Origin of the sequence: Lentilactobacillus parabuchneri DSM 5707 = NBRC 107865 (genome assembly GCF_001435315.1) — a bacterium.
In the GTDB taxonomy this organism is placed as follows: Bacteria; Bacillota; Bacilli; order Lactobacillales; family Lactobacillaceae; genus Lentilactobacillus; species Lentilactobacillus parabuchneri.
Genome location: NZ_AZGK01000001.1, coordinates 114891 through 172561, shown reverse-complemented (window position 1 = coordinate 172561; position 57671 = coordinate 114891). Strand labels below are relative to the sequence as shown.

General features: G+C 43.5%; 59 protein-coding genes and 1 other annotated feature (1 of these 60 only partly in view). Of the genes, 3 read left to right on the top strand and 56 right to left on the bottom strand.

Going from position 1 to position 57671, the window contains the following annotated elements:
• Positions 1 to 207: 207 nt before the first annotated feature.
• From FC51_RS00940 to ccpA, 12 genes are all read right to left on the bottom strand, one after another.
• A complete protein-coding gene (locus FC51_RS00940) occupies positions 208 to 1581 on the bottom strand; it encodes an amino acid permease (protein ID WP_057909251.1) in 1374 nt (457 codons plus the stop codon).
• A gap of 104 nt (positions 1582 to 1685) precedes the next feature.
• Entirely contained in the window at positions 1686 to 2885 is a 1200-nt protein-coding gene (locus tag FC51_RS00935; RefSeq protein ID WP_057909252.1) for an acetate/propionate family kinase, read from the bottom strand.
• Positions 2886 to 2930: 45 nt separating this feature from the next.
• On the bottom strand, positions 2931 to 3941 hold the full coding sequence (locus FC51_RS00930; protein ID WP_057909253.1) for a class I SAM-dependent methyltransferase: 1011 nt from the start codon (positions 3939 to 3941) through the stop codon (positions 2931 to 2933).
• Positions 3942 to 4031: 90 nt separating this feature from the next.
• Complete coding sequence (locus FC51_RS00925) at positions 4032 to 4304, bottom strand: hypothetical protein (RefSeq protein WP_225355022.1); 273 nt, start codon at positions 4302 to 4304, stop codon at positions 4032 to 4034.
• Entirely contained in the window at positions 4243 to 4686 is a 444-nt protein-coding gene (locus FC51_RS00920; protein ID WP_057909254.1) for a ComGF family competence protein, read from the bottom strand. The genes FC51_RS00925 and FC51_RS00920 overlap by 62 nt, the downstream gene beginning before the upstream one ends.
• A complete protein-coding gene (locus FC51_RS12045; protein ID WP_081037509.1) occupies positions 4661 to 4846 on the bottom strand; it encodes a hypothetical protein in 186 nt (61 codons plus the stop codon). The genes FC51_RS00920 and FC51_RS12045 overlap by 26 nt, the downstream gene beginning before the upstream one ends.
• On the bottom strand, positions 4830 to 5279 hold the full coding sequence (locus tag FC51_RS00915) for a prepilin-type N-terminal cleavage/methylation domain-containing protein (protein WP_057909255.1): 450 nt from the start codon (positions 5277 to 5279) through the stop codon (positions 4830 to 4832). Before FC51_RS00915 ends, FC51_RS12045 begins: the two co-directional genes overlap by 17 nt.
• On the bottom strand, positions 5263 to 5577 hold the full coding sequence (comGC, locus tag FC51_RS00910; protein ID WP_057909256.1) for a competence type IV pilus major pilin ComGC: 315 nt from the start codon (positions 5575 to 5577) through the stop codon (positions 5263 to 5265). The genes FC51_RS00915 and comGC overlap by 17 nt, the downstream gene beginning before the upstream one ends.
• A gap of 1 nt (position 5578) precedes the next feature.
• Entirely contained in the window at positions 5579 to 6577 is a 999-nt protein-coding gene (locus tag FC51_RS00905) for a type II secretion system F family protein (protein WP_225355023.1), read from the bottom strand.
• A complete protein-coding gene (gene comGA / locus FC51_RS00900; protein WP_057909258.1) occupies positions 6570 to 7541 on the bottom strand; it encodes a competence type IV pilus ATPase ComGA in 972 nt (323 codons plus the stop codon). Before comGA ends, FC51_RS00905 begins: the two co-directional genes overlap by 8 nt.
• A 108-nt stretch (positions 7542 to 7649) precedes the next feature.
• On the bottom strand, positions 7650 to 8384 hold the full coding sequence (locus FC51_RS00895) for a YebC/PmpR family DNA-binding transcriptional regulator (protein ID WP_057909259.1): 735 nt from the start codon (positions 8382 to 8384) through the stop codon (positions 7650 to 7652).
• Between the two features lie 163 nt (positions 8385 to 8547).
• The gene (gene ccpA / locus FC51_RS00890; protein ID WP_057909260.1) at positions 8548 to 9549 is read right to left on the bottom strand and encodes a catabolite control protein A; all 1002 of its coding nucleotides are present in this window, start codon (positions 9547 to 9549) and stop codon (positions 8548 to 8550) included.
• A gap of 217 nt (positions 9550 to 9766) precedes the next feature.
• Between ccpA and FC51_RS00885 the strand changes: the two genes are divergently transcribed.
• A complete protein-coding gene (locus FC51_RS00885; protein WP_057909261.1) occupies positions 9767 to 10867 on the top strand; it encodes a M24 family metallopeptidase in 1101 nt (366 codons plus the stop codon).
• A gap of 34 nt (positions 10868 to 10901) precedes the next feature.
• On the opposite strand, the gene FC51_RS00880 is transcribed toward FC51_RS00885, so the two are convergent.
• Positions 10902 to 11366, bottom strand: coding sequence for a YtxH domain-containing protein (locus tag FC51_RS00880; RefSeq protein WP_057909262.1), 465 nt, complete (start codon positions 11364 to 11366; stop codon positions 10902 to 10904).
• 21 nt (positions 11367 to 11387) lie between these two features.
• Entirely contained in the window at positions 11388 to 11804 is a 417-nt protein-coding gene (locus FC51_RS00875) for a DUF948 domain-containing protein (protein ID WP_057909263.1), read from the bottom strand.
• 142 nt (positions 11805 to 11946) lie between these two features.
• On the opposite strand from FC51_RS00875, the gene FC51_RS00870 reads away from it, so the two are divergent.
• Complete coding sequence (locus tag FC51_RS00870; RefSeq protein WP_057909264.1) at positions 11947 to 12825, top strand: mechanosensitive ion channel family protein; 879 nt, start codon at positions 11947 to 11949, stop codon at positions 12823 to 12825.
• Between the two features lie 106 nt (positions 12826 to 12931).
• Here FC51_RS00870 and cbpB read toward each other — a convergent pair whose 3' ends face one another.
• From cbpB to murI, 4 genes are read right to left on the bottom strand one after another with little or no spacing between them, the layout of a single operon-like run.
• Complete coding sequence (cbpB, locus tag FC51_RS00865; protein ID WP_057909265.1) at positions 12932 to 13450, bottom strand: cyclic-di-AMP-binding protein CbpB; 519 nt, start codon at positions 13448 to 13450, stop codon at positions 12932 to 12934.
• Between the two features lie 19 nt (positions 13451 to 13469).
• The gene (locus FC51_RS00860; RefSeq protein ID WP_057909266.1) at positions 13470 to 13985 is read right to left on the bottom strand and encodes a metallophosphoesterase; all 516 of its coding nucleotides are present in this window, start codon (positions 13983 to 13985) and stop codon (positions 13470 to 13472) included.
• Positions 13982 to 14581, bottom strand: coding sequence for an XTP/dITP diphosphatase (locus tag FC51_RS00855; protein WP_057909267.1), 600 nt, complete (start codon positions 14579 to 14581; stop codon positions 13982 to 13984). Before FC51_RS00855 ends, FC51_RS00860 begins: the two co-directional genes overlap by 4 nt.
• A 15-nt stretch (positions 14582 to 14596) precedes the next feature.
• Positions 14597 to 15370, bottom strand: coding sequence for a glutamate racemase (gene murI, locus FC51_RS00850; RefSeq protein WP_057909381.1), 774 nt, complete (start codon positions 15368 to 15370; stop codon positions 14597 to 14599).
• A gap of 158 nt (positions 15371 to 15528) precedes the next feature.
• Here murI and FC51_RS00845 point away from each other — a divergent pair, with 158 nt between their 5' ends.
• Positions 15529 to 16053 (top strand): YslB family protein, encoded by a 525-nt coding sequence (locus FC51_RS00845; RefSeq protein ID WP_057909268.1) that lies wholly within the window; start codon positions 15529 to 15531, stop codon positions 16051 to 16053.
• A gap of 124 nt (positions 16054 to 16177) precedes the next feature.
• Here the strand turns inward: FC51_RS00845 and trxA are convergent, their stop codons facing one another.
• The 38 genes from trxA to thiI form a co-directional block, all read right to left on the bottom strand.
• Positions 16178 to 16489, bottom strand: coding sequence for a thioredoxin (gene trxA, locus FC51_RS00840; RefSeq protein WP_057909269.1), 312 nt, complete (start codon positions 16487 to 16489; stop codon positions 16178 to 16180).
• 78 nt (positions 16490 to 16567) lie between these two features.
• Complete coding sequence (locus FC51_RS00835) at positions 16568 to 18934, bottom strand: endonuclease MutS2 (protein WP_057911126.1); 2367 nt, start codon at positions 18932 to 18934, stop codon at positions 16568 to 16570.
• Positions 18931 to 19449 carry a CvpA family protein gene (locus tag FC51_RS00830; protein ID WP_057909271.1) on the bottom strand — a complete coding sequence of 173 codons (519 nt, stop codon included), beginning with the start codon at positions 19447 to 19449 and terminating at the stop codon, positions 18931 to 18933. Before FC51_RS00830 ends, FC51_RS00835 begins: the two co-directional genes overlap by 4 nt.
• A gap of 1 nt (position 19450) precedes the next feature.
• Positions 19451 to 19696: a cell division protein ZapA gene (locus FC51_RS00825; protein WP_057909272.1), complete on the bottom strand. Its 246-nt coding sequence runs from the start codon at positions 19694 to 19696 to the stop codon at positions 19451 to 19453.
• Between the two features lie 241 nt (positions 19697 to 19937).
• Positions 19938 to 20264: a DUF1292 domain-containing protein gene (locus FC51_RS00820; RefSeq protein WP_057909273.1), complete on the bottom strand. Its 327-nt coding sequence runs from the start codon at positions 20262 to 20264 to the stop codon at positions 19938 to 19940.
• Positions 20265 to 20278: 14 nt separating this feature from the next.
• Positions 20279 to 20713 carry a Holliday junction resolvase RuvX gene (gene ruvX / locus FC51_RS00815; RefSeq protein WP_057909274.1) on the bottom strand — a complete coding sequence of 145 codons (435 nt, stop codon included), beginning with the start codon at positions 20711 to 20713 and terminating at the stop codon, positions 20279 to 20281.
• The gene (locus FC51_RS00810) at positions 20710 to 20991 is read right to left on the bottom strand and encodes an IreB family regulatory phosphoprotein (RefSeq protein ID WP_057909275.1); all 282 of its coding nucleotides are present in this window, start codon (positions 20989 to 20991) and stop codon (positions 20710 to 20712) included. Before FC51_RS00810 ends, ruvX begins: the two co-directional genes overlap by 4 nt.
• A gap of 108 nt (positions 20992 to 21099) precedes the next feature.
• Positions 21100 to 23742 carry an alanine--tRNA ligase gene (gene alaS / locus FC51_RS00805; protein ID WP_057909276.1) on the bottom strand — a complete coding sequence of 881 codons (2643 nt, stop codon included), beginning with the start codon at positions 23740 to 23742 and terminating at the stop codon, positions 21100 to 21102.
• Positions 23743 to 24012: 270 nt separating this feature from the next.
• Complete coding sequence (locus tag FC51_RS00800) at positions 24013 to 25374, bottom strand: DEAD/DEAH box helicase (RefSeq protein WP_057911125.1); 1362 nt, start codon at positions 25372 to 25374, stop codon at positions 24013 to 24015.
• 8 nt (positions 25375 to 25382) lie between these two features.
• On the bottom strand, positions 25383 to 26330 hold the full coding sequence (locus FC51_RS00795; RefSeq protein WP_057909278.1) for a DHH family phosphoesterase: 948 nt from the start codon (positions 26328 to 26330) through the stop codon (positions 25383 to 25385).
• Positions 26331 to 26403: 73 nt separating this feature from the next.
• On the bottom strand, positions 26404 to 27492 hold the full coding sequence (gene dinB, locus FC51_RS00790) for a DNA polymerase IV (protein ID WP_057909279.1): 1089 nt from the start codon (positions 27490 to 27492) through the stop codon (positions 26404 to 26406).
• Between the two features lie 95 nt (positions 27493 to 27587).
• Positions 27588 to 28001, bottom strand: a complete 414-nt coding sequence (gene yajC / locus FC51_RS00785; protein WP_057909280.1) for a preprotein translocase subunit YajC — start codon at positions 27999 to 28001, stop codon at positions 27588 to 27590.
• A 61-nt stretch (positions 28002 to 28062) separates the two neighbouring features.
• Positions 28063 to 29205, bottom strand: a complete 1143-nt coding sequence (gene tgt / locus FC51_RS00780; RefSeq protein WP_057909281.1) for a tRNA guanosine(34) transglycosylase Tgt — start codon at positions 29203 to 29205, stop codon at positions 28063 to 28065.
• Between the two features lie 11 nt (positions 29206 to 29216).
• Positions 29217 to 30275 (bottom strand): tRNA preQ1(34) S-adenosylmethionine ribosyltransferase-isomerase QueA, encoded by a 1059-nt coding sequence (gene queA / locus FC51_RS00775; RefSeq protein WP_057909282.1) that lies wholly within the window; start codon positions 30273 to 30275, stop codon positions 29217 to 29219.
• Positions 30262 to 31290 (bottom strand): Holliday junction branch migration DNA helicase RuvB, encoded by a 1029-nt coding sequence (gene ruvB / locus FC51_RS00770; protein ID WP_057909283.1) that lies wholly within the window; start codon positions 31288 to 31290, stop codon positions 30262 to 30264. Before ruvB ends, queA begins: the two co-directional genes overlap by 14 nt.
• Positions 31291 to 31308: 18 nt before the next feature.
• Positions 31309 to 31905, bottom strand: coding sequence for a Holliday junction branch migration protein RuvA (gene ruvA, locus FC51_RS00765; protein WP_057909284.1), 597 nt, complete (start codon positions 31903 to 31905; stop codon positions 31309 to 31311).
• A 73-nt stretch (positions 31906 to 31978) separates the two neighbouring features.
• On the bottom strand, positions 31979 to 33931 hold the full coding sequence (gene mutL, locus FC51_RS00760; RefSeq protein WP_057909285.1) for a DNA mismatch repair endonuclease MutL: 1953 nt from the start codon (positions 33929 to 33931) through the stop codon (positions 31979 to 31981).
• Position 33932: 1 nt separating this feature from the next.
• Positions 33933 to 36521, bottom strand: a complete 2589-nt coding sequence (mutS, locus tag FC51_RS00755; RefSeq protein ID WP_057909286.1) for a DNA mismatch repair protein MutS — start codon at positions 36519 to 36521, stop codon at positions 33933 to 33935.
• Positions 36522 to 36586: 65 nt separating this feature from the next.
• Complete coding sequence (locus FC51_RS00750; protein WP_057909287.1) at positions 36587 to 37381, bottom strand: TIGR00282 family metallophosphoesterase; 795 nt, start codon at positions 37379 to 37381, stop codon at positions 36587 to 36589.
• A gap of 86 nt (positions 37382 to 37467) precedes the next feature.
• Entirely contained in the window at positions 37468 to 39048 is a 1581-nt protein-coding gene (gene rny / locus FC51_RS00745; protein ID WP_057909288.1) for a ribonuclease Y, read from the bottom strand.
• A 282-nt stretch (positions 39049 to 39330) separates the two neighbouring features.
• Complete coding sequence (gene recA / locus FC51_RS00740) at positions 39331 to 40476, bottom strand: recombinase RecA (protein ID WP_057909289.1); 1146 nt, start codon at positions 40474 to 40476, stop codon at positions 39331 to 39333.
• 94 nt (positions 40477 to 40570) lie between these two features.
• Positions 40571 to 41041: a CinA family protein gene (locus tag FC51_RS00735; RefSeq protein ID WP_057909290.1), complete on the bottom strand. Its 471-nt coding sequence runs from the start codon at positions 41039 to 41041 to the stop codon at positions 40571 to 40573.
• A gap of 201 nt (positions 41042 to 41242) precedes the next feature.
• Positions 41243 to 41824, bottom strand: a complete 582-nt coding sequence (pgsA, locus tag FC51_RS00730; protein ID WP_057909291.1) for a CDP-diacylglycerol--glycerol-3-phosphate 3-phosphatidyltransferase — start codon at positions 41822 to 41824, stop codon at positions 41243 to 41245.
• A gap of 17 nt (positions 41825 to 41841) precedes the next feature.
• Positions 41842 to 42897, bottom strand: a complete 1056-nt coding sequence (locus tag FC51_RS00725) for a helix-turn-helix domain-containing protein (RefSeq protein WP_057909292.1) — start codon at positions 42895 to 42897, stop codon at positions 41842 to 41844.
• 108 nt (positions 42898 to 43005) lie between these two features.
• On the bottom strand, positions 43006 to 44283 hold the full coding sequence (gene yfmH / locus FC51_RS00720; RefSeq protein ID WP_057911124.1) for an EF-P 5-aminopentanol modification-associated protein YfmH: 1278 nt from the start codon (positions 44281 to 44283) through the stop codon (positions 43006 to 43008).
• Positions 44270 to 45550, bottom strand: coding sequence for an EF-P 5-aminopentanol modification-associated protein YfmF (gene yfmF / locus FC51_RS00715; protein ID WP_057909294.1), 1281 nt, complete (start codon positions 45548 to 45550; stop codon positions 44270 to 44272). Before yfmF ends, yfmH begins: the two co-directional genes overlap by 14 nt.
• Positions 45551 to 45852: 302 nt before the next feature.
• Positions 45853 to 46719, bottom strand: a complete 867-nt coding sequence (locus tag FC51_RS00710; protein ID WP_057909295.1) for an amino acid ABC transporter substrate-binding protein — start codon at positions 46717 to 46719, stop codon at positions 45853 to 45855.
• A gap of 10 nt (positions 46720 to 46729) precedes the next feature.
• On the bottom strand, positions 46730 to 47365 hold the full coding sequence (locus FC51_RS00705; RefSeq protein WP_057911123.1) for an amino acid ABC transporter ATP-binding protein: 636 nt from the start codon (positions 47363 to 47365) through the stop codon (positions 46730 to 46732).
• Positions 47366 to 47377: 12 nt separating this feature from the next.
• Complete coding sequence (locus FC51_RS00700; protein ID WP_057909297.1) at positions 47378 to 48022, bottom strand: amino acid ABC transporter permease; 645 nt, start codon at positions 48020 to 48022, stop codon at positions 47378 to 47380.
• A 445-nt stretch (positions 48023 to 48467) separates the two neighbouring features.
• Positions 48468 to 49274: a septum site-determining protein MinD gene (minD, locus tag FC51_RS00695; protein ID WP_057909298.1), complete on the bottom strand. Its 807-nt coding sequence runs from the start codon at positions 49272 to 49274 to the stop codon at positions 48468 to 48470.
• Positions 49267 to 49950, bottom strand: a complete 684-nt coding sequence (locus FC51_RS00690) for a septum site-determining protein MinC (protein WP_057909299.1) — start codon at positions 49948 to 49950, stop codon at positions 49267 to 49269. Before FC51_RS00690 ends, minD begins: the two co-directional genes overlap by 8 nt.
• 15 nt (positions 49951 to 49965) lie before the next feature.
• On the bottom strand, positions 49966 to 50490 hold the full coding sequence (mreD, locus tag FC51_RS00685; RefSeq protein ID WP_057909300.1) for a rod shape-determining protein MreD: 525 nt from the start codon (positions 50488 to 50490) through the stop codon (positions 49966 to 49968).
• A 16-nt stretch (positions 50491 to 50506) separates the two neighbouring features.
• The gene (mreC, locus tag FC51_RS00680) at positions 50507 to 51355 is read right to left on the bottom strand and encodes a rod shape-determining protein MreC (RefSeq protein WP_171031847.1); all 849 of its coding nucleotides are present in this window, start codon (positions 51353 to 51355) and stop codon (positions 50507 to 50509) included.
• 45 nt (positions 51356 to 51400) lie between these two features.
• On the bottom strand, positions 51401 to 52417 hold the full coding sequence (locus FC51_RS00675) for a rod shape-determining protein (protein WP_075141356.1): 1017 nt from the start codon (positions 52415 to 52417) through the stop codon (positions 51401 to 51403).
• Between the two features lie 132 nt (positions 52418 to 52549).
• Positions 52550 to 53881 carry a bifunctional folylpolyglutamate synthase/dihydrofolate synthase gene (locus FC51_RS00670; RefSeq protein ID WP_057909303.1) on the bottom strand — a complete coding sequence of 444 codons (1332 nt, stop codon included), beginning with the start codon at positions 53879 to 53881 and terminating at the stop codon, positions 52550 to 52552.
• 115 nt (positions 53882 to 53996) lie between these two features.
• The gene (locus FC51_RS00665) at positions 53997 to 56657 is read right to left on the bottom strand and encodes a valine--tRNA ligase (protein WP_057909304.1); all 2661 of its coding nucleotides are present in this window, start codon (positions 56655 to 56657) and stop codon (positions 53997 to 53999) included.
• 65 nt (positions 56658 to 56722) lie between these two features.
• Positions 56723 to 56933 (bottom strand) — a binding site (T-box leader).
• Between the two features lie 27 nt (positions 56934 to 56960).
• Positions 56961 to 57470 carry a thiol peroxidase gene (gene tpx, locus FC51_RS00660; protein ID WP_057909305.1) on the bottom strand — a complete coding sequence of 170 codons (510 nt, stop codon included), beginning with the start codon at positions 57468 to 57470 and terminating at the stop codon, positions 56961 to 56963.
• 80 nt (positions 57471 to 57550) lie between these two features.
• On the bottom strand, positions 57551 to 57671 hold the end of the coding sequence (thiI, locus tag FC51_RS00655; RefSeq protein ID WP_057909306.1) for a tRNA uracil 4-sulfurtransferase ThiI. It continues 1097 nt past the right edge of the window; 121 of the gene's 1218 nt are visible here — the last part of the coding sequence; its start codon lies beyond the right edge, outside the window — the gene reads right to left on this strand; its stop codon occupies positions 57551 to 57553.

Genomic DNA, 57671 nt, shown 5'->3' with positions numbered 1-57671 from the left:
CGTCGATAAGTTATACAGTTAATGATACCACCCTAGTGAAATTTAGTAATGCAAAACTCTTCAAGAAGACGTCTTACAACCAAACAAAAAGGTTGGAATATAAGCGTTTCACCTATTTTCCAGCCTCCTTAAGTGTATTTGTATAATCGGATCGTAACCCCAAAGCCAGTCGCAAATTTGCGTTAGACCAATCTATCTAGATGGGAATCAATCCTCTTTAACCTTATCAGACAAACTTTTTGCCACAAACAACGCAATCAGCCAAACGATTGAGCCCACCAGTGCAATCAGCGTTTCCGTCTTCATTGTTAGAATCACGGCCACAAAGGCCATGAAAATGAGCACAAAATAGTCTGAGATTGGGTACAGCGGCATTTTAAACGTTAACTTTCTTTCGTTACCGGATCTTTTAATCGCCTTTCGGTATTTAATGTGGGCCAGGACAATCATCCCCCAAACAAAGAGGAAACAGGTCGTCGCAACACTTGATATAAATGAAAAGACGTTCCCAGGCATCAAAATACTTAACAGAACAATCACGGCGATCACGCCAGTTGAAAACAAAATCGCGTTAAATGGAATCTGCCGTTTGGACAAGGTGCCAACCTTTCGGCTTAATTTGGACTTGCCGTCATAGGTTAACGAAAACAGCATCCGCCCCGTTGTAAATAACGAACTGTTACAAGCTGAAATTGCAGCTGTTAGAACCACAAAATTGATAATCATGGCTGCGGACTGAATCCCAACGCCGGCAAACACTTGCACGAATGGACTGGAAGTCGGTGACACGTGCTGCCATGGGAAGATACTCATCAAAGCCAGCAACGACCCAATATAAAACAGAAGCACTCTGGTTGGCACTTCGTTGATACTCTTTGGAATCGTCACCAGTGGATCTTGCGTCTCTGAAGCCGTCATCCCAATCATTTCAATTCCAGCAAAACTGAATAAGACCATTTGAAATGATAATAAGAACCCTTTGGCGCCGTTGGCAAAGAACCCGCCCTTCACAACATTGCTCAAAGAAGCGTGGCCGTATGGGGTTTTGAAATGAATCGCAACTAAGACAATCCCGATGATAATTAGTGCGACAATTGCCGCAATTTTGATAATTGCCAACCAAAATTCGGTTTCACCAAAGGCAGAAACCGCCACAATGTTAATCACAAACAGAATTACCAATAAGACGAGGCCTGTCAGCCAAATTGGAATGTTTGGGAACCAAAATTGAACATACAGCCCCGATGCAGTGACTTCTGCCATCGCAATCGCGATCCAACACATCCAGTAAGTCCAACCGATTACAAAGCCCATTTTTTCACCCAGATATTTTTTGATGAAATAAACGAATGAATTTTGATTCACATCTGAAACCAGTAATTCGCCCAAGGCACGCATCAAAAGAAAACAGGCAAGTCCAGCAATCACATAAGCTAAAATAATTGACGGTCCGGCCAGGTGAATGGATTGTCCGGCACCCAGAAATAGCCCGGTCCCAATCGTGCCCCCCAAGGCGATCAGCTGCACGTGACGATTTTTCAAGCCACGAGATAATTGGTTGTCGTCTTTTTGTTTCTCCACAAGTGTGCCATCCTTTCTCAATATCGTTAGTTTACTTTTTTCTAAAATAATAGCCGTGATTTGCTATCACGGCTAGTGTTTAGTAATAGATTTTTAACGTAATTTTACTTTTGAGTTTTCCGGAGTCGTTCAATATCTCGAACAATCATTAATTCTTCGTCTGTTGGGATTAACAAGGTTTTAACAGTTGAACCCGCTGCTGACAAGTCACGTTCTTCACCGCGAATGTCATTCTTTTCTGGGTCCACTTTAATGCCAAAGTAACCTAATTTATCGGCAACTTCTTGACGAATCATAATGTCATTTTCGCCAATTCCGGCTGTGTAAACCAAGGCATCGATGCCACCCATTTCGGCAACATAACTCCCGATGTAGCGAATAATTCGGTTTTTGAAAATTTCACGAGCTAACATTGCTCGATGGTTGGTTCCCATAACGCCTTCGATTTCGCGCATATCGGCAGAAACACCGGAAATTCCCACCAAGCCAGACTTGTGGTTCAAGATATCAACCATGTCGTCCATGTTCTTGATGCCAGCTTTATCCATGACATATTGAAGTGCAGAAGGATCAACATCTCCTGATCGGGTTGCCATGGTAATCCCGGCAACTGGAGAGAAGCCCATAGAAGTATCAAATGACTTACCATCTTTAATCGCGTCAATTGAAGCACCTGCGCCCAAATGTAAAACGATCAGCTTCAAATCCTTCAAAGGCTTGCCGAGAATTTCGGCAGCGCGGGCTGATACGTAACGGTAGCTGGTTCCGTGAGCACCATACTTACGAACTTGGAACTTTTGGTAATATTCGTATGGCAAACTGTACATATAGTTAACTTCAGGAAGCGTTGTATGAAATGAGGTATCAAAAACAGCAACGCTGATCACATCGGGAAGAATCTTCTTGAAGGCTTTGATGCCTAACAATGCGGCTGGTTCATGAAGTGGCGCAAAATCAGTTAAAGATTCAATCTTCTTGATCACGTCATCGTCAACAACCACTGAATCAGGGAAGAGTTCCCCACCAGCAACGATCCGATGCCCAACGCCAGTGATTTCTTTGTAGTCCTTAATGATATCCAGACTTAATAATTTATCCAAGACAAGTTGAATGGCTTGTTCATGGTTATCAATGTCTTGTGTATCTTTAAATTTCTTGCCGTCATCATACTTGATTGAGATTGCTGATGAACCAAGGCCGATTCGATCAATCGCCCCACTTGAAATCACCTGTTCTTCAGGCATTTGGAATAACTTGAATTTTAAAGTGGAACTACCAGCGTTGATTGCAATTGATTTTCCCATAATAAGTAATGCTCCTCTGTTGTTTTTTAATATTGAATAAACATTTTAAAATAAATCCTTTTGTTCCCAATCATCGATTTCGGTTAGGAACTTGGCAAAAGCTTGTTGATCCTTGAATGATGGAAATTCACCCAGCATTACCGGATCCACTTGTTTAGCGCCGTTGCCTGAATTTTGAAGAATCAAGATGGCTTTTTGAGCGGCGCTGTTTTGGAACAGCTCCTTTGGTAAATTCAACAGTCCTTGAAGAAATACCCTGCCCTGCATCCATTTCAGAAGCTGCTTGGCCTCTGAAGTCTGGAAGATTTGGCTTGGCACTAGGAAAAAGCCAAAACCACCTTTTTTAACATGGTCCATCCCAAATTCAATCAATAAATGGTGAACGTAGGAATGGCCGGTTTCAGAATGGGTTGAAAAGCCTTTTGCATTGGCGTCAATTGGATAGTATCCAATCGGCAGGTCGCTGACAACGGCATCAACCACAGGTGCCAGAACGTTCTGCACCGCGTCTTCGTGGAATAATTCTGCGTGAATTTTTTGTAATTCCACTGAATCCGCTGCTAATTCAAACATTGCGTCATCATTTTCAATTCCGGAAATCGTGATATCAATTCCCAAGCTTGATTGAAGTTGATGATCAATTGCCGTCAGTAAATTGGCCGTCCCCATCGCAGGATCTAAAATACTCAGTTGCTTTTTGTCATGGAAAACACCCGCCATGATATAACCAATCACATTGGCAATTGTGTCAGGGGTAATCTGATAATTGGCCTGAATTTGATCAACCCGAATGGCTTTCAGAACTGCCATTTGGATCGCCTTGCGGATCGTTTCACGGTCATAGTCGTCCTGATCAAAAGCTGCATAAATATTAATCAGCTTTTTTTCGTCGGCTGAAGACAGGCCTTGGTCATTGTCGTCCCCATTTTGGATGGCACCAAGAGTTTCAATTAATGAATCCAAATAGGATTGGTCCCTGGATTTTTGTATCAATTCACTTGATTGGTTCAAGATACCAAAAAGTCGTTCGATTTGTCCTTCAGTCAGAACCCTCAACTCCCCTTCACAATACTTGAATACTATTAAATACTACCAGATTCGCTATAAACAATTCAAGTAAGAATGCAAATTCACAAGAAAAAACGGTCATGAATCGTGACCGTTTGTACGTTTATCATGAACATCTTTTTTTAGATGTTGCTTCTTTAACTGATGCCGCATTTTCCGATCGGATTCAGTAATTCGATAGATGCTCCCCATTTCCTGCTTGTACGCAGCCAGTTGAAACATTAAACAGGATACGAGGATCCCCACAAAGATGACGGCAACGACAGTTAATGATCCCTGCTCATATTTTTCAATCTTTAAACGGTAATTTTGAATACGCAGAACATTTTTGACCATTGCTAAATGTGACATCTGTTCTCAAACACCCCCTAAATTTCGACCAGCGAACTTTTTGAACATCATTCAATGCGGGAATGTGGCCCTTAAAACTCCCTGTGAAACGAATCATCCCCTTGTATTTTTCCATATGGTAATATTTGTGGGTCACAGGGCTGTATAGCAAAGTGTCACCGACCTTGATCTGTTTAATTTGAAAATCGAATTTTTCTGATTCCAAAATTCGAATATAGGAATGAAAATTAACCAATTGCCGATTTTGAACCTGGCTGGCGTACGAAATCATCGCCACCACCGTCCAGACAGCAAACACCGTCATAACGACACTGACCAATCCTTCAACTAACAGATATCCCGGTCGACGAAAGCCACTACTGATTAAGGATTTCCGATTCATACTTTTCCCTCTCGTCTACCATCACCTGCTCTTGGGATTCAATATTTTGATTCATCTGGTGAATGGTTTGAATATAAAACAAACTAAACGAGCAAATAATGGTGAGTCCAATTAATGAGTCGATGACTGTAAATCCGGTTCGTCTACCGCTTTTCAACACGATATCCACTCCATCCCATTTGAATTTTTTGGTCGTATTTAACATGACCTTCCTGATCCAGCCAAATTACTGTCGTTGGCGCTGTAAAGCCATCATCGGTTGCCGTGAGCGTCTTTATCGACCGCACATGCATTGAACTTGGAACCTTGATGTGTTCACTTCGAATTGGCCCAGCATGGCGACGAGCATACATTGGATAAAAGGTCACGTCGGTATCACGAATCGACACCCGATAGTAAATATCTTCTGCTTTGGCGTTCATAATCATCCGGTTCCAGGCACTGTCAAAGGAATTCCAGAAAATACGTTCACTGGGATTTCCTGCTTCAACGACTTTGATAAGCATCAGATTAATCATCAAAATGCCGATGATGACGGCTAAATACACCAGCAGCTCAACGACAGTAAAGCCGCGTCTATTTTTGAACTTCATTGTGTGAAATCTTTAAGCCTTCATCTTTAGCCTGCTTCACCTGTTTGGCAGTCAGATACCCGCCCTTAACCAAGTCTGGAAAGCTGACCGTTTTGGCCATTGGGTGCTGGCTGAAATACGCGTCCACCTGCGCTTGAACGACTTCCGACATTGCCGAAGAGTGAACCGATTGGGCGTGTTTTCGTTGATTGGATAAATTAGGGATAATAATCAAAATCAAAAGTGAAATAATAAAGAGCACGATGGTCATTTCAATCAAAGTAAAACCTGAGCGCATCTTCTTAACTTGCTTTTTCATTTCAGTACATTCCTTTCACCGAGTTGTATATTGGAATTAAAAGTTGAAAATAAGTGCCAACAATCGTGACGCCAATCAGTACGAACATCGCCGGCTGAATAAACGCAATCATCTTATCGGTTGCCAAGATCATCTCGTCAAACATCAATTTTGAGTATGCGGTCATCGAATTGGCCATTTCGGGAATCGTGTTACCCGATGTCATAAATTTCACAATTTCATTTGGGATAAACTTGTGCCGATTCACTAGATTTTTAACCGATTGTCCTTCCATCAAGGCGGCATGCAGCTTTTCACCCAGTAAGTGAATTAACGAACCGGATTTGAATTCTGAGAGAGTCGCATAAATTTCTTTGACACTCAGCCCATTTCGTAACAGAGTTGCTAAATTGCTCGCCAGATAATAGGCAATGTATTTTCGAAATAATTTGCCTATCAGTGGGACTTTGACAATGAATTGGGCCCGTGAAATTGCATCTAACCGACTCCAGTACCCAATAAAAATCAATGCCCCGATTAATATTGGAAGCGGCAGGAGTTTAACGAGTTGCATCCCCAAACTTGGTGCTGACTGAACAGGATCATCCGGCATCAATTGCTGGATCTGAGGAAACACAAACACCCGGATCATCATAATCAGAACTCCCAGAATCAAGCAGAGAAATAATGGGTACACCAACATTGCCTTGATCTTCTTAAGTTGCTTCATTCTTAATCGATCAAACCTGGCCAACTCTTCTAAAACTTCGCTCAGCTGACCGTGCTTTTCGGCAATCAAGAGTTGATGGTAGGCTTGGGCCTCAATCAACGGACGAATACTTTCGGAAAATTCAAGTCCCTCTTTAAGGGATTCGATGATCTGGTGGACCCCGACTGACAATTGCCGTTCGGTCTGTTCCATGAACTTCAAGGCTTCAGTCAAAGAAAAGCCGATGGATAATAGATTGGCCAACGAATCAAAGAAACCGGCCTGGACTGCGACCGGCCATTTCTTAGCCAAGTTCGAATTTCTTGGCAGTCTCTGGTGTAACCAGCTTGCTGTTAACGGCTGTCGTGAGCCCATCTTGCCATTCACTCCAATCATAAGAATTTAGATCGGCCAGTTCGAAGTACTCATGGCCAATCAGCATTGCCTTTTGTTGACCATCAGTGGTCGGTACCAACCGTTGATAGGCTACCCCCGTCAATGCCTGAGAAATAAACTCCTGACTAATTCCAAGTTGTTTAAAGCGATCGATGACCCCAAGTGGGTCCTGAGCATGAACAGTTGTATATACCAAATGTCCACTCAGCGCCGCTTTAATCGCAGCTTCAGCAGTTAAGGGATCTCTGACTTCGCCGATAATAAACACATCTGGACGATGCCGTAATCCAACTTTGATCAAATCAGCGTAATCCATCCCAGCATCGTGGTTAACTTGTAGTTGCAAAAAGCGTTGCTCTTTAATCTCAATTGGGTCCTCAATTGTCATGACGAATTGATCAGTCACCATTGCCTTGACGAGATTATAAATCGTGGTCGTTTTCCCGGAACCGGTTGGCCCGGAAAAGGCAATCAGCCCACGCTTTTTGCTCATTTCTGAAATAAACCGCAATTGATTTTCGTCAAAAAAGGCCGTACTCACATCTTGCAGTGAATAGATAATTCGAATCACCAGCGATTCAGCGCCGGCAAAATTCCCAACCGATGACAACCGAAGAAAATACTGGTTGTCGGCAATGTTCCAATCCATTGCGCCGATTTGTGGCCGCCGTTGTTCACTGAGCGCCATATCGGCAACGTATTTGCAATAATTCATCAACCGTCTTGCCTGAAGATAGCCAATTTCATCCCAAATAATCACTTCACGCTGATTGCGAATCTTGATTAGATAATTTTCACCATTTGGCAAAAAATAGATATCACTTGCCCGGGTCTTAATTGCCTCTGCAATCAACCCGTCTATCTGTTGACTAATTTCCATTAATTTCACCTCACATTTAATATATACGCAGTTAATGGGTGAAATTCTTTTTTTATGGACAAAAAAAGACGACTAATCACAAAATTAGTCGTCTGAAACGAAAAGTGTTTATTCTTCTTCTGGCAATGTAGCAGCTTCATAAACATCTTGAACATCGTCATTATCTTCAAGTTCGTCAATTAAGCCGGTATATTGAGAAATTTTTGCTTCTGGTACTTCGGTGGTATTTTCTGGGAATAAACGAACCTCAGCAGTATCCAAGTCGTAACCCTTCTTTTGAAGTGCGTCACGAACTTCGGCCAATGATTTAGGATCAGTGAAGATTTCGTATTCATCATCATTGGTCTTCAAATCATCAGCACCTGCATCCAAGGCGTCCATTAACATGGTGTCTTCGTCAGTATCAAGACCATCTCTTAAAATCACAATGTATCCTTTACGATCGAACATGTAAGAAACTGATCCACTTGTTCCAAGTGTGCCACCATGGTGGGTAAATGCGGAACGAATTGCGGCAGCAGTCCGGTTCTTATTATCCGTCAAAGCAGAAACCATGATAGCTGTTCCACCGGGACCATAACCCTCGTAAGTAATTTCTTCGAATTTGGCTCCACCAACACCTGAAGCCTTGTCGATTGCACGTTGAACATTATCTTTTGGCATGTTGGCGGCACGTGCTTTTTCCATCACTAAACGTAACTGAGGATTGTTTTCTGGATCAGGATCACCTGCTTTAGCGGCTTGATACAAGTCACGTGATATTTTTTGGAAAATTTTTCCACGTTTAGCATCCTGAGCGTTTTTACGGCCTTGAATGTTATGCCATTTTGAATGTCCTGACATAATAACTCCTCTTTTCTACAATTTATTAGCTGGTTACAAACATACGTCAATATTCTACCAGATACGCCCCACCGTTTCAAGAACGCTGGGAATATCAGTAGACTGAATCAGAACAAAATGAGTGGTCCAAAAGAATCACTCATCTTGTTCTGATTGATCAAATTTACTTGGTAGATTCACGCTTCATTAAGCCATAAGGTAACAAGACATTTTTGTCGTCAACCGGCTCGTTGTGCATCAATTTGGTTAACAATCGCATGGCAACCGCACCAATATCATATAAAGGTTGGGTAATTGATGACATCTTTGGTCGGACCATTTCTGTTAATTTTGTATCATTACTGGTAATAATTTCAAAATTATCCGGCACTTTTACGTCAGCATCAGACATGCCGTTCATAATTCCTGCAGCCAATTCATCGTCAGTCACCATTGCTGCAGTCGCGTTAACCGCCATTAATGCGGGCTGAAGCAACGTTCCGGTCTTGTATGTATCATCGGTTTCGAAGACCAGCTTTTCGTCATAAGGAATTCCAGCACTCTTTAAGGCCTGTTTGTACCCTTTCAGCCGGAATTTACCATTAATTGCTTGTTCCAGAGGACCACAAACAAACGCAACCCGCTTGTTACCACGATCAATCAGGTTTTTGACTTCTTCTTGAACCGCCGCAACATAATCAATATTCACACTTGGATTCAAATCTTCTTCATCAACTGAACCCGCCAGAACAATCGGCGTCTTGGTTCGTTTAAATTCTTCTCGAAGCTTATCCGTAATTTCATTGCCCATGAAAACGATACCGTCAACTTGTTTGGACAGCAGCGTATTCAAGACTTTGATTTCTTTTTCACTGTTGGAATCAGAATTGGTTAAAATGATGTTATATTTGTACATTGTTGCAACGTCATCAATCCCACGCGCCAACGATGCAAAATACATATTGGTTACATCAGGGACAATCACGCCAACCGTCGTGGTTTTCTTGCTTGCTAATCCTCTGGCAACAGCATTGGGACGGTAGTCTAATTTCTCGATTACATCGAGTACTTTCTTTCTGGTAGCCGGCTTTACATTGGCATTTCCATTTACTACCCGAGAAACGGTTGCCATTGAAACACTTGCTTCTCTGGCAACATCATAAATTGTAATTGTTTGTTTATCCATAAAGATAGCCCTTTCTTTCTCGTTAGAATATGTTTTCATCGATTTTCAAAACATCATCTAATATACCAAATAAAAAGGTTTTCAGCAAATTGAAAACGTTTTCAACTAAATAATAAACTATCATTGATGAAAATTCAAGTGAAAACGGAATTTTGCGGGATAAATCCTAATTCAGCATATGCTATACTAAGAACAAATTAATTGAGGAGTGATTATCGTGAACAAAATTGAAAAAATTCAACGATGGTTGGCTGATAACAACCAAGACATCGCACTCATCACCGATCCAAAAACGATTCAGTATCTAACGGGCTTTTACAGTGATCCCGTCGAACGCGTCTTGATGGTGGTGGTCTTCAAAGATAAAGACCCATTCATCTTCGGACCAGCGCTGGAAAGCGAAGCAATCAAAGATACCGGCTGGACCAATCCGGTTTATGGCTATTTGGATCATGAAGATCCCTGGGCAATGATCGCCGATCAAGTACACGCAAGAAACACCGATGAAACCCACTTTGCAATCGAAAAGTCCCAACTGGCCGTTGACCGGTTGGAATCGCTCGAATCTGTTTTTTCTGATGGCGACTTTTCAGCCAATTTAACCCCATTTATTGAAAAAATGCGATTAATCAAATCAGCTGATGAAATTGAAAAGTTAAAAATCGCCGGAAAATGGGATGATTTTGCCTTACAAAAAGGATTTGAAGCTGTTGCGTTGGGAAAAACCGAGGATCAAATTGCAGCTGACCTGCAGTACGCCTTAATGCAAAACGGGATCATGGAACTGAGTTTTCCATCCCTCGTTCAAGCCGGCGCCCATGCTGCAGAACCGCACGGGGCAACCAGTGAGAATCAAGTTCAAAACAATCAGTTGGTTTTGTTTGATTTGGGAACTGTTTGGCAAGGCTACATCAGCGATGCTTCGCGGACAGTTGCGGTTGGAAAACCAGATGAAAAATCAATGGACATCTATAACGTCTGCCTGGAAGCCCAGTTAACCGCCCAAGCTGCTGCCAAACCCGGTATCACGGCAGAAGAGCTGGACAAAATTGCCAGAGATGTCATTACCAAAGCCGGTTACGGTGAGTACTTCATCCATCGCTTAGGTCACGGGATGGGGATGAGTGAGCACGAATTTCCATCAATTATGGAAGGCAATAAAATGGAACTGCAGCCCGGCATGTGCTTTTCAATTGAACCCGGTATTTATATTCCAAACGTTGCCGGAGTTCGAATTGAAGACTGCGTTCACATCACAGAAAATGGCAGTGAACCATTTACCCATACCACAAAAGAATTACGATATGTTGATTTATAAAGTCAAAAAAACAACCTCAACCGAGGTTGTTTTTTTATGCTTGATCATCTGTTGAATCATCTTTAATCGGAATATCACCAGTTGATGAGTCGCCTTTATCAGGATCCGGCGTCAAGTCGTCAGCAGCACTGGGAATGTCGGAATTTTGAAAGGCATCCTTTGCGTCAACCACAATGTCGTCTTGATCATCGTCTGCTGGTTGATCATCCGTGGTCTGATCAGCTTTAAAGCTCTTTGCCTTGTCAGCAAATTGTGACTTGGCATCATTGACAGTTTCCTTGGTGTTATCCATTTCATCATGAATAACGTCTTTGAGATCACTCAAAGCATCATTGGCATAAAATGCGTAGTCGACTGCCCGATCCCTTAATTCGTCGGCTTTATCGCGCGCATCACGCTTCAGACGGTCTTTTTTATCTTCATCTAATTTTTGATAAGCGGCGTAAAGCCCCGCACCGAGAATTCCGGCAAATAGTCCTGCTGCTAATTTTTTACCCATTATAATCAATCCCTTCATGCATTATTTTGTGGTGTTTTTGGTACTTTTACGATTGCGGTACATATTCCAGGCACCCTTGCCAAACTTTCCGGCAAGTCCTGCTGAAACACCTTTCTTGCCGGTGTCTTTAACCCGCTTAGTCAAGTTTTGGGTCGCACTGTTTAGATCAGAAACACTTTGGCCCAGATCAGCTGCCGCTTGAAACACTGGCGTCACGATATTTAATTTGTCATCAACGTCCTTAACCAGATCATTAGACGTCGCCATAATCTTATCCGTTTGTTTGGCAATGACATCAACGTTACTCGTCATCATCCTGATTGAAGCATTAACTTCAGAAATTGTCCGGCTGACCTTCATTAAGAAGAGGCCGATAAATATAACTAAAAGTAAAAACGCAATTGCGGCGATCAAGCCGGCGATTTGTCCAGCAGTCATCGAAATTCCTCCTTGTGCAACATTTACTTAAGAATAGCATTCCAATAACCATTTGACAATGAAAATGAACGAATGCCGGTTTCAATTCCCCACGGGTTTTGCTAAGATAATGGTATATCCAAAGTGAGGAGCCGCAACCAATATGAAACAAAATTTAACCGTATTAGCCGTCAACTGGCAAAAATATTTAAACATGGTCGACTGGGATCGATTGGCAATGACCATTCTGGAAAAAGTCCTCTTATTAATTCTCTTCTCGATCCTATTTGTGATCCTCAGAAAAATCGGTAAAGACGCCATTAATCATTTTTTCAAACGTTACCGGGCAAAATATGAAAACACCGTCACCGAAAAACGGATTAAAACCTTCCACACCCTGACAATGAATGTGTTGATCTACTGCTTGTGGTTTTTCTGGATCTACTCGATTCTTTCGACAATTGGCGTCCCAGTGGGAACATTGGTGGCGTCAGCGGGAATCTTCAGTCTGGCAATTGGACTTGGTGCCCAAGGATTTGTCACCGACATCGTCAGCGGCTTTTTCATTTTATTGGAACGACAAATTGAGGTTGGCGAATACGTTCAAATTGGCACGATTAAAGGAACGGTCACTGCCGTTGGATTAAGGACCACCCAAGTTGTCGGCGACGATGGCACGTTGAATTTTATTCCCAACCGCACGATTACCACCATCGCCAACATGTCGCGAAACAATATGACAGCAATGATTCAAGTTGGGATATTCCCACAAACGCCAGTCGATCAGGTCATTAAAATTATCCGCAAAGTCAATCAACGGGAGGTGCCAAATTATCCTGATATTATTGGCGACCCTAAAATCATTGGCACGATCAGCTTACCGGATGGCAAGTTGGTCGTTCAAGTCAACATCACAACCAAGAATGGCGCTCAGTATGAAATCTCTCACAGTTTCTTAGCACTTTATCTTACCGAATTAAACCAGGCCGGAATTGAGCTGCCGGCAAGCCCAACAATGGTTGGCCAGCCAAATGTGAAGTAACAAGCAAAATGGATCCAAAGAAAAAAACCGGGGAAAGCAAATCAATTTTCCTCAATTTATTTCTTTGGATCCATTTTTAGCAAGGTCAATGAGTCTCTCCCATACCTCAAATTTTTCTTTTCACCCCAGCTTTTTTCCGTTGAGCAGCTGTTTTTTGGTTGTACACCGGAAGAGCAACGTATCGTTTGGAAAAGTTATGGGCGAGGTAATTAATTTCTTTAAACAACTCACGACGCGTAATAATTCCCTTAAAGTGGTTGTCTGAATCAACGTAGACCAAGAAGTTCTCATCAACTAAGTACCGCATAATCGCTTCAAGATTATCCCGTTCATATATCGTGGGGACATCTGTCTGCATAATTTGTTTCACTTTCATCGATTCCAGTGGCCGACTGGTGATGCCGGTATCTTGAAGCATCAGTTCAGTAATCATAGGCAATGAAACCAAACCCTTAAAGTGATTACTGTTATCGAGCACCGGAATCTTGGCATACTTGACCTTGGTTAAAACCATAAACACATGCTGAAGGTCGTTATTTTCATTAACGGTTGCAACCAGGTCAGCAGGAATTAAAATATCCCGCTGGCTTTCTCTCATGACGGTTTCAATCGGCTTATCAATCATGTAATCGCAAACTCCTTTGTTAAGACGAAAAATGAAACTTCAACTGATCAATCGAAGACAGCTGACGATCATAATATTGAACCTCGTAAGTATCCTGCTTCCCATCAATCACGGCAAACGTACCGCCAATTGGGGCGTATTGACCACGGGGATATGAAATACTGCCGGGATTGACAAACAACATGCCGTCTTCCATCTCAGCCCCTAGTTGATGGGTGTGTCCGAACAAGACAATATCAACCCCCAGACTGCGGCCATATAATTTCAGTGTCAACAAGCCACTATTGACGTTTTGGTGGTGCCCGTGGGTCGTCAAAATGGTGTGGCCGTCAATCGTCGTCAAATCGTGATCGGCAAATGGTTCAAAGTCCATATTTCCTGCCACCAGGTGGAGCTTTGAGATCAACGGATCCCCCTGTTTAAACTCCGAATCACCACAATGAAAAATGCCATCAACTTTACCTTCGTAATGATCGACGATTTTTTGAATAATCTCACGATCGCCGTGGTTATCGCTCACAACAACAATTTTCATTGGTCCCACATCTCCAATAACTTATTCAACAGATTGCGGATTGCGTTTCCCCGGTGACTAATCAAGTTCTTGTCGTGGGTCGACATTTCGGCCAGCGTCTTTTGTGCTTCCGGCACATAAAATAACGGGTCGTACCCAAAGTCATTGTTCCCACGACGGGCACGTAAAATTTCGCCGTTAATGCGTCCTGATGCGACCACTTTGTCGCCCTCGGGAGTTAAATAAACCAATACAGATTCAAAATAAGCGTTTCGATTTTGCTTATTTTGCATTTCCTTTAAGAGTTTGTTATTGTTGGCGTCGTCATCATGATCGCCGGCATAGCGCGCTGAATGAACCCCTGGTTGGCCATCAAGTGCCTGGACCACTAATCCGGAGTCATCGGCAATCACCGCTTGATGGGTGAACTTCATGATCCCAGTTGCCTTTAAAGTTGCGTTCTCTTCAAAAGTTGTGCCGGTTTCCTCAATCTCTGGCACGTTTTCAAAATGTTTTAGTGATTTGATTGATACGCCGGTATCTTTAAAGGCGTCTTCAAATTCAATCACCTTATGTGCGTTTTGAGATGCAATCACAATTGAATCTGGTCGTTTCAAGGTCCATCTCTCCTTTTAAATATCTAAATGAGCAGCGCTAATCGGTTCTCCAAGTAACTGATCGGCAATCTTGGCGAAGTCTTTTGGTTTTCCGGTCGTGAAATATTCGCGGGTTTGTCGGCTCGCCGACCGGTCATTCAACGCATCATGCTGCTGCAGATAATCCAGAACTTGTTGAGCCGTCGCGATTCCGGGATCAACTAACGTAACGTCCGGCCCAACCACATTTTGAATTTCCGTTCGCAATACCGGAAAATGGGTACAGCCCATTACCAGAGTATCTATCGGCTTATCCATGAACCAGGCAAGACGGTTATTGACGGCAGCTTGCGCTTCAACAGTTCCTGCCAGCCCTTCTTCAACCATTGTGACAAATTCCGGACATCCCAGCGATGAAACCTTGGCATGCGGATTAGCCTGCTTGATAAGGCGCTGATAGTCACCCGAGCGAACGGTCCCGTTGGTGGCAATCACGCCAATCTGGCCAGTTTTTGAGACGTTAGCCGCTGAGGTAGCGCCCGGCTGAATCACCCCAATCACGGGGATTGGTAAAATTTTGGTAAGATACTCATACGCCGCTGCAGTCGCGGTGTTACAAGCAATGACAAACATTTTAACATCTTGGGCCAACATATAATCTGCAATGCGCTTTGTTAAAGCTCTGACCACCTCGGATGATTTTTGGCCATACGGTAAGTTGGCTTGATCCCCCACAAAGATGTACGATTCATTAGGGAGGACTTTAGTAATTTCCTTTAAAACGGTAAGCCCGCCGACCCCCGAGTCCATAACGCCAATTGGCCGCTTATCCAACTGAATTCCTTCTTCCCTTGGTACTGTTATATCTATTATCTTTCATAAGAAACATATATTCAACTGACAAATCATGGCAAGTGATTGTAGTATATAATAAGAATATTACATTTTACATTGATGGAGATTAAAAAATGAATAACGACGTATACAAGAATTTTGTTAATGATAGTACAATGAAAAATTTATTGGGACAAGAGTTGATTCGAGATACATTGCTTCCGGAAATCCTGGGAAAAGAAGCTCACGAAATCTCTTATTGGGCGGGTAAACATCTTGCCCGCAACCATCGCTTGGCAACCTACGAAGATTTGGAAACCTTCTTCCAACAGTTCCAGTTTGGGACACTGACACTTTTGAAGCGAGCCGGCAATCAGATCCACTGGCAATTAAGTGGCAAAATTGTTGCCGAACGGCTGACTGCTTTTGATGATCCTGATTTTTATTTGGAATCCGGCTTTATTGCCCAAAGCTGTCAATATATTTTAAATCAACAGGCAGAAGCCGAGATTGAAAAAGAAAACATCAATAAGGGCTTCGTTTTGTTGACGACCTACTTAAGCCCAGACAAACCAAATGATGGCCAGGAGGCTTCTTCAATCTTCGAAATCGTCGAACCGGATCAAACCGATCCAAATGATGACACCCCGAAAAACTAAATTTAAACAAAAAAATACAAGGACCCTCACAAAAACAACTGTTTTGTCGTGGGCCCTTGTATTTTTTCTGAGTCAATGCAAGAACATCTATCGTCTCGTTCTCTGATTCACCCTTTAATTCAAATTAGTCAACGTATTGATCCAGCACTTTTTTCACTTGTGCCTTTGGATGATAGCCAACAATGGTGTCAACGACCTTGCCATCTTTTTTAACTAACAAAGTTGGGATACTCATAATGCCAAATTTTGATAACGTCTCTGGGTTTTTGTCGGCGTCCATCTTACTGAACTTAACATCATTCATTTCTTCGGCCAATTCTTCAATGACCGGAGTCTGCATCCGGCAAGGGCCACACCAAGTTGCCCAAACGTCTGTTAAGGTAACGCCCTCAGCAGTGTCTTGTTCAAAAGTTTGATCCGTTGTTTCTTTAAGCATATCAAACACTCCAATCCTTTAATATATTCATACTAACAACTTTCGGCCAAAAAGCAACCAAATTGCACACAATCATTCTTATTTTAATTTAACAACTGTGGAACCATCTCCACCCGAGTTGGGGGCAGAATAGCCAAAGCTCTTAACTCGAGGATTACGTTTGAGGTATTCAGTCACACCTTTTCGCAAAGCGCCGGTCCCTTTTCCGTGAATAATAGTAACCGATGGATAGCCGGCTAATAACGCCGAATCAATATACCGGTCCACTTCGGTCATCGCTTCTTCATAGCGATGGCCCCTTAAATCCAGTGTTGGCGACATTCCTGCCGAACGTGTTCTGGAAACGTGGGTTTGGTACTGGTTCTTTTCTTTGGTATTTTTAGCAGCCTTCTCCAAATCGGATTCTTCAATCTGCATTTTCAAAATCCCAATTTGAACATCCCAAGTATGATTTTTGTCCCGGCGCAGTAATGTTCCCTGTTGGCCATAGGACTTCACCAAAACGTCGTCGCCAGGATGAAAATCGTGTTTCGCCTTTTCTTTTTTCAATACCTTGTTTCGAGTTAAGTTAGGGGCTGTTTCCAACTTGTTCAATGCCCCTTTGGCATCAATCAATTCATTTTCTTTAACCGCAACTTGACCCACTTTGGCTTGTTTTTCATGAAGATCAGCAATAATTTGATCCGCCTGTTTTTTGGCTTCTTCCACGACTTGATTTGCGCGTTCCTTAGCCTGCTCGGTTAACCGGTCCTTTTGATTCTCATACTTGGTAAATTTGTCCTGCAATTCACTGTGCAATTTAGCAGCCTGCTGAAGTTGTGTGTTGAGTTCGTCAGCTTCGTCGTGAGCCCGCTTAGTTTGTGCTGTAAGCTCTTCAATCATGTTATTGATATCCTGGTTCTCGGTGTCGGTAAATGCCCGTGCCTGGTCAACAATTTGCTTTGACATGCCCAGCTTGCTGACAATGTTTAGTGCGTTACTTTGGCCGGGGATCCCAAGTAAGAACCGATACGTCGGCTGTAATGTGTCGACGTCAAATTCCATTGATGCATTAATAATTCCAGGTCGATTATAAGCAAAGGCTTTTAACTCTGGATAATGGGTCGTAGCAATCAATTCGCAGCCGATCTTATGAAAGGCGTCAATGATGGCCATTGCAAGCGCCGCGCCTTCCTTGGGATCGGTTCCGGCACCTAATTCATCCAAGAGAACCAAACTGTTTTGGCTCACCTGGTTCAAAATTGAAATGATATTGTCCATATGAGACGAGAACGTACTCAAATTGGCTTCAATCGATTGCTCATCTCCGATATCAGCAAAAATATCATCAAAGACCCCAATCTGACTCCCTTCATTGGCGGTAATAAACAAACCCGATTGGGCCATCAATTCCAGTAAGCCGACGGTTTTGATGGTAATCGTTTTACCACCGGTGTTTGGCCCGGTCACAATGATGGCATGATATTGATCACCGATTTCAATATCATTGGCGACCACCTTATCACGTGGAATCAACGGGTGGCGTGCCTGACGCAGCTTCACCACATTATCGGCGGACACCTTTGGTTCGATGCTGCCTGTTTGGTGGGCCAACTTGGCCTTGGCATTCACAAAATCCAATTGGCCAATGAGATCCATATTCGCTAATAAATCATCCCGATGGGGTCGAATTAAGTTGGTGAGTTCACCGAGGATCCGGCGAACCTCAGCCCGCTCGGCCAACTGATCGCGTCTCAGTTGATTATTCATTTCAACAACCGTATTCGGTTCAACGTAAAGCGTTTGGCCGGATGCACTTTGATCATGAATAATCCCACCGAAGCGTTGTTTATATTCGGCCTTGATTGGCAGCACAAACCGACCATCACGGACCGTGATAATCGGTTCGCTCAGGTATTTGGCGTCAGATCCCTTAATAAACTTTCCCATTCTCGAACGAATGTTACCTTGGGTAGCTGAAATCGATTTTCTGATTGCGCGCAGTTCCGATGAAGCGCCGTCAAGAACCCGGCCATCATCGTCAATAGAAGACAGCATCCGTCTGGTCACGTCCGGCAGCAATGTCAACCGATTGACAATTTGTGGCAATACCTTGAGTGCAACGTCTTCTTCCTGTAAATCAGCAAAAAAATCAGACACGACTTGAACCGCCCGTAAAAGCTTGGTAATTTGGGCCAATTCCGTTCCACCTAAGGAGGCATTTTCGATTCTTAACCGTTTCATATATGGCGAAATTTCGGTCAGCTTGGGGATCGGAATTTCACCTTTAAGCCGGACAATATCAGCCCCATCAGTAGTCTGTGCCAATCGCTGATTGACCTGGTCGACTGATGCACTGGGTGTTAATTGCCCAACAATTTCGTTTCCACGATCAGTTGCTAAAAATTTTGTAAGCTGCTCTTTAATTTTTCCGTATTCTAATGTTTCTAAGACTTTATCGTTCATACATTAACCTCACTGGAATTTTCATCCCAAATCTGAATCATCTTATCTGAAAGAAGTGGCGTTTTTTTCACAATCCACTGGGAAATGCTTGAGTCTTGGTATTGCTCGTGAATGGTTTGACTGGGAAAGATCAATAATATATTCAGGAGAATAAAGATCACCAGATATTTGATGATCAAGTTGGCAACCCCTCCAAGCAGCGAATTTAATTGGTGAATAATCGGCAGCTTGGTAATCGGTGTAATGATATCACGCAAAAGCCTGACAATCTGCCAGACCAAGCCAAATAACAGTACGAACACGATCCACTTAATAATTCCTGATGTGGATTGAGCCGAACTTGTTTGACCGATTAAACCATTAATAAAATCCGCAACCGGCGTGGTATACAGGACGCTCACAAATGTCGCAACGACAAACCCAACCAAATGGAGAATCTCGACAACAAAGCCCCGTCGTAATCCACTTAGCAAGCCAAATCCCAAAATCAAAATGATTCCAATGGTAAAAACCATTTTAAAGACCTTCTTTACTGTTGTGTGCAGCTTTTTGAACATCAAATTGTTTGGAAATTGCGTTAAATGCAATTAAAATCGCCCGTTGTTCTTCTGTTGAGCTCGGCATCGCTTCTTTAAGCTGATTCAGTTGTTCGTTCAATAAATCGGTCACTGCCTGCATATGGTCCACAGTTCCGTTACCGACTAGTACATAATCTTTTCCATCGATGGTTGCTTTGAACCGTCGCTTTTCATTCTCAGACATTTCGTCACATCCTAATTTCTCTCAATTAAAAACTGAATGCGGGACAAATAGTGGTCAGCTTCCAGAATATAAGTGAATTAGCCAAACATCCTGGACTTGGATGATTGGCTAATTCACAAATACGGCCGAAAACTGCTATTTGGCGCACGATTCAGCTAAGTAACATTTAAGCTAAAAAGAGGTTGGAGCAAAACTTTTAGTTTTGTCCGACCTCTTTCCCCTTCGCTGATGACCATGCTAATTATTGATCGTTGTCACCGTCGTCAGTTTCATCGTCACCATCTTTACCCAAGAAAGTGTTCAAAACGGATTCGATCATATCCCATTCTTTATCGGTTTCGATTGCTTGCAGTTCGCCGCCTTGAGGATCACTCGGATCGTCGCCCTTTGGCAATGCGTATGCTTGAATTTCAACTTCTTCGTCTTCACCCTTACCGTGTGGGTAGATTAAGATGTAAGAACGATCAAAGTCCTCTGACTTAAATGTAAATAAGACATCGAATAAAGTTTCTTCACCGTTTTCATCGACTAATGTGATTTGTTGTTGTACTGGTTCTTGGTCTGCCATAATTGTTTACCTCGCTATATTTTTGTTAATTTACCATTGCGGTCCAAATAATTCTGAAGTATCAAGCCCGCTGCCAATTTATCGATCACCTTTTTGCGTTTGGCTCGAGAAACGTCTGCTTCTTCAGTCAGCATCCGCTGAGCCTCAACAGTGGTCAATCGTTCATCTTCGAAATCAACCGGAAGATGAAACATCTCTTCGAGGCGCTTACCATATTGTTCAGATGCTTCTGCCCTGGGCCCGAGAGAATTATTCATATTCTTCGGGAGACCAACGACAAAACCATCAACTTGATACTTCTCGACTAACTCCGAAACCCGGTCTAAACCGAATTCCTTGTTGTCTTCATCGATCGAAATGATCTCAACTCCCTGTGAGGTCCAACCTAATTGGTCGCTGATCGCAACTCCGACGGTTTTTGAACCAACATCTAAACCCATTAATCTCATTTTTCACCCTTTTTCGTATCAGTTGGATGATTATCCAAATAGAAACGAACTAATTCTTCGATTATTTCATCACGTTCATGTCTGCGGATAAGGTTACGAGCATCGAGATTACGCGGTATATAAGCGGGGTCGCCTGAAATTAAATAACCAACAATTTGATTATAGGGATTGTACCCTTTTTCTTCGAGCGCTTGATACACAGTCAGTAAGGTCTCACGCACGTCCTTTGGCTGATCTTCATTAAAATTGAAAAACATGGTTTTATCTAACGAACTCATACGATTCACCTCTATGACATACAGTCATTTGTATTAATTTTAACTGATTATAAGTGAAACTACAATCAAGTAGGCGAATGTAACCGACATGTAACCGTGGTGTAATAATTATTTATTTGTTAACCAAGCAACAGCTGCACTCATCGCCTTGTCAAGACCCGATGGATCCTTACCACCGGCTTGGGCCATGTTGGGACGACCGCCGCCGCCACCTTTAATATTACCGGAAATGGATTTAATCAAATCTCCGGCCTTAATTCCGGCTTTCACTTGATCGTCAGCGACAGCCACGATCAAATTGGCCTTTTCACCGCTACCAGTCCCCAGAACCAACACATCAGATAATTTTTTAGAACGCCAAGTGTCAGCCAATTGACGCAACTGATCCATGCCGGCATCCTTAATAATCCCAGTGATAATGCTGTATTTTCCAGCCGTCTTTTTATCATTAAAGACGTTTTGTGCCTGCTGGCCAGCCAATTTTGCTTCAAGTGCTTGTTGTTTTTGGGTCAGTTCTTTGATTTCTGCTTGTAATTGACCAACCCGCTTTGGTGTGTCCTTAATCTGAGTGACCTTTAAATCGCTGGCAATCTGCTTTAATTCTTTATCACGGTCATTTAACAGCTTGAACGCATCTTTGGCAGTTACAGCCTCAATCCGGCGAACCCCAGCCCCAACACCTGATTCGGAAACGATTTTGAATAATCCGATATCACGAGTGTTGGTAACGTGGGTTCCACCACAGAATTCAACTGAGAAGTCACCGACGCTGACAACTCGGACCTTGTCACCGTATTTTTCACTGAACAGGGCAATCGCACCCATCTTCTTACCGGTTTTGGGATCCGTCACGACGGTCGTGACATCAATTTCGTTGAAAATCTGTCTGTTAACCATGTCTTCGACTTTTTGCAAATCCTCATCGGTCACTTGGCCAAAGTGATTAAAGTCAAAGCGCAGGTAGTTAGGCTCTACCAAAGAACCGGCCTGTTGGGTGTGGCCGCCCAGAACATTTCGCAGCGACTGGTCAAGTAAATGAGTGGCAGTATGGTTCTTTTCAACTCGGCTGTGGAACAGCTTGTCAACAATCAAATGATAATGATTGCCCTTCTCAAGCGGCTCCTGCGTCTTAAGGGTGTGAATGTTTTGGCCATTGGGGGCGTGTTGAACGTCAACCACGTCGGCTACCTTGTCGCCTTCTTCATCTAAAATAACCCCACGGTCGGCAACCTGACCACCCATTTCTGCATAAAACGGTGTTTTGTCAAAAATCACTTCAACCGTGCCGCCTTTGGATGTATCAACCAACTTTTCATTTTCGACAATGGCCAATAATTCTGCATTGTCAACGTCTAATGTGTCATACCCAACGTATTCGCTGTGGTCCTTAATTTCAATTAATAAGTCGCGCTGAACGCCCATCGACTTGGCACCGCTTCTTGCCTTCCGTGCCCGATCCTTTTGCTTTTGCATTTCAACTTCAAACCCAGGCTTATCAACCGTTAACCCGGCATCACTGGCTTCTTCTTGAGTCAATTCAACAGGGAATCCGTAAGTATCGTATAACTTGAAGGCGGTTGGGCCGTCAATGACCGTTTGCTGATTGGCTTTGGCATCCTTAACCACTTGATTAAATAATTTAAGACCGTCTGCCAAAGTTTCGTTGAATCGATCCTCTTCGGAACGGACAACCTTTGCGATGTAGTCTTTTTGCTTCAAAACGTCCGGGTAGTAGGATTCAAGCGTTTCGCCAACAACCGGAACCAATTTGTACAGGAAGGCTTCGTTAATGCCCAAGCGCTGGCCATTCACAATCGCCCGTCTAATGAGACGGCGAATGACGTAGCCCCGCCCAACGTTTGAAGGTAAAGCACCATCACCAATCGCCACGGTAATTGCCCGGGCGTGGTCGGCAATAATTCTAAACGCCACATCATCTTTTTTATTGGTATCGTACTTTTTGTGATCACTTAATTCTTCTGTTTTATGAATCATCGGCAAGAATAGGTCGGTTTCAAAGTTGGTTCGTGCATGTTGAAAAATTGAAACCACTCGTTCAAGTCCCATCCCAGTATCAATGTTTTTTCGGGGAAGTGGTTCGTAAGTGTCTTGTGGCGTGTGGTTAAACTGTGAAAAGACAATGTTCCAAACTTCCAGCCAGCGGTCATTTTCACCACCCGGATAGTTTTCCGGATCATCGTCGGCCAAGTTGTCAAAGTCCTTACCCCGGTCATAAAAGATCTCTGAGTCCGGGCCGGATGGGCCTTGGCCAATATCCCAGAAGTTGTCTTCAATTTCGATGATGTGATCAGGAGAAACCCCGACTTTTTCCCAAAACTTCTTCGCATCGGTGTCCTTGGGGTAAACAGTCATATAAAGTTTTTCCTTGTCCCAGCCGAACCACTTTGGCGAAGTCAGCAACTCAAAGGCCCATGCAATCGCTTCTTCTTTGAAGTAGTCACCAACTGAGAAGTTCCCCAACATTTCAAATAATGTGTGGTGGCGAGGGGTTTTCCCAACGTTTTCAATATCATTAGTCCGAATACTCTTTTGAGAGCTTGTCATTCGGGGATTCTTGGGAACAACGGAGCCATCAAAGTATTTCTTCATGGTCGCAACACCCGAGTTGATCCACAGCAACGTCGGATCATCAACCGGAATCAATGATGCACTTGGTTCGATTGTGTGCCCCTTTTCTTGGAAAAAGTCTAAAAACATTTGTCTAATTTGACCACTGCTTAATTCTTTCATACCATTTTCTCCTTTGACAAAATTAAAACACCGTTGCTCACAGAGACGCCGATTGACGCGGTACCACTCTGATTGCAACGATGTTTATCGTTAACCACTTGATCTCTATAACGTAGAGTTGCGTATTACCAATTCAAGATTTAAGAGAGCACTGTTTAATTCAAGTCGCCTTTCACATCAGCCAAGACGTTTCTGAAAAATGAAGTTAAACAGCATATTCTTAACACATTTCAAAGTATACTTTTTTGTGAATGTGGTGTCAATAACCGGTTATTGATAACGTGACGAACTGTTCTTGCGTTGTTTACGTTTTGCACGCGCTTCTTCACGTTTGACAACCCGACGGTCCATCTCGTCTTTTCTAGCAATTGTATTCTTGATCCGTCGTTTGTAGCCGGGCTTGATCTTCTTTTTCTTCTTTTTGATCATACCAATCATGGTTGGGTCAAGCTTATCATGCTTCTTGCGGTGGGTCTTTCGTCGGTTCCGATCGTAGGAATCCACGATTTCACCATTTTTAAGTGCTTTGGGCTTGAAATGAATCCCCATATCTTCTAATTCTTCAACAGCTTTTTCTTCGTCTGGTGAATAAAGGGTAATTGAGGTACCGGACATCCCATTTCGGCCAGTCCGGCCAACTCGGTGAATAAAGAATTCCAAGTCTTCCGTCGGAATATCATCATTGATGACATCGGACACACCTTGGATATCAATCCCCCGGGCGGCTAAATCGGTTGCGACCACAAATTGGAAATCCAGATTTTTTATCCGTTTCATAACCTGCTTACGTTCACGTGGCTTCATCCCACCGTGAATCATTGCCACCTTTAAGCCTTGCCCTTTGAGGTATTCACTGAGCGCTTCCACCCGATCCCGGGTGTTGGCAAAAATCAGTACCAGGTAAGGTTCGCCAATGGTCAACAACTTATAAATAAGCTGATTTTTATCCTGACCCTTTGTGGAAATCAACCAGTTATCAATGGTTGGACTAATAATTGTGGAAACCGGAATCTCTTCAATAAATGGATTAACCATGTATTTTTTGAGGAAAATATTGATCTTTTGAGGAATTGTCGCTGAAAAGACCATCATTTGCACATGCTTACCAAAACTGGCAGCGATATTGTCAACAACATCCAAGAATCCCATATCCAAAGTCATATCCGCTTCATCAATGACTAATTGTGATGCCGTATGAACATCGAGGCCGCCATTTTGAATCAAATCCCAAATTCGACCCGGAGTTCCAATCACCAGTTGAGGCTGATCTTTTTTAATCTTCTTTTCCTGGCGAACTTTATCCGTTCCGCCGACATACGCACCAATCGAAATTGGCTTGTCACTATGCTTTGCCAACTGCTTGGCCGCATCAATAATCTGGTAGGCCAATTCCCGACTGGGGGTGGTAATCACTGCCTGAACCTGATCAACATCCGGGTCCAATTGATTGAAAATTGGCAGTAAAAAGGCGTGGGTCTTACCACTTCCTGTGGCAGATTGGCCCACGACGTCTCGTCCCTGCATGACAACGGGAATCACTTTTTCCTGAACCGGTGTCGGCTCTGTAAAGTTTAACTCCTTTAAGGCTGTCAGCAGGAATGGTTTTAAATTAAAATCTGAAAAATTACTCATATACGCTCCTACTTGTTTTTTGCGACAAGATCATTTAAATCTTTAACAAAATCCTGAATATGTTCTTCTGAATCAACAACCGCACCACTGGCTAATGGGTGTCCACCACCGCCATAGGTTTTGGCAAGTTCATTAATTTCCGGTCCCTTTGACCGTAACCGAATACGGAAGGAGTGGTCCTTTTGTTCGACAAAAATTGCCCAAGAGACGACCTGCTTAATCTTTCCGGGAAGTGGAACCACAGCCGAAGTACTCTCATCGCCCAATTTAAAGGGTTCCAACACTTTATCCGACAACACCAGATACGCAGCCCCGCTGTCTAGAATCGTTAAATTCTCGTAAACGTAAGCCGATAATCTCGCTAATGGAATGTCAATTTCATCTTCAATTTGATTCACGTCACTGGTTGAAAAATCATAGGTTGCCAACTTGGCGGCAACTTCCAGTGTATGTGAAGAGGTTGATGGATACATAAACCGGCCAGTATCCCCAACAATTCCGGCATACAACAAACGAGCCCCTTCTGAAGGCAGGGTCAGTTGATCCTTGTTACTGTCATAAAAGTCATAAATGAGCTCTGACGTACTCGATGCGTCCGGTTCAACCCACATGATATCCCCAAATTGATCATCATTTGGATGGTGGTCAATCTTAATGAGTGCTTTGCCTTTGGTATAACGATCGTCGTCAACCCGCGGCTGGTTGGCCGTGTCGACCACAATCACCAAGGCGTCTTGATATTGCTCGTCGGCGATTTCATCGGTCTTGCCCAACCATTCAAAGCTTTCATACTGTTTGCCGGCACACAAAACCTGCTTGTCGGGAAATGACGCCTTAATCAATTGCGCTAATCCCATTTGGGACCCAATCGCGTCAGGATCCGGGCGTTTATGACGATGGATAATAATTATTTTAAATTTCTTAATTTCGTTAAGGATTTGTTCTTGAATTGCCATATTCATTACTCCATTACTTTATTGTCGAACACTTCAGTATACATTAATTCATTCGGAATATAAACCATCGTTTCTACTTAAATAAAGGCAGGACAATGTTTTCATATGCCAAGTCATCCAAATTGGTGATAGTAATCCCAAGCAGTCGGACTCCCGCAGAAATGTCCGGCATATCAACCAGTAGTTCGGAAGCCAGGGCGAAATACTCCTCAACACTATTTTTGATGTAGTTATCCAACGTCACCCGCTTGGTAAAAGTTGAAAAGTCACTATAACGAACTTTGAGCACCAATGTCTTGCCGTGCTTTTTCTTGCCATCCATGGTGGTGACCAACATTTGGGCAATTCGCTGTAATTCATCGTCAACTTCAGTTTGGTTATCAATGGCCGGACCAAACGTCCGCTCCTTGCCAATTGATTTTCGGACACGTTTGTATTCAACGGGGCGCTCGTCAATTCCCCGGGCCCGTTCATACAATACATAACCAAACTTACCAAACTGCTTAATTAAATCCATTTGAGACCAGGCCAAAAGATCGCTGCCGTTGTTAATCCCCAACTCGTGCATTTTCGGAACCGTCTTTTTGCCAACACCCCGAAACTTTTCAATTGGCAGACGCGTCAAAAATTCCATGGCATCCTTGGCCCCAATAATTGTAATGCCGGTTGGCTTGGCATAATCCGAAGCTTCTTTAGCGAGAAACTTATTATAAGAGACCCCCACCGAGCAAGTCAGATGGGTGATCTGCCAAATTTCGCTTTGAATCATTCGGGCCACTTGAATGGGATCTGTCAGGTGTTTTTTATTTTGAGTCACGTCCAAATAAGCTTCATCTAAAGCAACCGTCTCAATAATATCAGTATATTCATGAAAAATATCATGAATCTGATCCGACACGGATCGATAAAGTTCAAACCCGGAAAACCTAAACACGGCATTCGGACATAACTCCAACGCCTTCATCACGCTCATTGCGGAATGGACCCCAAACTTGCGGGCATTATAATTCGCGGTCGAAACCACACCCCGCCCACCGGTTTTTCGGGGATCCTTCCCCACAATTAGTGGCTTAGACTTCAAACTTGGGTCTTCACGTTCTTCAATTGATGCATAAAAGGCATCCATATCAACATGAATGATCTTTCTGGTTGGATTTTTCATTGCTATCAGCCCTAATCAAACATACGTTCTTATGTGGTGTAAAAAAATGGTCGGGTGCTAACGCTTCCGCTACCATCCCAACCGGCAAACATAAACTATTTGTTTTCAGCTTTTGAATCGTCAGCTGAATCCGCTGATTTGTCATCGGATTCCTGGGCACTGTCAGATGTCTGAGAATCTGCTGGTGCATCAGTCGATGTTGTGTCAGCTTTTTGATCGTCATTGGCTGCTGGAGCGACAACAGCTGGTTGCTTAACTGAAGCAATCGCACTGAGGTCAAATACCAAGTAAATCCCGTCACAATCCAATGTAACCGTCTTTTCGGCTTCGTTGATTTCGTCAACAACCCCGTGCAAACGACCAATGGTAATCACTTGATCACCTGGCTTGATCTTTGAAAGTTGTTCACGACGCTTTTCTTGTTGCTTTTTTTGAGGACGAATCATCAAGAAATACATAACCGCAAACAAAACAACGATGAATAAAATTGATAAATAAGATTGGTTCAAAATTTTTCACCCACACTTTCCATAAGAATACTTTAACAAATAAGTTGGTCACAGTCTATACCTAAAAATTTTTCGGGTTGGGTTTATTATACCCATACTGCTCAAATACTTCTGCCCGAAGATCCAATAAATTGTCATCCATGATCGCTTGTTGAACCCGCTTCATTAAGTGAATGAGGTAGTACAAGTTATGGTAACTGCACAACCGCATGCCAAAGGTTTCATCGGTCTTACAAAGATGGCGGATATAAGCTCGGGTATAGTTGCGACATGTATAACAGTTGCATTGATCGTCAAGCGGCGTGAAATCACGGGCATACTTGGCATTTTTAACCACCAAGCGGCCGTGCGACGTCATGACCGTCCCATTTCGAGCAATTCGGGTTGGTAAGACACAATCAAACATATCAATTCCGCGAATAACGCCATCAATCAAGGAGTCAGTGGCCCCAACGCCCATCAGATACCGCGGCTTGTTTTCGGGCAAGAGTGGCGCAGTCGTTTCTAAAATGCGGTTCATTTCCTGCTTGGATTCTCCAACGGAAAGGCCGCCGATTGAGTACCCTGGAAAGTCCAGACTAACCAAATCCTGTGCGGACTGTTTTCTTAAATCCTCAAAGCCGGCTCCTTGGACAATGCCAAACAAGCCTTGCCAATCTGGGTTTTGATGAGCTTTTAATCCGCGCTCCGCCCAGCGGCTGGTACGTTCAACCGACTTTTTGACGTAGTCGTAGGACTCAAAAAATGGTGGACATTCATCCAGACTCATCATAATGTCCGGGCCCAAATCATTTTCAATTTGAATCGCCTTTTCAGGAGATAAAAACATTTTTGCACCGTTAATTTCATTTTTGAACGTGACACCATCTTCGGTGATATCCCGATTCTTCGCCAATGAAAAGACCTGAAAACCACCGGAATCAGTAAGGATCCCTTTATCCCAGTTCATGAATTTGTGAAGGCCACCCGCTTCTTTGACAATGTCTTCTCCAGGCCTGAGCCACAGATGATACGTGTTGGCCAAAATAATGGTCGATCCCATTTCATCCAGTTCCTCTGGCGCCAAAGTCTTGACCGTCGCCTGAGTCCCTACCGGCATAAAAATCGGTGTTCGAAACGTGCCGTGAGGGGTCGTAATCTCCCCTAATCGGGCACCGGTATGCTTTTCTTTTTTGATCAAGCGATACGTAATCGCTGGTTGCATATAAAATCCTCCTAGTGAATGTACATCGCATCGCCAAAACTGAAGAAACGGTATTTTTCTTCAATAGCGTGCTGGTAAGCATTGAGAATGTTGTCGCGACCGGTAAAGGAAGCAACTAACATCACAAGCGTTGATTTCGGCAAATGAAAATTGGTGATAAATGAATCAACGACTTTCCATTCATATCCAGGCTTGATGAAAATATCGGTCCAACCTGAATCCGGCCGAATCTCGCCATTAAATTTAGTTCCCACGGTTTCAAGGGTCCGAATTGATGTCGTTCCGGTGGCAACGATTTTGCCGCCATTTTGGCGAACGTCATTCAACGTTTGAGCGGCTTCATCGGTTAATCGATAAAACTCGCTGTGCATCTTATGATCCTCAATATTTTCCTCGTCAACGGGTCTAAACGTTCCCAAACCAACGTGAAGGGTCAAATAAACCAAATGAACGCCTTTGTCAGCTACTTTTTGCAGTAGTTCCTTGGTCCAATGCAAACCGGCTGTGGGGGCAGCTGCTGATCCCATTTCCTTGGCATAAACCGTCTGATAACGGTTAGGGTCGTCCAACTTTTCCTTAATGTATGGTGGCAGTGGCGTTTCACCAAGCCGTTCGAGTATTTCAATAAAGATCCCATCGTATTTAAACTCGATTTCTCGACCACCATGTTCCAATTCTTTGGTCACGACGGCTTTTAACTGGCCCTCGCCGAAGTCAATGACCGTCCCGACTTTCGCCCGTTTGGCTGGCTTCATCAGGGTTTCCCAGCGGTCGCCTTCGATATTATGCAACAATAAGACTTCCATGTTACCGCCGGTATCTTCTTTGACACCGTAAATTCTTGCCGGCATCACCTTTGAATCATTCATTACCAGGGCATCCCCCGGATTTAAGTAGTCAATAATATTATAAAAATGACGATCCTGCATCTCGCCGGTCTCTTTGTTTAAAACCAGGAGACGGGACTCGTCGCGATCCTTAATCGGGGTTTGAGCAATCAATTCATGCGGCAGATTATAATCAAAATCTTCAAGTGTGTAGTTTGTTTTCAAAATCTTAATTCCTTTCATCCTTGCCTGGAAGCGGGTAATTGAGGTGGTCATAGCCTTTTTTCGTGACAATTCTGCCGCGAGCGGTTCGCTTGATTAAGCCAATTTGAAGTAGATATGGTTCGTACATTTCAGCAATCGTATCAGTTTCCTCGCCGATGTTGGCAGCTAATGTGTTTAAGCCCACCGGACCGCCAGCGTAGTATTTGATCATTGTCTTCAATAACTTGAGATCAGTGGCATCAAGCCCTAATTCATCGACCTTGAGGCGTTTTAAGGCATACCTGACAATTTCCAGATCGACTTCATCCTTATCAGAAACCTGGGCAAAGTCGCGAATCCGCTTCAACAACCGGTTGGCGACACGGGGGGTTCCCCGCGACCTCAAAGCAATTTCATGGGCGCCGGATTCCTGAATATCAATTTGAAAAATATCGGCTGTTCGCCGGACAATATCTTCCAAATCGGCCGTTTTGTAATAGTTCATATGTTCAACGATTCCAAACCGGTCCCGCAGTGGTGCCGACAGCATCCCCGCTTGGGTGGTCGCTCCAATTAACGTAAACGGTGGCAGTGGGAAGTGGATCGGATGGGCGCCAGACCCTTGGCCGACAATGATATCGACGAAGAAGTCTTCCATCGCCGAATACAGCATTTCTTCAACGACTTTTGGCAGCCGGTGGATTTCGTCTATGAATAAGACATCTCCGGGCTGCAGTTCGTTAAGCAGTGACAGCAGGTCCCCCGGCTTATCAATGGCAGGGCCGCTGGTCGTTCGAATATTAACACCCATTTCGTTGGCAATCACCATTGCCAGCGTGGTCTTCCCGAGTCCAGGAGGGCCATACAACAACACATGGTCGAGTGACTCTTCCCGCTGTTTGGCGGCTTGAATATAGACCTTCAGTTCGTTTTTAACATCATCTTGGCCGATGTACTCGCTCAGGAGTTGCGGCCGCAATGATTTTTCGATGCTGCTTTCATCAGAATCAACGTTTTCCGGAGAAATCAGTCGATCATCTTTTTCGTTGGCCACGTCATCATCTCCTTAGTCTTAGTGCATCAGTAATTTAAGTCCCATACTCAGGTATTCATCGGTAGACAAGTCGGCAGCCTTTTCCAAATCCGGTTTGATGCCATCGATTTGCTTGGCACCATATCCCAGGGCAGCCAACGCTGACAAGGCATCCGTCAGCTCTGGACTCTGGGCAGTGGCAGCTGGATGCGATACATTCGGTGCCGTGGTCGCAATGTCTCCCAACTTGCCCTGCATATCCAAAATAATTTGTCGGGCAGTCTTCTTGCCCACTCCGGGAAATTTGGTCAAAAACGTGACGTCTTCGTTATTAATTGCCGAAATCAACCCGTCGCGGTCATTTCCTGCCAAGATTGCCAGCGCGCTCTTGGGCCCGATTCCAGAAACTGAAATGAGTTTTTCAAAGATCTGTTTATCCTCAATCGTCGCAAAACCATACAACAAAATGGCCGAGTCACTGACTGATTGGTAGATGTAGACTCTGATTGTTTTTTCCTGATCGATTGTAAAAGCATACGGATCGGAAGTGTAAATTAAATAGCCAACGCCGCCCACCAGCAGCACAATATGGCTGGGGGTGACGTCAACAACTGTTCCATCAAAAAATTCGAACATGATTTCTCCTCTTTACTAAAACATATGTTTGCTAATTAATTTTATCATACCTTCTCCTATTGCTGAGGACAATCTAGACAATTTCTTCATCCGTATGGTGCGGATCCTGAATTCGTTTAAACATCTTTTCAATATCGGCATTGGAAAATTTAACCAGGACTGGACGGCCGTGCGGGCAATTATAGGGATTCTCGCATTCGGGAAGCCGTCTTAATAATGCTTTAGCTTGGAGACTGTCCAAATGATGATTTGCCTTGATGGCACGCTTACAGCTCATCATAATCGCCGTTTTTTCACGGAAGGCAGCCACCGAAATTTTGTGATCAAATAAAATCCAATCAATCATTTCTTTGATGGTGTCAGCTTCCTGACCGGCTTTAAACCACATGGGATGCTCGCGGACAATGAAACTGTTTTGCCCGAATTGCTCCAAATGAATGCCCAATTGGTTCAATAAGTCCAAATGATCGTTAATCAAGAGAAAATCCGAGGTAGCGTAATCCAAAACAATTGGGACCAAAAGCTTCTGCTGGTCATCAGAGACCTCACCAATCTGTTTACGGTAATACTCGTAATTGATTCGTTCTTGAGCCGCATGTTGATCGACCAAATACATATTATCGGCGTTTTCGGCGACCAAGTAGGTGCCGTGAATCTGGCCGACGTAGGTTAAATCCGGAAAACCAGTTTGCGTGATCAGTTCGGACTGCTGAGGCTTGGGGTTATCAGCCGGTTGAAGTTCCGCCGTTGATTCAGCTTCAATAACCGACGAAGCGGCACTTTCAAACACTGGAACACCGCTGGGTTCGTTTTGTAATAGCTGGTCAAATTCAGCCACTGACGCACTTTTTAAGTCAGCCCGGGTCTTCACCACCACCGGTGTCACCTTCGGCTGATTTAAATCAGCACTCGGCGCTGACGAAACATCAAACAACGGTGGGTTGGTCTGAACCTGGTCAGCTGTTGAAACGTTGAAGGAATGTGGTTCCGCGTTAAACGGCTTTTTGAAGTCACGGGTCGCATCTGGAATCAGCTGCTTGTCCCGCAGCATCTCGTAAATTGCATCCGAAATCAACTTGCCGATCATCGGTTCGTCACTAATCCGGACTTCCTGTTTGGTTGGGTGGACGTTCACATCAATCAGTGCCGGATCGGCATTGATCGTAATCACCGCAATTGGAAAACGGCCGATCATCAATTTGGAGCCGTAGCCGGCAATAACTGCTTTGGTCAATGGGTAGTTGCGGATGAAGCGGCCGTTTAGGATCAATGAAATATAATTGCGACTCGAACGGGTCAGTTCAGGCAGGCTGACATAGCCATTTACCTGAATATCGAGATCTTTTCCCTTGATTGGGGCCATTTTTGAAATGGTTTTGACCCCATAAATGGCGCCTAGTACCTGCATTAAATCGCCTCTGCCGGAAGTTCGAAGCAATTCACGGCCATTGCTGATAAATGAAAAGGCAATTTCAGGGTGGCTCAACGCCAACCGATTGATGATATCAGAAATTTTAGCCAATTCGGTGTTTGGAGAACTCAAGTACTTCAATCGAGCCGGCGTATTATAAAACAGCGACGCGACTTCAACAGTCGTTCCTTTTCGTGATTCGGAGGCACCTTGAGCCACTAATTTGCCGCCTTTATATTCAACCTGGGTACCAATGTCACCAGTCGATGTCTTCATTTTAACGTTGGCAACTGAGCTGATACTTGGAAGTGCTTCGCCCCGAAATCCCAGCGTGCGGACACGAAAGAGGTCTCTTTGTTCAGCAATCTTGCTGGTTGCATGACGCAAAAAGGCCGTTTGAACTTGTGAACTTTCAATGCCGTTGCCGTCATCGACAACTTTAATTAACTTAAGTCCGGCATTTTCAACGGTTACGTCGATCTCCGTGCTATCGGCATCTATTGAATTTTCGACTAATTCTTTGACTACTGAAGCAGGTCGCTCAACAACTTCTCCAGCCGCAATTTGGTTGGATAGAATTGTTGGTAGTTGATGAATCTTGTTCAAATCGATCACCTTAATCTCCGTTTATCTTCTGTTGCCATTTATATACCTGATTCATAATTTGCATTGGTGTTTTCGACATCAAATCCAGTTTCTTTAATTGTGACACAACTTCCGCTTGTTTATCATCAATTTGCTCAAGCGGGAAAAGTGATGTCTGCAGCTCAGCCGGCCTCTCTGGCGTTTCTTGGCTCGTCTGAGCGGTTTGATGGTCGTCCGCTGCCTGTTGCTCCAGCTGGGTTAAAATGTCATTAGCGCGGTGCAGGAGCCCGTTTGGCAGTCCTGCTAATTTGGCAACGTGAATCCCATACGATTTGTCAGCCGGTCCTGGTTGAATCTTATGCAGAAAAACTAATTCACCATTGGATTCCGTTGCGCCGACGTGGACATTGCGCAGACGGTTGAGCGATTCATCCAGTGCGGTTAACTCGTGATAGTGGGTTGAAAACAGTGTCTTGGCGCCAATGTTATTGTGCACGTACTCAATAATTGCCTGCGCCAGCGCCATTCCATCATATGTGGCAGTCCCCCGACCAATTTCATCAAACAAAATCAAACTGTTGGGTGTCGCATTTTCAATCGCATCGTTGGCTTCTTTCATTTCCACCATAAAGGTACTTTGGCCGGAAATCAGATCATCGGCTGCACCAATTCTGGTAAAAATCTTATCAAATACCGGCAGCTTCGCCTTCTTGGCTGGTACAAAACAGCCCATTTGATTCATGATGACACATAACGCCATTTGACGCATATAAGTACTTTTCCCAGACATGTTCGGCCCGGTAATCAGTAAAATACTGGTATCTTCTGCCAAATTGACGTCATTTGGAACGTATTGTTGATGTCCCAAAACCTTTTCAACCACTGGATGGCGGCCATCTGTGATATCGACGATATGCTTATTGGTCAAAGTTGGCCGAACAAACCGGTATTCTTCGCTGACTGCAGCAAAACTTTGTAAAACATCGATAGCCGCCACGGCATCAGCTAAATCCTGAATTCGTTTAATCGACTGTTTAATATCATCCCTAATTTTAACGAACAGTTTGTATTCGAGCGTCTTGCTTTGCTCCTGGGCTTCTAGGATCAACGCTTCTTTTTCTTTTAACTCCGGAGTTGAAAAACGTTCTGCGTTCGCCAAGGTTTGCTTTCGCTGATAGCGGTTTGCCGGAATCTTATCCAAATTAACCTTAGTCACTTCGATGTAATAACCAAAAACGTGATTAAAGCCGACCTTTAAATTGTTAATTCCAGTCACCTGGCGCTCTTTGGCTTCCAGTTCAGCCAACCATTTTTGCCCATTGTTTGTGGCATCACGATACTGATCGAGCTGTTGATTATAACCATCCTTGATGACGCCGCCATCAGTGACGGAAATGGGCGGTTCTTCAACGATTGCCGAATCGATTTCTTCCACAATGTCATCCAACGGCACCAAATTTTTGAGCATCTCGTCAAAACTTTTATCGGCAATTTGTTCAAGAATATACTTGATTTTAGGCACTTGTTCCAGCGAGGTCTTCAATTGAATCAAATCCCGCCCGTTAACGCTGCCAAAGGCGATCCGACCCGCTAGGCGTTCCAAATCATAAACCTTGATTAATTCGTCCTGCAGCTGATTACGTTCAAAATAGTGATCGAGCAAAACCCCAACTGCATCATGACGCTGATTAATCATATTGCGATTGACCAACGGCCGTTCAATCCACTGTTTGAGCTTTCGACCCCCCATGGCAGTTTTGGTTTGGTCCAGCAGCCAAAGCAGGGTTCCGGATTTTTTACCGGTCCGAATGTTTCGAATCAACTCCAAATTATATTGAGAGTTGTGATCGAGCTCCAAAAAGTCGGACGGCTCATAAACCACCGCTCGCTTCAAGTGTTGCAGGCTGCGTTTTTGGGTTGCCTGAATATAATCAAGCAGCAGCTTTAAAACTTGTTTCATCAAAGCATCATCGACGTCTTGACTTAGATAACTGACTGAGGCATTCACCGGTAGATCAGACTGGTTGGAAATCAGGATACCCAGTTTTTTGACGGTATCAATGAGCGTTGCCGGCAGATCTTTTTCAACCACAATCTCCTTGGTCTGAAGAGAAACCAGTTCGTTTACAAATTCTGCCTGGGTCGTCAATTTGGCCACTTTGAGTTCACCAGTGGACAAATCGGCGTAAGCAAACGCAAATTCGTTGCTATCGGCATCGTAAACCACCGAGGTTAAGTAATTATTTGATTTGGCATTTTCTGAGCCAACGTCGACCTGAGTCCCAGGTGTCACCAATTGAATCACTTCACGTTTGACCATTCCCTTGGCTAATCTGGGATCTTCCATCTGCTCACAAAGAGCGACTTTATAGCCCTGGTCGACTAAGATATCAATATAATTTTGAGCGGCCTTATGGGGCACACCGCACATTGGAACCGGATTATCCGCATTTCGGCTTCGATTTGTTAACGTTAATTCCAATATTTGTGACCCTTTGATCGCATCTTCGTTAAACATTTCGTAAAAATCACCGAGGCGATAAAAAAGAAACGCATCCGGATACTGATCCTTAATTTTTTGGTACTGCACCATCATTGGAGTTGATTCTGTTTTTGCCAACTGAAAGTCCCCTTAAATTCAAGCTGAATATCGTTTCAGCATATCACGTTTAACTTCGTTTCATTTTAAATTTGATCATCGGTCATCGACACGGTCTCGATATGTGTCGCATGACCAGATTTGTCGTCAATATCAATAAAGCAGCCGGAAATAATTCCCTGCCCGGTTTCAAGGACTTTATAACGTGCCGGCCGCTGATCCAAGAAGCGTTTAATAACACTGTCAGGTTGCATACCCAGCATACCATCTGCCGGACCGGTCATCCCGGCATCAGTCAAAAATGCCGTCTTTCCTTGTAATAATCGTGCATCGTTGGTCTGAACGTGGGTGTGGGTCCCGACAACTGCGGAAACTCGGCCGTCCAGATAACGGGCAATTGCGAGCTTTTCACTGGTGGCTTCGGCATGAAAATCCATAAAAATACAATTGGTTTCTTCACGGATTTGGTCGACCAACTCGTCAGCCAAAGCAAAGGGATCATCTAAAGGATCCATAAATACCCGGCCTTGGAAATTCATGACAGCAAGTTGAACGCCATTGACGTTGACCATTGTATAGCCCTTACCGGGAGTCGTACGCCTTGGATAGTTGTATGGCCGAATTAAACGTTTGGCATCGTCAATAAAGTCCAGAATTTCGTTATTACTCCAAGCATGATTTCCCAAAGTGACAACGTCAACCCCATCACTCATTAACTGTTTATAAATCGACTGGGTAATACCACGACCCATCGAAGTGGCGTTTTCACCATTGACAATCGTCACTTGTGGCCTCACGGTTTGCTTCAACTTTGGTAAATAATGATGGATCATTGAAACACCCTTATCACCAACCACGTCACCAATAAAAAGAATTCGCATTAAAATTTCCTCAATACTTTCTAAATTATATAGAATAATTTTAACATTTATTTATGAAAAGAAAAAAGACCAGAACATCTGATCTTTTATCTTGCGTATTCGACTGAACGAACTTCCCGAATGACAGTCACTTTGATGTGGCCTGGGTACTTCATTTCAGTTTCAATCTTTTGTTTGATTCTGCGGGCGAGCACAATTGCTTGTGTGTCCGTAATATCTTCGGGCTTTGCAATCACTCTGATCTCTCGACCGGCTTGAATTGCGTAGCTCTTTTGAACTTCGTTAAAGCTGTCGGTGATCTTTTCGAGACTATCAAGTCTGTGGACGAAGCTTTCAAGAGATTCACTGTGTGCGCCTGGACGCGAAATCGCAATCTTTTCAGCAACAGCAACCAATTCAGAAATAATTGTCTCTGGAGAATGGCCCTCTTCGTATCCCTTAATCGCATCGATTACGACTGGACTTTCATGATACTTTTTGGCGAAATCAACACCAACTTGAACATGAGATCCCTCAACACCATTATTCGCAGCCTTACCGATATCGTGTAATAATCCTGCGCGTTTAGCTAATGTAACATCCTCACCTAATTCTGATGCAAAAGCACCTGCCAATTTGGCAACCTCAATTGAATGGCTCAGCAAATTCTGACCGTGGTCAATCTTAAAGTTAAGTTGACCAACAAGTTTGATCATATCGGGACTCATCGAATGAATTCCAAGGTCAAACAAGGTCTCTTCACCAATTTCTTGAATCCGCTCATCAAGTTCTTTACGGCTCTTTTCAACCATTTCTTCAATCCGAGCGGGATGAATCCGACCATCTTTGATTAACTTTTCAAGTGTCATTTTCGCAACTTCTCTCCGGATTGGATCAAAGCCGCTCAGCACAACTGCTTGTGGCGTATCATCAATAATTAAATCAATCCCAGTCAGTGTCTCAAAGGTCCGAATATTTCGACCTTCACGACCAATGATCCGACCTTTCATGTCTTCGTTTGGAAGACTGACAACGGAAACAGTTGTTTCAGAAACAACATCCGCTGAACTTTGCTGAATTGCTTCAATGATCAGATTCTTGGCGTTTTCGTCAGCTTCAGTCTGGGCTTGGTAGTAACTTTCTTTTACCATTCGGGCCTTTTCCTCAGCTAACGTTTCACTGGTTTCTTTCAAAATAAGATCACGGGCTTCTTCTTGAGTTAAGGCCGCAACCTTCTCAACTTCCGCCTGACGTTTTTCAATAAGTGAGTTTGCTTCTTCTTGTTGTGTGACTAAATTCTGTTGTTCACGATTAATCTTCTGCTCTTTGCGATTCAACGAGTTCTCTCGACGTTCGAAAGCACTGTCTTTACGGTCTAGAGCCTCTTCTCGCTGCAACAAACGATCCTCTTGTTTTTGAATCTCCGATCGCCGATTCTTCAGTTCCTTCTCAACTGATGAACGGTAGCGGTGGTTCTTCTCCTGTGCCGACAAAGTTGCTTCTTTGACGACCGTCTCAGCCTTCTTCTTAGCGTCTGCTAAGATACCTTTGGCGGAGCCGGTAGCGGAGTCAAGATCTTTTTGATGGATCTTCTTTTGTGCAGACTTTCCGATTACAAAACTAATAATACCAACAAAACCAACAACAATTATAGCGATGATTGCGAGGATTATCCCAGCCATTGTCATGGCCTTTCACCTCCAAATCACCAAAAAATGATTCATTCTAAACCAATTAATAGATGTTATTTGATTATTGACACAATTCTTATTTTAATGTTTGTTACGACTAGTGTCAATCATCTTTGTTGCGTCTTGGAAGATATTTGTATATAGCAATAGAATTAACAAAGGTTTATATGTGTCACAATGTTTCACAAACCCTTACTGTCACATAGAAAATCACAAAAAATAGGCCGCTCAAAATGAGGGCCCATTATTGAAAAATAGTCACATATTTTATTAAATTTGTTATTTGCCAATATCCAAATCGATACTTTCATCAGGATGCTCTTTAGCTTCATCCTTCTTCGTATCGGCATGACTGTCTTTGGAATCCGACTTCTTATCAGCTTTTTTGCCAGTGGCTTTTTTATCGTCGGCACTATCAGTCGAACGTGCGGAATCATCAGGAATATCATAAGCGTCACGAACTTTTTTCATAACCTCATCGTACATATCTTGATGTTCTTCCAAATAGGTCTTGGCGTTTTCACGTCCCTGACCAATTCGTTCGTCACCGTATGAGTACCATGAACCGGACTTGTTGATAATATCCTTTTCAACGGCCATATCAACCAACTCACCGGATTGGGAAATTCCCTTACCATACATTACGTCAACTTCGGCACGCTTGAATGGTGGCGCAACCTTGTTCTTGACAACCTTGATCCGAACCCGGTTACCAATAATGTTCGTCCCATCCTTGATCTGTTCGGCACGACGAATTTCAAGCCGAATAGTCGCGTAAAATTTCAGCGCCCGGCCACCAGGAGTGGTCTCTGGGTTTCCAAACATAACACCGACTTTTTCACGGATTTGGTTGATGAAGATCGCAATCGTTTTTGTCTTACTAATTGTTCCGGAAAGTTTCCGAAGAGCTTGTGACATCAAACGCGCTTGCAAACCAACGTGAGCATCCCCCATTTCCCCTTCAATTTCGGCACGGGGAACCAGTGCAGCAACTGAATCAATGACGACGATATCGATCGCACCACTGGTTACCAAGGCGTCGGTAATCTGGAGTCCCTGCTCACCCGTATCAGGTTGTGACAGGAGCAAATCATCGATGTTAACACCTAAATGAGTCGCATAAACTGGATCCAACGCATTTTCAGCATCAATGTAGGCTGCTGTTCCGCCACGCTTTTGGACTTCAGCCACAGCGTGTAAAGCAACGGTTGTTTTACCTGAACTTTCAGGCCCATAAATTTCAACAATTCGTCCCCGTGGGTAGCCACCCACGCCCAACGCATCATCCAGGGCAAGTGAACCGGATGGAATGGTCGAGATTTGGGTATCAGCCTTATCCCCCATTCGCATGATCGATCCCTTACCGAATTCTTTTTCAATATTTTTTAAGGCTTTGTCTAAAGCTACTTTTCTTTGGTCAGCCATTAAATTCCTCCCACTATCCTAAACGGAAAAGTTTACCAATTAACTATACTAATGATTTTCAAAAAAAGCAATCAAAATGCGAACAAAAGTTCGATCATTTATGAATTATCTCAATTGCCATCTTCAATCCCGCGTCAACTGCAGCTTTTCGAATACCATTTCGATCACCTTTAAACAAATACTTTTTAGCATATGTTTGTTGGGTGCCATAGGCGATGCCAATCCAGACGGTTCCTGCAGGATTGCCTTCAAGCGTATCTGGTCCAGCTGACCCCGTAAACGAAACCGCTAAGTCCTTGTCCATGATACTGCGCGCCTGATTGGCCATCCAAATTGCAGTCGGCTCACTGACAACGCCATTTTCATCAATGACTTCGCTTGGAATGTGTAAAAGTTGCTCTTTAACCCGGTTGGAATAGGTCACAAAGCCACCTTCAAAAACTTCGGAGACACCGGCAACGTTTCCCAGTGTACTTTGAAATTCTCCAGCGGTAATGCTTTCAGCTGCAGTAATCGTAATATGACGAGATAAAAGTTCATGAACTAATTCTTGTTCTAAAGTCATTTGAATTGCCCCTTCTAAGAAATAGATACGAAATTAAGCTGAGTTTGCTTTTTTTGAGATGATTTTTAGCGCAAACAAGGCCGAGCCAAAAGTTGTTACTCTTGTCTCAGCCTCGTTTTCCCGTGATTCGATATGATTTGGTTCAAACGTGCATCTAAATTCTGGGATCAAAATGTCTTTCGTCCCACAGTTATTAAACGCTTAAAATGAATCCGAAAAAACGGATCTGTTTTGAACAAAGTAATCAACACCCGAATAAATCGTGAAGAATAAGCAAATATATAACAAAATGAGTCCCATTGGAACGTTAATCGCGGCGAATAAAACGTTATTCAGGAATAACAAAATAATCGCCAACATTTGGGTGGTGGTCTTAATTTTGCCTGGCCAAGCCGCGGCAATTACCTGACCTTCGTTTTCAACGATGATTAACCGAAGACCAGTCACAGCCAATTCGCGGCAAACGATAATTGCAGCGACCCAGGCAGGAACGTCCCCTAACCCAACGAGGAAAAGAAACGCCGTCATGACCAACATCTTGTCAGCCAATGGATCGGCAAACTTGCCAAAGTTGGTCACCAAATGATTGCGGCGGGCGATTTGCCCATCCAAAAAATCAGTCAACGAAGCAACAATAAAAATAATCGTTGCAACCAGTCGCGTCACGCTGATAGAAGTTCCCGCAATAACGACACTGCCTGAAAATATCGGTGCTGCTAAGATTAAAATGAAGAACGGAATCAAAATGATTCGAAACATTGTAAGCTTATTTGGTAAATTCATGCTTAACCCCCAACTGATTAGTAGCCATTAGTCGAACCTGTGGTACTACCGGTTGTTCCGGTGCCGCTCGTCGTCCCAGTGGTTCCTGTTGTCGAAGACGTCCCAGTCGTTGAGCCTGTGCCGGTCGTACCCGTGGTAGTCCCAGTCGTTGAACTCGATGACGTGGAGCTGGAATTCGTGGTTGCAGACGAACCGGATTTACCAAACTGCAATGTGATAACCCGTACTTGAGCAGAGCCACCGTTAAGTGGGGCTGCTAATTTTAATTTCTTACCGCCAACGGTAATTTCCGTGGCTTCAGCATTGCCGGTATTGATCGTCACAGTATTTGTCGTGCTAGGCAATGAAATGGTATGTGAATTACCACCAGTTAGTGATGCTTGCCATACCGCAGTCCCGTCAGTTGAAACCGAGGTCCAAGCGCTGCTCGTTCCAGTAGCTGAAATCTTCAATGGTGTCTTGCCGGATGTCCCGCTAACCTGATAAGTGATGTTGCTGCCTGAAGCAGTGAGTTTCTTAAAAGCAATGGTCTTCGTCTTTTTAGGAGACTTGGCTTTCTTGGCACTGGATGCTTTGGAGCTTGACGACTTATCACTTGAAACCGATACCTTGCTGGTTTCAATTTGCGTTTTAGCCGTGTTGCGGGTGCTCTTAGCTGCTGCCACCCAAATCACGATCAAGATGACCAAGACCACGACTGAAACTGAGATAATTGGAATATACCGACGCAGCTTATCGTTACGTTCCTCCACTTTCCGTTGAGCAGAACGGGTTTCCGGATTGTCACTGTTGACCCGATCAACGTACTCTGGATCTTCGGTATCCGGCAGCTTTGTTTCAAATTGGCTTAGCAGTTCAGTCCCATCAAGGCCAACGGAGTCCGCATACTGCTTCACAAAAGCCCGAACGTAGAATTCACCCGGTAATGCATCAAAATCATTGTCCTCAATTGCGATTAAATAGCGCTTTTGAATCTTGGTATTTTTTTGCAGGTCATCGAGGGTATAGCCCTTGGCAACACGTGCATCATGTAATTTTTGTCCAATTGTTAAATTATCTTTTTCGTCGCTCATACTCATTCTCCATTGAATTTTTTGATTTCCATTTAAAGTATATCATATGCTCATCAACTAATATTTTAAGTAAATGATAAAGTAACCATTAAAAATTCCAGTTGGTCATTAATGGTCCTGGATAATGCCGGCCTGCATCACGACCTGTTTTAAAAAGTCGCTGCTAATTGCCTGGACATCCGCCAAAGTTAAAGATTTTAAAATCTCAACCTCATCATATATTGTAACAGGTTCGCCGATGAAGCCGTCAAATTGACCGCTAATCGCTTCCTCGGAATCCATCATTTCGACATAATTACCAAATAATTCGTTCTTTTGTAATTGAAATTCGGCTGTCCTTGATGGCAATGCCTCAGGAATTTTTTTGATGATTGCTTTAAGGCGATCAATCAAGATCGTCGGTTCGCTGGTGTCACAACTAATGACCGCAAAATGAAAGCCCCGTTCGTTTTCAAATTCCCATGAAAACGAGTCATCAATAATTTCATCATGATACAGTTTATCATATTCAACTGAGTTTTCACTCAAAAACAGGTCAAACATCACGGATAAGGCGATTTCGTACTTCAATCCCGCCCGCCCGGTTGGAACCGGATCGGTGCCGCGCAGTCCGAGTGTCACTTTAGGTCTTGCAACATTCATTTGTCGATGATGAATTGTCGGTTGATCCTGACGCTCAAAATTTTCGAGTCGCTGAAGAGAAATTGGCTCCGGCGAGGGTTTATCCGCCTGGTTGGCCTCAATCCAGCCGAGTGTTTCTTGTGGGTCAAGCTTACCCGTGATAAATAACGTCATATTTTCTGGACGATAGAAGGTCTTGTAAGCAAGTTCAACATCGGCAAGCGTAATGCTGCCGACTGTTTGAACCGTCCCCGCAATGTCGTTTGCCAACACTGAGTCTGGATAAAGGCTGGCAATCGTTTCGAAATACGCCTGATTATCCGGATCATTTTGATACATATTAATTTCCTGGTCGATAATCCCCTTTTCCCGTTCAACCTTGGCCGCGGTAAAATAAGGAATTTGAACAAAATTTAACAAGATGTCCAGATTTTCTTTGACCGATTCTGCCGTTGAAAACAAGTAGTTGGTCTTGGTAAAGCTGGTAAAGGCATTCGAGCGGGCTCCGGTTTTGTTAAACAATTCAAAGACGTCGTAATCTTTTTTGTCGAACATCTTGTGCTCCAAAAAATGGGCGATTCCTGCTGGTTGAACAACTTTTTGACCGTTCAAGATAAACTGACTGTCGATGGATCCATAGTTTACGCCCAATACAGCGGTTGTTTTATTAAATCCCTTTTTGGGCTGCATGTAAACAGTCAGTCCGTTTGATAATTTGGATACAAATAACCGTTCGTTATAATTTGGATAATCAATGATTTCCATCAGACTGCCCTCCACTGTTGAGTTGATAAATCGCCCGCAACCGTAATTGTTTGGCAACTTGAGAAATTTGGTCACGGTTAACGCCTTGAATTTGGGCTTCCCATTGTTCGTCAGATAAGTCAGACTGCATAATCTGCTGCACGTACCGCGCTTCAATTAAGGCGCCCAAATGGTCGGCTTCGGAGCGGTGTTGGTTAATCATGGCCTCCTTCACCCCATCCAGGAGTGCATCTGAAAAGTTTCCGGCGGAAAGCTGCTCGAGTTGTTGATTGACCATCGAAATGACTTCCTGTTCGTTTTGATAATCAATGCCAGCCTGAACCGAATCCATTCCAACCAACGAGTTGTAACTGCTGTGAATGTCGTAGGCCAAACTTCGCTTTTCTCGAACGTTGGCAAATAGCAGCGACTGACTGGACCCACCAAACAATTGATTAAAAATCACCGCCGCAAAATATAAGCCATCCCCGAAATAAATCGGCAATTCATAAGCCATACTCAAAACAGACTGTGAGCCTTCAATAAACTTGGTGTCTTCTTGAACCTGATCGATCGGTTTAGGAATCACCCGTAACTCATAAGGTGCTTGGGCCCGATCACTAAACGAGTCAAAGTCCTTAAAGCCGTCAATGACCGCTTGCTCAGACAAATCACCGGCGACTAAAATCGTGACCTTAGCGCTCGCCAGCACCGATTTGTAAAAATCATAAAGCGATTTGGCTGTAATTTGGGCCATTTCAGCTTTATTGCCCATTAAAAAGTGCCCGTGATCTGGGTCGTTTGGATAATACAAGCGTTGAAGTTCCAAGGTCGAGAAAAATTCCTTGTTATCTGCAATTGAATCCAAATAATTTAACACGTTTTTTTGATGAATTTCAAAATAAGCGTCGTTGAAGTGATCGCCGTCAATAAAGGGATTCTCAATCATTTCACGAAGAAACGCCAAAATTTGTGGCGTTAAAACTTCGCCTTCCGGTAGATACTTATCATTTGGAAAGGTGATTGAAACTTGAAGTGTGTGTTGGTTACCGTACCTCAAGACGGTTACCCCAAAGCTTGCACCATACAATTTGGATAATTGGCGAGACACCAATAATTCGCTGTCATACTGTGCCGAACAATTTTCCAATAGTTCCGCCAATAAGGCCAGCTTGGCATAATTTTCATGATGAGCGGGAAATGTAAAATTCATCACGATTTTGCTATTTTTAAATTTTGTTGTTGGGATCGTCGTTAAATGGACGTCCTTTGCAATTTCGAATTCCACTGAGTATCCTCCTCAATTAGTCACAAATTTCATATTAAGATAAATTTATTAAAATCTCAATATAAATCGGCAAACGTTACCAAAAATAGATAATTATTGCAAAATTGAGCGGCGATAAAAACGGATTGATCGCAAAATTTAAGCCCAGTAGTCGATTATTCCAAGTTGTGGAATGATTGATCACTGGACTTAAATGGCTGGAATCAGCCAACTGCTTTACATTTTAGCTGGATAATATGGACCTCTCATGAAGCAGTCGAGTTGAAAGCTAACCGTTAGCGGTCCACACTCACATAGCTTGATTATTTCTGAACGTTCTTCATCAGTGGACTATCACGATCGGTTCCAAACCACTTCATGTTAATCTTGTGCAATTCCCCATTTTTGGCTAATCGGTTCAAGCCGGCATCAATTTTTTGCTTCAAAACCGTATCGCCCTTTCTCATCCCAACGCCATACTGTTCCTTTGGAAATTCACTTGGGATAGACGTAAAGCTGGATTCGTTTTTCTGATGTTCCAGATAATAGCCTGCATAAATGCTATCGATCAGCAATCCCTGAATCCGGTTGGCATTCAAGTCGATAAACGCGTCTGTAAACGTGTCATATAAAATTGGCTCATGGCCCTTAATCCGATCCTTCAATAATTTGGGTTGGTTATCGATGTCCATCGCCCCGGCCGATCCGCTTTGAACTCCGGCCACTTTGCCTTTCATGTCGGCAAAATTCTTAATGTGTTGATTTTTCTTGGTAACTAAGACCTGATCATTAATCAAGTAAGGCTCACTAAAGGTAATCTTCTTTGCCCGTTGCGGATTAATCGAAAATCCGTTCCAGATAAGATCAATGGTCCCGTTACGTAATTCAGTCACGTTCATTGACCAATCAATTGGCTGAAAATCGACCTTGATCCCATACTGTTTGAACACGGCCTTGGCAAGATCAACGTCATAGCCGACAATTTTGCCACTCTTGGTTTGGAATCCCATGGGGACAAAACTATCATCCAAGCCGACAACAATTTTCTTTTGCTTGGAAACCGTTGCCCAGGTGTCTGGATCTTCTTGAGATCCCTGCCGGTTAACGTACCGAACACCGCAGCCTGAAAGGCCAATCGCAATCAGCAGAAAGCTGGTAAGTAATAAAAGTCGTTTCATTGATTTTAACATCCTACCCCTCCTACTGAATTTGTTTAACCTGTTGAATCTCGTCGGCAACGTTCTTGGCAAAATCCATATCATGAGTGACGACGATTTGGGTCATTTCCTGTTTTTTGAGATCCAAAATAATTTGGGCAACTTCGTCTCTTAACGCAGGATCCAAAGCTGAAGTCGGTTCATCATAGCAGAGAATCTTGGGCCGCATGGCTAACGCACGAACAATGGCTACCCGTTGCTTTTGCCCTCCTGACAGCTGATAGGGATAAAGATTTTCTTTTCCTTCAAGTCCCAACCGGCTTAAAAGCTCACGGGCATACTTTTTAACGTCATCCATTGGTTCTTTTTTAACCATCGTCGGCGCCAATGTAATATTGCCAAGGACCGTTAAGTTAGGAAATAGTTGGTAATCCTGAAAGACAACGCCGATGATTGTATCCTTTTGAGTGGTATTGGCCGGATCAAATTGACTCCCATTCCAATAAAATTCTCCGGAGTCGACGGACTCTAATCCCGTAATACAGCGCAATAAGGTTGTTTTACCGGCACCGGACGGACCGACAATCGCCATGATTTCGTTATCTTTGACGGTCATCGAAAGGTCATCAATAATTGTTCGACTGCCAAAGCGTTTTGTTAAATCTTTAATCTCTAACATATGAATTCCCTCCTATCGCCAAACATTTTCACGTTTTTCAATGAGTTTCAAGACAATCGTGCAAACCGCGGTCAAGGCGAGGTAAATAATCCCGACTAAGATGAGCGGCAGCAAAGTGACATCCCGGGCAGTCGCAACGTTTCCGGCTCGCAGTAAGTCGCCCAAGCCAATGACATAGACCAATGAAGAGTCCTTGACCAAGTTGATGACTTCGTTTCCAATTGAAGGCAACACAATTTTGAAAACCTGTGGAATGACAATCTTTCGAATAGTTTGGCCATAACTTAAACGCAACACTTTGGCGCTCTCAAACTGGCCCTTTGGAACTGACTGGAAACCACCACGGAAAATTTCACCGAAGTAGGCGGTATAGTTCAAAATAAAGGCAAACATCGCAGCGTCATATCGTTGAAAGACAATGTGAATAATTGGTAATCCGTAAAACACAAAAATTAATTGCAGTAACAGTGGCGTTCCCCGCATGATCCAGACGTAAAAGTTCAAAAGCCAGGTTAATGGTTTGAAGCGCTGAATCAGTCCCAAACCAACCAAGGCGCCCAACGGAATTGAGCAAATTAACGTCCAAAAGAAAATTGATAACGTCATTTTGGTTCCAGATAATAAAGCTGGTAAAATTTCTTGAATATATTGAATCATTTGACATCCCTCCATAAAAAAATCCCCCTGAGTATCAAGACTCAAGAGGACGATGGCTTTCGCGGTTCCACCTCAATTTGCAACAAGTTCACACCTGCTGCCTCATGAAGTTTAGTCAATCCGGTAAACAAAAAAATCCTCTTAAGCCATCAATGACTTAAGAGGACGATTTTATCGCGGTTCCACCTCAGATTTGCCCTTCACTCATGTGAAAGGCCTCTACGAGTTTAATACTAAACTTCAGCAATAACGTGCTCACCGCTTTTTCCTACTCTGTTCAGAAAAATGACTCCCAGATGTGACGACCAACAACTGAATACCCAACTTCCACCGTGATGAGCTCTCTGAAATTCAAATTGAAGACCGGTTCTGATCACCGTCTTTAAAATATCTTTAATTAAGTTAAATTCATCATAATCGTAATCGGAGAATCCGTCAAGCCTTTTTATCCCTTATGAAACCAATGAGATACTTTTTGCCAGAATGATGGTTGTTGCTCATCTTTCATTTCCATCAACGGAACCGACTCGCCAACCAGACGGCGGGCAATATCACGATAACCTTGTCCCGCTGGATTTTCAGCTTGCAATACTACCGGCTCACCATTATTTGAAGTGGTGATAACAGCATCATCGTCAAAAACGATCCCTAGTAATTCAACACCCAAATGATGTGTGATTTCATCAACGTCCATCACCGAACCATCCTTCATCATGTGCTGACGAATCCGGTTAATAATCAAATGAGGTTGTTCCTGCAGTGGATGCTGTTCAAGCAAGCCAACGACGCGATCAGCATCACGCACGGCTGAAATTTCGGGTGTGGTGACAATAATGGCACTATCGGCACCCGCAATTGCATTCATAAAGCCTTGTTCAATACCAGCTGGACAGTCAATTAAGACAAAGTCAAAATCAGGCTTTAATTCATCAACAATTTCTTTGACTTGATTTTGATTCAAAGCTGTTTTGTCAGTATTTTGTGCAGCAGGCAGTAGATAGAGCAAATCATCAAACCGTTTGTCTTTGACCAGGGCCTGGCTCAATTTTGCCCGACCACTGGCAACGTCAACGATGTCATACATGATCCGGTTATCGAGTCCTAAGACAACGTCCAAGTTCCGCAAACCGATATCAAGGTCCATCAAACAAACTTTCTTACCAAGCATTGCCAGTGCGGTCCCAATATTTGCGGATGAAGTTGTTTTTCCAACCCCACCTTTACCTGAAGTTATAACGTAAGACTTACCCATTGATGACTCCTCCTATCTGATTGTAAAACTTGGGGTTGATCTGCTTTAAATCCTCAACTCGACCGTAATCCAAGACATGCAAGTCGTTGACGTAAACAACGGTGCGGCTATCCATTTGATGCTTAGAATCAGCTAAAATTTCAAATTGTTCACCAATTCGAACTTGTTGCGCACTATGTACATCCCCAATAATCATCTTATCTTCAAAATCAGGTGCACCGGCTTGGATAATCCCTTCAACATTTCCAAGAACGAAAATATTGCCAGTAACCAGTAATTTCCCGCCTTCGTGGACGGTCCCCAAGAAGAGAACGTCGCCTTCAATATGGACTTCTTGTCCATTTCGAATGACGCGATCCACAATATGGACACTTGACTGTTCCAAGATTCGATTGGATTCAGCCTTTGTAATCACGTCGGCAGTAATTTTATGAACAGAAAAAAGCTCGTAGTCCGAAAAAATTTTTTCGATTTCAGAACGGTCTTCTGCCGGCCATAATCGCATTCCCGTATAAATATCAAACGCAATGGTTTGCGGATCGGTTGAAGCGGTCTGCGTTTTTAAATTATCCAACAGCTTGCGAAGTGATGAATAAATATCTTGAACATTGGCATTTTCATCCAAAATAATTTCATAACCATCTTTGGTTCCTTTTAAAACGGCTGCGTCTTGCATCGTCTACTCCCCTTCTTATTGCCTATGAGTCCTATACAGCGTCTCAACCGGAAAGTAAGCAATTGCAAGCAAAACAAGATTGAGTGCCAGTGTAGGGGCTAATGTGTTAACAAGAAATTGGGCAACTGATGAATTTGTCTCCCCAATAAACGCATTTGCAACGTATCCTAGGCTAACTAAAACTGTAATTCCTAAAAAATACACCAAAAAACCACTCATGAAATTTGGTGGCAAAATTTGGTATACCGTTTGGCACAAATAAACAACCAGTGGAAAAATGAACACATAAACACCTAATAATCCCGTATAGTACATATCGAAAATAAAGCCGACAACGGCTGCCCAAACGTATAGGTGAAGCTTCTTGGAATTACCGAAGAAGGCTGCCAAAATCAGCCAGAGAACCGTTAAATACGGCACCATGGAATTTGGGTATTTATAAAGTGTCCCAGACATCGTCTGACTGAGGGAACCATCAAGAAAGAACGCAATAAATTGACCAATCACAAAGTAAATTGCAATAGGAACTTTTCGTTTCACTTAATTGTCCCTCCTATCAATTCCGAACTGCTATTGAGACGACTTCAATGTCGTTCAAATTAGCAGCAGGCTTTATATAAACTTTTTTAGCAAGACCGTAATCGTCTTCAGTGACCTTCGAAACTGTCCCAACGTAAATTCCCTTCGGAATCACACCGCCAAGACCACTAGTCGTCACCCGGTTACCAACCGAAAGCTTGGCTTTAGACGTAATATTTCCCATAATGATGCGGTTGGCAGACGAATCATACGATGTGATGATCCCGTTGACAACCTTGGAATTATCTCCCAAAACTTGAATCGCAAATCGGTTGGAGTTTTCTGCGGTATTTGAAATCAAGACAACCTTACTGTTGGTCTTGTTCACTTCAGCAACCGTTCCAATCAAGCCGGGTCCCGCAATTACCGGCATATCCTTCTTAACACCGGCAGCCTGACCCTTGTTTACAATGATCTGGCTAGCCCATGAAGAAGGTGTCCGGGTAATAACAGCAGCATTAATTTTTTCATACCCGGTCAGCGTACTGCCAACATTTAATTGACGCTTTAACTGTTTGTTCTCTCGTTCCAAAACTTGATCTTTTACCTGAGTTTGTGTCAGTTGGTCAACTTTGGATTTGAGTCGTTCATTTTCCTGGTAGGTGTTCAAAAGATTCTTAGTCGAAACAAACCCGTGATGAATGCCATTCATTGGTGCCGCAATGATTCGATCCCCAAAGCCAACAATGTCATTTCCAAACTGTTGAATAAGCGGTGGGGTGCTGCGCTTGTCTCTGATGGCAACCGATAGGGACATCAAACCAAAACTAACGATCAAACATACGACGACAATTACAAGCTTTCGACTGGAGAAAAATTTTTGCATAATTGCCTCCATTCGTTATTTAATAATTAACACTGAACTGGTTAATTATTGCTTTTTCTTCATTACATTAATGCTCTTTAATGATTCTCCAGTACCAATCGCAACACAATCAAGTGGGTCGGATGCAATGGAAACGGGAACTTGAGTCGCATCTGCAATCACATCGGTAATGTTTCTGAGCAACGCACCACCACCAGTTAAAACGATGCCATGGTCAATAACGTCAGCTGCAATTTCAGGTGACGTTTCTTCAAGCGTTTCCTTGATTGTGGCAATAATCGCCATAACAGACTCGTTAATTGCTTTGTTGACGTCAACACCGCTAATTTCAACAGTTGTTGGCAGTCCGGTAACTAAGTCGCGACCACGAACGGGAACTGATTTGATTTCTTTAGCTGCTTTTTCAGACGCAGAACCAATATCAATTTTGAGCTGCTCGGAAGTCCGTTCACCAATTAATAAATTGTATTTTTGACGGACGTACTGTGCAATTGCTTCATTGAGCTTATCGCCAGCCATTCGAACTGAACGGCTGGAAACAATCCCGCCCAAAGAAATGGTGGCAACGTCTGTGGTCCCACCACCAATATCAACCACCATGCTACCGGTTGGATCCATGACTGGAAGACCGGCACCGATTGCAGCTGCAAATGGTTCTTCAATGACGTACGCATCTCTGGCACCAGCAACTCTGGTGGCATCGATAACCGCCCGTTTTTCAACGGCTGTAATCCCTGTTGGTACACAAACCATGACGTAAGGCTTACCAGACGAATGTCCCAATGCCTTTTGAATGAAATACTTCATCATGGCAACAGTCGTATCATAATCGGCAATCACGCCGTCTTTCATTGGCCTAACCGCTTGAATACTTGCGGGAGTTCGGCCGATCATTGCGCGGGCCTCAGACCCAACAGCAATGACCTCGCCACTTTTCGTACTCTTAGCAACCACTGACGGTTCACGAAGGACAATTCCTTTGCCCTCAACGTAAACGATCGTATTAGCGGTTCCAAGATCAATTCCTATGTTTTTTTCCCCTAATCCAAACACGTTATCCATCCCTTCGTTGTCGATCAACTTAATTTAGTTCGATTTTTTATAGATTAATTTATTATTGTTTAACGAAACAAGTATATCATAACGCGTCCAAAAATAAATAAAATCAAGTGAATCGTGGACTGATTTAATAGATTATTTGAAAATTCGCGGGTTATCCTTTAAATATTGCCGAACGTCTGAGATAAAGTATAACGAGCCCGTAATCAATAACATATCCTCCGGCGCCAATTGCCCGGCCAAAGTTGAAATGGCTTCGTGCCAATCGTCAATAATCAGTGCTTGGTCGCCCACCGTTTCCAACTGGTGTTCGAGCTTTTTGGGGTCGGCGGCACTGCGCTTGCCGGGTCCCGAAAACTGAGTTAAATAAACCGTCGCGTTTGGAATCGTATCCATCTTTTCGACCATTTTATCCGCTTGTTTATCTGCCAAAATCCCCATCAAAATGGTGATGTGGCCGGACGAAAAATCGGTTTCCAGCAATTTAACAATCTGGTCAACCGCCGACGTGTTATGGGCCCCGTCAAGGACGACGGTCGGATTGGTAGAAACCCGTTCGAAGCGACCAGCCCATTGGGTTGCAGCAACCCCTTTTTCAACCGATTCTGTGGCTGCTGCAGCGCTTTGAAGTTGCTGATAGACCAAGTATGCCTCAATTGCCAAAGCAGCGTTGTGCGTTTGATAATCGCCCAATAAACCGGTGTGCAATTGGTCGAAGTGATGGGCCCCCGATTTGAAATCAAATGACTGTTGCCAACTTGATTCGCCTAAATCAGTGACCGTGAAATCACTTCCTAAAATCTGAATCGGACTGCCCTTTTTCTGGGCGGTTTTTTGGATAACTTTTAGGGATTCCTGATCCACTCCGCCAACGACGACCGGCACTCCGGATTTGATAATACCAGCTTTTTGAGCGGCAATTTTCGGTAACGTGTCACCTAGAATATGCATGTGGTCCCAGCCGATTGAAGTGATCACTGACACTTTGGGGACAATCACGTTGGTCGAATCAAATAAGCCACCCAATCCCACTTCAATCAGAACAATGTCGGCGTGGCCCTCGGCAAAATAAGTGAACATCATCGCCGTTACAATCTCAAATTCGGTCGGCCCACCCTCGGGCAACTCGTCATCCAACTTTTTGACGATGGGATAGACCGTTTGTGCCAACCGCAGAATTTCACTGTCTGAAATTGGCACACCGTTAACGCTGATCCGTTCGTTGAATTTCATTAGAAACGGTGAGGTAAAGCTGCCAACCGTTTTTCCATCTTCTTGAAAAATATTTCGTAAAAATGCCAGCGTTGATCCCTTGCCATTTGTGCCGGCAATGTGAATCGCGTTGATCCGTTTGTCGGGCGCTCCCAGTTCATCCAAAAATCGGCGCATTCGCTTCAGCGTCGGGATCTTCTTGAATTTAGTTCGCCCATGAATGAACGCCAGTGCCTCTTGATACGAGTTAATCATGTTTTCTCCTTAAAAAAACGTGGGTCAAACACGGTTACTATTACCGGGAGGACCCGGTAAACCGTATTTTTCCCCACGTCTTATCAAAATTTAACGATCTTCCTCAACAACTATTTTACATCTCACTACTAATTTGTTGCAAACGTTCCTTAGCCGCATCCAACTTGGACTGATAATCGGCTTGCTTCTTCTTTTCTTCGTCAACAACCGCATCCGGTGCGTTTTCGACAAAGCGCTTATTGGCCAACTTCCTTTCAGAACGGGCAACCTCGGATTCGAATTTATCAACATCTTTTTGAACCCGTGCTTGCTCATCTTTGAGATCAACCAGCTCAGCTAACGGTACAAAGACCGTTGCATCAGTAATCACGGCTGACATCGACAGCTTCGGTGCTTGGATGTCACTACCAATCTGAAGTTCCTTGGTGTGGCAGAAGCGATCAATGTAGTCACGGTTTGATTCAAAGATTTCTTTTAAGGTACTGTTATCCGTTTGAATCAACATGTCAATTGGTGATGATAACGGTGCGTTGGCCTCGTTTCGAATATTACGAACGGCCGTGATCAGATCAATCAGTGACTGCATCTGATGCTCAGCAGTGCCGTCATTAAATTCAGGATGGTCAACCGGATACTCAGCGGTTACCAATGATTTGCCAACGTGTGGCATCATTTGCCAGATATACTCCGTCACAAACGGCATGATTGGCTGCAACAACCGTAATGTCTGGTCAAGAACATAAGCCAAGATATTCTGGGTGTTTTTCTTGAGCTTTTCATCGTCGCTGTTAAGTGCTTCTTTACTCATTTCAATGTACCAATCACAGAAATCGTTCCAAATGAAATCGTAAAGATAACGATCAGCTTCACCGAAGTTGTATTTCTCAAACAACTCAGAAACATGGTTAACCGTTGCGTTCAAACGGCTTAAAATCCATTTATCAGATAGTTGCCATTCCGATTTGTCCGGAAGCTCCGGTTTGTCGATACCATCCAGGTTCATGATAACGTACCGGCTGGCATTCCAAATCTTGTTAATGAAGTTCCAGGCGGAATCCATCTTGTCGTAACTGAATTTCAAATCCTGACCAGGGGTACCACCAATTGACAGGAACCAACGCAATGCATCCGCCCCATACTTATCGATGACATCCATTGGATCAATCCCATTTCCAAGTGACTTGGACATCTTACGGCCCTGTGAATCTCGAATCAGGCCGTGAAGTAAAACGTCCTTAAATGGTCGTTCGTGGGTAAATTCAAGGCTTTGGAAAATCATCCGGGAAACCCAGAAGAAAATGATATCATATCCGGTTACCAACGTGTCGGTTGGGAAATAACGCTTCATGTCGTCAGTATCGTCTGGCCAACCCATGGTTGAAAACGGCCAGAGTGCAGATGAGAACCAGGTATCCAAAACATCCGGATCCTGTTCCCAGTTTTCTGCGTCCTTTGGCGCTTCCATGCCAACGTATGTTTCACCAGTCTGCTTGTTGTACCAGGCTGGAATCTGATGTCCCCACCAAAGCTGACGAGAAATAACCCAATCATGCACGTTTTCCATCCACTGGGTGAAAGTGCCTTCAAATCGTTCAGGAAAGAAGCTGACCTTATCGTCAGTTGATTGATTTTGAATGGCTTGTTCTGCCAGTGGCTTCATTTTAACAAACCACTGAGTTGATAAACGGGCTTCGACTTGAACCCCGGTTCGTTCTGAATGACCAACTGAATGGACGATTGGATCAATTGAAAGCATCAGGCCTTCGTCTTCAAGATCCTTAACCATTGCTTTTCGGGCTTCAAAACGATCCATGCCTTTATACTTTCCGGCATTTTCGTTCATTGACGCGTCTTCGTTCATCGTATTAATCCGCTTTAGATTATGACGATTACCGACCTTAAAGTCATTAGGGTCATGGGCAGGCGTAATTTTAACCATTCCAGTTCCAAACTCAGGGTCAACGTATTGATCGGCAATGATTGGCACTTCACGGTTAATTAACGGCACCAAAACCTTTTTGCCGACCAGTTCTTTATAACGTTCATCAGAAGGGTTAACCGCAACCGCAGTATCACCCATCATGGTTTCAGGACGGGTGGTTGCGATTTCAATGTAATCCTTGCCGTTAAATGTCGTGCCATCCGTAAATGGATACTTAACGTGGTAAAAGGCACCCTTGTCATCCTTATGAATAACCTCAATATCAGACAAAGCAGTCCGAGCCTGTGGGTCCCAGTTAATAATATATTCGCCCCGATAAATCAGGCCCTTGTTATAAAGGGAAACGAAGACCTTGCGAACGGCCTTTGACAAGCCTTCGTCAAGGGTAAAGCGTTCGCGTTCATAGTCCAGTGAAAGCCCTAATTTGGCCCACTGTTCCTTGATGGTCCGGGCAAAATCGTCTTTCCATTCCCATACCTTATCGATAAACTTTTCACGGCCCAGGTCATAACGAGAGATGCCTTGTTTGCGAAGCTTGGCCTCAACTTTTGCTTGCGTTGCAATCCCCGCATGGTCCATTCCTGGCAGCCAAAGGGTATCATAACCCTGCATCCGCTTGCGGCGAATAATCATATCTTGCAGTGTGGTATCCCAGGCGTGGCCCAAGTGGAGCTTTCCAGTAACATTTGGTGGCGGTAAAACGATTGAAAATGGTTTTGCTTTCTTATCCCCACTTGGTTCAAATACCCCTTCTTCAAGCCATTCATTATATCTTCCCTTTTCCACGGAAGTTGGATCATATTTCGTTGACATTTCTTGCTTCTTGTCTGACATGACGTCGCCCCTTTCAAATCCGATCTCAATTTTATTTTATGTAACAAAAAAACACTCCATCCAAACATTAGGACGAAGTGCTCGCGGTACCACCTAAATTGGGCTGTAAAGCCCCACTTAACTATCATTGTAACGGGCTGATAATCCCGTCCCGCTCTCAAAATTCGAGCGGGCAGCTCACAAGTTACTTTCACACAACAATCGGTAAAAATCTCCCAGCAATGATTTTCTTTCTGAAACCGGATCGTTGGCTACTCTCTTGCTCAACACTTTAATTTAATTTTAATCTTAACCAACTTTTGACTAATCGTCAACACGCTTGGCAACTTTTTTCAACGCATTTAACACATCGTCATAGTCCGGCTCATTGGTAATTTCAGGAACAATCTGACGATAGATAATCTTGCCGGTTGCATCAACAATGTAAATTGTCCGCGCCAAAGCACCGAAGTTTGGTAAATAAAGCTTCATTGCATAACCTAATGAAAGGTTTTCATCGGACAACATTTTTAAATTGGCGACGCCTTGTGCAGCACACCAATTTTTTTGTTGTTCAACCGTGTTATTGGAAACGGTCAAAAATTGAACATCGGGAAACTTATCAGCTTCCTGATTGAATTTTCGAGTTTCCACAGAGCAGACCGGTGTATCAATATCGGGAACCGTTGAAAGCAACGTGATTCTGCCAATAATATCAGCAGTCTTAACTTTGTTTCCGTCAGCGTCCTCAAGCTTAAACTTTGGCAGGGTTTCACCAACTTCTGGTGGATTGCCAAACATACTTTCTTCTTTACCATTGATCGTGATTTCCATAAAAGCACTCCCTTGGTCAATTAACTAACGTTATACATAATGTAGCCCACTCCAAGAAATTTGGCAAGGTGTTTTGTGAATTAAAGGAGTTCGGCAAAGATATCTTGGTTTTGGTTAAGGAACTCTTCGCCAGGTTTGATATCGGTAATTTGAATATGATCAATCGCTTTTTTCATCAAGCCGTCAACATCAATGTATGAT

What these genes read in the sequence shown, in the direction of transcription:
- FC51_RS00935 (WP_057909252.1), bottom strand. Translation starts at nt 2,885, where the DNA reads ATGGGAAAATCAATTGCAATCAACGCTGGTAGTTCCACTTTAAAATTC.
- FC51_RS00925 (WP_225355022.1), bottom strand. Translation starts at nt 4,304, where the DNA reads ATGTCACATTTAGCAATGGTCAAAAATGTTCTGCGTATTCAAAATTAC.
- FC51_RS00920 (WP_057909254.1), bottom strand. Translation starts at nt 4,686, where the DNA reads ATGAATCGGAAATCCTTAATCAGTAGTGGCTTTCGTCGACCGGGATAT.
- FC51_RS00915 (WP_057909255.1), bottom strand. Translation starts at nt 5,279, where the DNA reads ATGAAGTTCAAAAATAGACGCGGCTTTACTGTCGTTGAGCTGCTGGTG.
- comGC (WP_057909256.1), bottom strand. Translation starts at nt 5,577, where the DNA reads ATGAAAAAGCAAGTTAAGAAGATGCGCTCAGGTTTTACTTTGATTGAA.
- comGA (WP_057909258.1), bottom strand. Translation starts at nt 7,541, where the DNA reads ATGGAAATTAGTCAACAGATAGACGGGTTGATTGCAGAGGCAATTAAG.
- FC51_RS00895 (WP_057909259.1), bottom strand. Translation starts at nt 8,384, where the DNA reads ATGTCAGGACATTCAAAATGGCATAACATTCAAGGCCGTAAAAACGCT.
- ccpA (WP_057909260.1), bottom strand. Translation starts at nt 9,549, where the DNA reads ATGGATAAACAAACAATTACAATTTATGATGTTGCCAGAGAAGCAAGT.
- FC51_RS00880 (WP_057909262.1), bottom strand. Translation starts at nt 11,366, where the DNA reads ATGGGTAAAAAATTAGCAGCAGGACTATTTGCCGGAATTCTCGGTGCG.
- FC51_RS00875 (WP_057909263.1), bottom strand. Translation starts at nt 11,804, where the DNA reads ATGACTGCTGGACAAATCGCCGGCTTGATCGCCGCAATTGCGTTTTTA.
- FC51_RS00870 (WP_057909264.1), top strand. Translation starts at nt 11,947, where the DNA reads ATGAAACAAAATTTAACCGTATTAGCCGTCAACTGGCAAAAATATTTA.
- cbpB (WP_057909265.1), bottom strand. Translation starts at nt 13,450, where the DNA reads ATGATTGATAAGCCGATTGAAACCGTCATGAGAGAAAGCCAGCGGGAT.
- FC51_RS00860 (WP_057909266.1), bottom strand. Translation starts at nt 13,985, where the DNA reads ATGAAAATTGTTGTTGTGAGCGATAACCACGGCGATCGTGAGATTATT.
- murI (WP_057909381.1), bottom strand. Translation starts at nt 15,370, where the DNA reads ATGGACTCGGGGGTCGGCGGGCTTACCGTTTTAAAGGAAATTACTAAA.
- FC51_RS00845 (WP_057909268.1), top strand. Translation starts at nt 15,529, where the DNA reads ATGAATAACGACGTATACAAGAATTTTGTTAATGATAGTACAATGAAA.
- trxA (WP_057909269.1), bottom strand. Translation starts at nt 16,489, where the DNA reads ATGCTTAAAGAAACAACGGATCAAACTTTTGAACAAGACACTGCTGAG.
- FC51_RS00835 (WP_057911126.1), bottom strand. Translation starts at nt 18,934, where the DNA reads ATGAACGATAAAGTCTTAGAAACATTAGAATACGGAAAAATTAAAGAG.
- FC51_RS00830 (WP_057909271.1), bottom strand. Translation starts at nt 19,449, where the DNA reads ATGGTTTTTACCATTGGAATCATTTTGATTTTGGGATTTGGCTTGCTA.
- FC51_RS00825 (WP_057909272.1), bottom strand. Translation starts at nt 19,696, where the DNA reads ATGTCTGAGAATGAAAAGCGACGGTTCAAAGCAACCATCGATGGAAAA.
- FC51_RS00820 (WP_057909273.1), bottom strand. Translation starts at nt 20,264, where the DNA reads ATGGCAGACCAAGAACCAGTACAACAACAAATCACATTAGTCGATGAA.
- ruvX (WP_057909274.1), bottom strand. Translation starts at nt 20,713, where the DNA reads ATGAGATTAATGGGTTTAGATGTTGGTTCAAAAACCGTCGGAGTTGCG.
- FC51_RS00810 (WP_057909275.1), bottom strand. Translation starts at nt 20,991, where the DNA reads ATGAGTTCGTTAGATAAAACCATGTTTTTCAATTTTAATGAAGATCAG.
- alaS (WP_057909276.1), bottom strand. Translation starts at nt 23,742, where the DNA reads ATGAAAGAATTAAGCAGTGGTCAAATTAGACAAATGTTTTTAGACTTT.
- FC51_RS00800 (WP_057911125.1), bottom strand. Translation starts at nt 25,374, where the DNA reads ATGAGTAATTTTTCAGATTTTAATTTAAAACCATTCCTGCTGACAGCC.
- FC51_RS00795 (WP_057909278.1), bottom strand. Translation starts at nt 26,330, where the DNA reads ATGGCAATTCAAGAACAAATCCTTAACGAAATTAAGAAATTTAAAATA.
- dinB (WP_057909279.1), bottom strand. Translation starts at nt 27,492, where the DNA reads ATGAAAAATCCAACCAGAAAGATCATTCATGTTGATATGGATGCCTTT.
- tgt (WP_057909281.1), bottom strand. Translation starts at nt 29,205, where the DNA reads ATGCAACCAGCGATTACGTATCGCTTGATCAAAAAAGAAAAGCATACC.
- queA (WP_057909282.1), bottom strand. Translation starts at nt 30,275, where the DNA reads ATGAAAGGAATTAAGATTTTGAAAACAAACTACACACTTGAAGATTTT.
- ruvA (WP_057909284.1), bottom strand. Translation starts at nt 31,905, where the DNA reads ATGTTCGAATTTTTTGATGGAACAGTTGTTGACGTCACCCCCAGCCAT.
- FC51_RS00750 (WP_057909287.1), bottom strand. Translation starts at nt 37,381, where the DNA reads ATGCGAATTCTTTTTATTGGTGACGTGGTTGGTGATAAGGGTGTTTCA.
- rny (WP_057909288.1), bottom strand. Translation starts at nt 39,048, where the DNA reads ATGACAATGGCTGGGATAATCCTCGCAATCATCGCTATAATTGTTGTT.
- recA (WP_057909289.1), bottom strand. Translation starts at nt 40,476, where the DNA reads ATGGCTGACCAAAGAAAAGTAGCTTTAGACAAAGCCTTAAAAAATATT.
- FC51_RS00735 (WP_057909290.1), bottom strand. Translation starts at nt 41,041, where the DNA reads ATGACTTTAGAACAAGAATTAGTTCATGAACTTTTATCTCGTCATATT.
- pgsA (WP_057909291.1), bottom strand. Translation starts at nt 41,824, where the DNA reads ATGAATTTACCAAATAAGCTTACAATGTTTCGAATCATTTTGATTCCG.
- FC51_RS00725 (WP_057909292.1), bottom strand. Translation starts at nt 42,897, where the DNA reads ATGAGCGACGAAAAAGATAATTTAACAATTGGACAAAAATTACATGAT.
- yfmH (WP_057911124.1), bottom strand. Translation starts at nt 44,283, where the DNA reads ATGGAAATCATTGATTATCCAAATTATAACGAACGGTTATTTGTATCC.
- FC51_RS00710 (WP_057909295.1), bottom strand. Translation starts at nt 46,719, where the DNA reads ATGTTAAAATCAATGAAACGACTTTTATTACTTACCAGCTTTCTGCTG.
- FC51_RS00705 (WP_057911123.1), bottom strand. Translation starts at nt 47,365, where the DNA reads ATGTTAGAGATTAAAGATTTAACAAAACGCTTTGGCAGTCGAACAATT.
- FC51_RS00700 (WP_057909297.1), bottom strand. Translation starts at nt 48,022, where the DNA reads ATGATTCAATATATTCAAGAAATTTTACCAGCTTTATTATCTGGAACC.
- minD (WP_057909298.1), bottom strand. Translation starts at nt 49,274, where the DNA reads ATGGGTAAGTCTTACGTTATAACTTCAGGTAAAGGTGGGGTTGGAAAA.
- FC51_RS00690 (WP_057909299.1), bottom strand. Translation starts at nt 49,950, where the DNA reads ATGCAAGACGCAGCCGTTTTAAAAGGAACCAAAGATGGTTATGAAATT.
- mreC (WP_171031847.1), bottom strand. Translation starts at nt 51,355, where the DNA reads ATGCAAAAATTTTTCTCCAGTCGAAAGCTTGTAATTGTCGTCGTATGT.
- FC51_RS00675 (WP_075141356.1), bottom strand. Translation starts at nt 52,417, where the DNA reads ATGGATAACGTGTTTGGATTAGGGGAAAAAAACATAGGAATTGATCTT.
- FC51_RS00670 (WP_057909303.1), bottom strand. Translation starts at nt 53,881, where the DNA reads ATGATTAACTCGTATCAAGAGGCACTGGCGTTCATTCATGGGCGAACT.
- FC51_RS00665 (WP_057909304.1), bottom strand. Translation starts at nt 56,657, where the DNA reads ATGTCAGACAAGAAGCAAGAAATGTCAACGAAATATGATCCAACTTCC.
- tpx (WP_057909305.1), bottom strand. Translation starts at nt 57,470, where the DNA reads ATGGAAATCACGATCAATGGTAAAGAAGAAAGTATGTTTGGCAATCCA.